The sequence below is a fragment of the Pedococcus cremeus genome, from assembly GCF_900111375.1.
Classification (GTDB): domain Bacteria; phylum Actinomycetota; class Actinomycetes; order Actinomycetales; family Dermatophilaceae; genus Pedococcus_A; species Pedococcus_A cremeus.
The window spans coordinates 1-56,355 of record NZ_FOHB01000006.1; the positions used below are offsets into that span (position 1 = coordinate 1).

The following is a 56,355-nucleotide window of genomic DNA, read 5'->3' on the forward strand; positions in this document are numbered from 1 at the left end:
GTCCCCCTCCAGCCGCCGCTGCACGGTCCGCGTCGAGCAGTGCAGCCCCGGCGCGAGCATCGAGGCGACGAACCCGTGCAGCTCAGGCCCCGGGTGCACCGGCACTCCGCCGCGCCGCTGGTCCTGGGCCCGCCGCTGCAGGTCCTCATCCACCCGGGCGGCCAGGGTGTCCATCGCCACCGCCTGCCGACCATCGAGAGCCGACCGGAGCCGGTCGCAGGCCAACACATACCCCTCGGCGTCCCGGGCCGACAACGCCGCAACGTCCCCTTGCGAGAGGCGCGCCACCGCACCCAGCAGGTCAGGCAGGTCGGCGCACTCCACGGCAGCCGGGCTGAACACCCCTGCCTCTGTGGCTGACACCGTCCCGCTCATCGGCCCCCCCACTTCGAACGTATGTTCGAGTTTACCGCAATGGGAGTGCCGGCGGCAGGTTGTGCACACGAGATGTTCGGGTCTCAGTCGAGCCGGTCGGCGGCGACGACACCCCGCATGACCAGATCGGTCGCCTTGCGTGCCGTGGCCCGCAGGGCAGGTTCGGGGGCGGCGTCAGCGACCTGGTCGAGCAGGTCGACCACCTGCTTGCAGCGGCGCACGAAGTCGCCGGCTGCCATGTCCTGCCCGCGCAGCACGGCCTCGAGCCGCTGCCCGCTCGCCCACCGGTGCATCATCCAGGCCATCCCGGCGTCCGGGTTACCGGTGAGGGGCAGGCCGAGGTCGCGCTCTCTGTCCTCGAGGTCGGCCCACAGCCGGGTCATGCCGGTGACCGCCTCGGTGACGGCGTCGGTGGGCATCACCGGGTTGGGGTCCACCTCGTCACGACGCGGCTCGTGCACCAGGCTGGAGACCACGGCGGCAAGCTCGGCGGGGTCGAGCCGCTTCCACAGCCCGAGGCGCAGGCACTCGGCCGCCAACAGGTCCTTCTCGGTGTAGAGCCGCCGCAGGTGCTCGCCTTGCGGCGTGACGCTGTCGCCCGCCTCGGAGAGGTACCCCATCTGCGAGAGGAGCATGCAGATGCGGTCGAACGTCTTGGCCACCGAGTTGGTGCGACCCTCCACCTTGCGCTGAAGCCCCACGGTCTCCCGCTTCAGGCGCCACCACCGCTCGGCCCACCGCGCGTGGTCCTCCCGGTCGGGGCACTGGTGGCAGGGGTGCGCCTTCATCTGCCGCCGCAGCTCGGCGATACGACCCTCGTCCCCCGCCGCGGCCTCGCGGCCCTCCTTGCGCGGCGGCGGCTCGTGGGGAACCGCGATCCGCAACGTGGTGGCGAGGTCGCGGCGTGCCTTGGGGCTCTTGCTGTTGAAGTGCGAGGGCACCTTCATCCGGGTCAGCGGCTCGACCGGCACCGGCACGTCGACGAGCGTCAGCTTCCGGACCTGCCGGTCCTCCGTGAGGACCGTCGGCGACGCCGGCTCACCCCGGTAGGACCTGCTCGGCTGCACCACCACGGCATACCCGGCGCGGCGCCCGGCCGGGATCCGGATGACGTCGCCGGTGCGCAGCGCCTCCAGGCTCAGGGCCGCCTCGGCTCGCTTGCTCGCCGCGCGGGCCTTGGCACCATCCTTCTCGAGGCGACGGATCTCGTCGCGCAGCGCGGCATACTCGCGGAAGTCGCCGAGGTGGCAGTGCATGGCCTCGGCGTAACCCTCCAGGCCCTCCTCGTTGCGTCGCACGGCGCGTGCGAGGCCGACGACCGCGCGGTCGGCCTGGAACTGGGCGAAGGAGGTCTCGAGGATCTCGCGGGCGACCTCGCGGCCGACCTGGGCCACGAGGTTGACGGCCATGTTGTAGGTGGGCCGGAAGCTGGACCGGAGCGGGTAGGTGCGGGTCGAGGCCAGCCCGGCGAGGGCGAGCACGTCCATGCCGCGGTTCCAGAGCACGACGGCGTGGCCCTCGATGTCGATGCCGCGGCGGCCCGCGCGCCCGGTGAGCTGGGTGTACTCGGCCGGCGTCACGTCGGCGTGGGTCTCGCCGTTGAACTTGACCAGCTTCTCGAGCACGACCGTTCGGGCGGGCATGTTGATGCCGAGCGCCAGTGTCTCGGTGGCGAAGACGGCCCGGATGCGGCCGGCGGTGAACAGCTCCTCGACGATCTCGCGGAAGGTCGGCAGCATGCCGGCGTGGTGGGCGGCATACCCGCGGGTCAGCCCCTCGACGAAGTCCCAGTAGCCCAGCACGGTGAGGTCCTCGGCGGCCAGGCCCCGCACGCGCTCCTCGACGAGCCGGCGGATCCGGTCACCCTCGCGCTCGGGGATGAGGCGCATGCCGTCGACGAGCAGCTGGCGCACGGCGGCGTCGCAGCCGACTCGGCTGAAGATGAAGGTGATCGCAGGCAGCAACGCCTCACGGTCAAGCCGGGCGATGACCTCGGCGCGGGTCGCTCCCCCACCCGGTCGCCCGCCGCCCCGTGGGCCGCCACCGGACAGCTCGGCGCCGCGGGCCATGCCCCGTCCGCCGGGTCCTCCGCCCGGACCGCGCGGTGCGCGCCCCCGCCCACCTCCGGAGCGACCGCCACCACGCCCTCCCCCACCGCGGCCGCCGCCGTAGCCGCCTCCACCGCCGCTGTAGCCCCCACCGAAGCCGTTGTCGTAGCGGCCACGGGTCTCCACGTGCCGCACCGCAGCCAGCAGGTCGGGGTTGACGCGGCTCGCGTCGAGCGACGCCGTGGGTGCCGACGTCTCGTCGACGAAGAGGTCGTGCAGCGTCTGGCCCACCATCACGTGCTGCCACAGCGGCACCGGACGGTGCTCGGAGACGATCACCTCGTGGTTGCCCCGCACCTCGGCCAGCCAGTCGCCGAACTCCTCGGCGTTGCTCACCGTCGCCGAGAGCGAGACGACCTGGACGTCCTCGGGGAGGTGGATGATCACCTCCTCCCACACGGCGCCACGGAAGCGGTCGGCGAGGTAGTGCACCTCGTCCATGACCACGTAGCCGAGCCCGTGCAGGGTCGAGGAACCGGCATACATCATGTTGCGCAGCACCTCGGTGGTCATGACCACCACGGGGGCCTCCCCGTTGACCGAGGAGTCGCCGGTGAGCAGGCCCACCTTGGAGGCGCCGTGGACGCGCACCAGGTCGTTGTACTTCTGGTTCGACAGCGCCTTGATCGGCGTGGTGTAGAACGCCTTGCGGCCGGTGGCCAGCGCCAGGTGCACGGCGAACTCGCCGACGATGGTCTTCCCGGCGCCGGTGGGCGCCGCGACGAGCACGCCCTTGCCTGCCTCCACCGCCTCGCAGGCCTTCACCTGGAAGTCGTCGAGCGGGAACTCGAGCCCTTCGATGAAGGAGCCGACGTGGCTGCGGGCCCGCCTGCCCCGCTGGGCTGCTTCGGCGTAGCGCTCGGCAGGGGTGGACATGTCGTCAGGCTATGCCAGCGAGCCGCACCTGACCCACGGGGCACCTACCGGCGCGCCGCCTCACCCACCGGGCACGGCCGGCACCATCACGGTGAGCGCCGCCGGCACGACCTCCAGCGTCAGCGGCAGGGGCAGGAACCGCTCGCCGTCGGCGTAGGCCACGATCCCCTCGGCCTCCAGCGTGACCTCGCGGCCGCGCAGGATCTCCACAGCCGGGTGGCGCACGTGTGTGCCCTTGAAGACCGTCGGGAAGACCTTGAGGAACTCCAGCGTGCTGATGTCGTGGAGCACCATCACGTCGAGCAGGCCGTCGTCGAACGACGCGTCGGGGCACACCCGCATGCCGCCGCCGTACGACTGCCCGTTGCCCACGGTGACCAGCATGGCCGCCGTCTCGTGGCGCACCCCGTCGACGGTCACGGCATACGGGATGGCGCGGAAGCCGGGCAGCTCGCGGGCGATGGCCAGGTTGTAGCGCATGCGGCCCTTCGGCCACGGCCACGTGTTGGCGCGCTCGTTGACGAGCGAGTCGAAGCCGGCGCCGAGGACGCCGGCGAACCACCGCACGTCGCCGCGGGCGTCGACGTGGCGCACCACGTCGATCTCACGGGGTATGCCGCTGCCCACCACGTCCGCGGCGGCGATCGGGTCGTGCACGGGGAGACCGAGCCCGCGGGCGATGTCGTTGCCGGTGCCCGCCGCGATGATGGCCAGCGGGGTCTTGGTGTCGGCGCAGAGGTTGACGCCGAGGTGCACCATGCCGTCGCCGCCGGCCACGGCGAGGACGTCGATTCCCTGTGCGATGGCCCCGATGGCACGGTCGCGGGCGGCCTCGGCCGTCTCGTCCGAGAGCTCGAGGACCTCGTGGCCATGGGCCCGCAGCCGGTTCGCCACCTCGATGCCGAGGGCCCCACCACGGTTCTTGCCCGAGGTGGGGTTGACCACCAGGCCGATGCGTTTGCCCACGAGCCGGAAACCTACAGCGTCGAGGCTTCGTCGTCGGGCACGTCGGTCCACTCGGGGCGGGCGCGGCGACGACTGCGTTCGATGAGCTTGGCGACCCCGATCGCGGCGAAGTAGAGCACGACGAGTGGGATGGCCATGAGGAACATGGTGAACGCGTCGGGGGTGGGGGTCAGGATCGCCGACAGCACGAAGATCCCGAACACCGCCGGGCGCCACGCCTTGACCATGGCGGAGGACGGCAGCACCCCGACCGCGCTCAGCGCGACGAGGAACACGGGCATGAGGAACGCGCCGCCGAACGCGAGGATGAACCGTGTGACGAACGAGAAGTAGTCGCTCACCTGCTGGATGTTCGACGCACCGGCCGGGGTGAAGCCGTAGAGCACCGCCAGGACCTTGGGCAGCACCGTGTACGCCAGCGCGCAGCCCGCCAGGAAGAGCGGCACGATCGCGGCGACGAACGCGAGCGAGATCCGCTTCTCCTTGCGGGTGAGGCCGGGGACGATGAAGGCCCACAGCTGGTAGAGCCAGACCGGGCTCGCGGCGATGAAGCCGGCGAAGATGGCGATGCTCAGCTGCTGGGAGAACGCCGCCGTGGCGTTGCCGAAGTTGAGGCTGATCGCGCTGCCCGGGTGGGCGTTCTTGTAGTCGTTGAACGGCGCGGCGAGCCGGTCGTAGATCTCGGGGTAGTAGATCCAGCCCAGCACCGCGAAGAGCAGGACGGCAAGTCCCGCAATCACGAGCCGCCGGCGCAGCTCGCGCAGGTGGTCACCCAGCGACATCCGCCCCTCGGGGTTGCGGGCACGACGGAACGCAGCCATCTGGCAGCCGGGTCAGGAGGAGTCGGTCGTCAGGCGACGGGACCGCTGTGGTTGTCGGTGCGCGGGCTGTTGTCCTCGCGCAGCGCGTCGCCCTCGCGGGAGGCCGCCCGGGCGGGCGGCGTCGACGGGGTGGTCGTCGGCCGGCCCGGGTCCTCGCCTGGCGTCTGCTGCGGGGTCTGCCGAGTGTCGTTGACGGTCTCGCCGCGCACGGTGTCGCTGCTCGCGGCGCTCTTGCCGTCGTTCTTCATCTCGTCGACCTCGGACTTGAAGATGCGCATCGAGCGGCCGATCGACCGGGCGGCGTCGGGGAGCCGCCGGAAGCCGAAGAGCACGATGAGCAACACGATCAGGATGATCAGGTGCCATCCCTCGAACAGTCCGCGTCCCATGTGGTCAGATCCCTTCAGCCGGCTCTCCGGCAACGGTGTCGTGCGTTCTTCAGGTCAGTCTAGGTGGCGCGCCGGTCCGGCTGGCGCTCAGTCCACGTTGCGCGCCCACACCGGGCGACGGGCGGCCTGTCGAGTGCGCCGCTCCTGCCTCAACGAAGCACGGGTGCGCTCGCGTTCCCGGCGCAGGTCACGGGGGTCCTGGAACACGGCGATGGCCTGGGGCGGTGCCTCCCCCAGCCGGTCGACCTCCGCCTCGAGGGCGGCGATGGTCCGGCTGGCGCGCTCGGTCTCGGCGGTGAGCTCCTTGACCTGGCCCCAGAGCCCCCACAGGCGCGCGACGAGGTAGACCCCCGCGACCACCACGAGGATCGTCCAGATCAGCACCCACCACCACACGGGCGACGACCCTACCCGTCCACGACCGCGTATGCCGCCAGGGCCGCCTCCGCGCCGTGGCGCACCTCGTCGGCCACCTCCGGTGGCGACACGACGACCCCGTGGCCGCCCAGCCGCCAGAGCAGCCGGCGCAGCCACGCCGTGTCGCTGGTGCGCAGGCCGACGGTCTGCGAGCCGTCGTCGTGCACCTCGACGGACTCCACGGGGTAGTAGTCGCTCACCCAGGTGGCGCCGGGAAGCAGCCGCAGGGTCACGAGGAGGTCGTCCTCGCGGGCGGTGAAGGTGCCGGCGTCGAGGTCGCGCAGCTGGGCCTGGGGCGGCGGCGTGCCGTCGACGTCGAGCACCTCGAGCCGCTCGATGCGGTCCATCCGGAACAGCCGGGTGTCCTGGGCGCGGTGGCACCAGCCCTCGAGGTACCAGTGCGCGTCGAGGTTGACCACGCGCATCGGGTCGACGTCGCGCTCGGTCGCCTCGTCGCGGCTCGGCACGAGGTAGCGCAGGTGCAGCCGGCGCCGCTGCTCCAGGGCGCGGCGGGCGTCGGCGAGCAGCTCGGCCGCCACCCCCTCGTCGATGGCGACGTCGACCCGCGCGGCGGCGTCGGCGCTCGCCCCAGTGGCCTGCTCGAGCTTGGCGAGCGCCCGCTCGATGGCGTCGCGCTCACCGATGCCGGGGACGGCGGCCAGGGCGCGCAGCCCCACCATGAGCGTCAGCGCCTCGTCGACCCCGAGGCGCAGCGGCCGGGCGATGGTGTCGGCGTTGGTGACGAAGACACGGCCGCCCTCCCACTGGGCGTCGATGAGCTCGTCGGGCATCTGCCCGTAGCCGCACATGAAGAGCAGCTGCAGGTCGTCCTCGAGCTGGCGCTCGGTCACCCCGAGGCCCGCCGCGGCCTCGGCGAGGTCGATGCCCTGGCGGTTGACCAGCCACGGCACCATCGTCAGCAGCCGCGAGAGCCGGTCTGTGGCCGACTCCTGCGTCCGTCGTGCCTGTGACCCTGCCGGTCCCCCACTCATCGCTGCTCCCCCTCGGCTCGAACCAGGCCACGGTGCGCGTGGGCGGCTCCCTCGAGCCGTCGCACCACGGCCTCGCGGACCTCGGCCGGCTCGAGAACGACCACGTCGGGTCCGTAGCCGGTCACCTCGTCGGCGAACGCCTCGGCGTCGGTGAAGACCACCGTGAGCTCCGACCAGCCCTCTCCTGCGTCCGTCACGGTGGCGGCGCGGCGGCGCAGCGACAGACCGCGGCCCTCGCGCGCCCGCACGGTCGCCTGCTGGGGGTGCTGCTCCCCCACCGTGGTGCGGATCATGTCGCGCGGTCGGTGGTCCGCCGGCACGTCGAAGGCGTTCACCGGCCCGATGGCCTTGACCGGTCCGCTGATGCGCGAGAGCCGGAACACCCGGGGCGCGTCCCGGTCGAGGTCGTGGCCGGTGAGGTACCAGCGGCCGTGCCACGAGGCCAGGCCCCACGGCTGGACGTGCCGCTGCCGGGTCTCCCCCTCGCCACCGGTGCGGTAGGCGAACTGGAGCTCGCGGCGGGTCACCACGGCGTTCTTGGCGTCGTCGAACGCCGGTTCGCTGGTGCGCAGCCGCGGCTCGATGCCGATGAGCGACTCGCTGTCGCGCTCGATGCCCGACGCCTTGAGCTTGCGCAGCGCCTGCGCGGCCGGTCCGGCGAGCGAGGCGTGGGCCCACGTGCGGCTGGCCAGGCCGAGCACGGCCAGCTCGTCGGGCTCGAACGAGATCTCGGGCAGGGCGTACTCGCGCTGGTCGATCCGGTAGCCGGTCTCGTCCTCCCAGATCGAGCTGGTCTCCTCCGTGACGAGCGGGATGCCGAGCTCGCGCAGCTCGTCCTTGTCGCGCTCGAACATCCGGTCGAACGCCTCGTCCGACGCCGCGGCGCCGTACTGCGGCACGAGGCGGCGGATGGTCGACTTCGTCAGCGGCCTGCGGGTGTACAGCAGGCACAGGACGAGGTTGAGGAGCCGCTCCGTCTTGGCGGCAGGTCCTCCGGGGGCACTCACCCGGGCGACGCTACCGGACGGCGCTCCCGGACGGCGCCACCCCGGGCGTGGATAGTCTGCCCGTCGTGATGCAGTGGCGTGCGGGGACGGTCGAACGCGAGCTCCAGCGGTGGTCCGGGGCGGCCGTGTATGCCGTGCGGCTCGCGGCCGGCGAGGACGCCGACGGCGGGGCGGCGCCCGAGGGCACGGTCAAGGCCCTGGCATACACCGCCGTGGTCGGCGACCCCCACCCCGGCGACCGCGTGCTGCTGAACGCCTCCGCGCTGCTGCGCGGCCTGGGCACGGGCGGCCTCGCCTTCGTCGTCGCGCTGCCCGACCGGCTCCCACCCGACGCGCAGCCGGGCCCGGGGCACATCGTCAAGGCGCGCTACACGCCCCAGCAGCAGATGTTCCTGGCCGTCGACGAGCAGGACAGCCCGCACCACGGCGTGCTCGCCGAGGCCGACGACCTGGGAGGTGTGCCCGTGGTGGTCGCCGACCTCCACTCCGCCCTGCCCGCGGTCGTCGCCGGCGTGCGCGCCGAGGACCCGGCTGCGCGTGTCGTCTACGTCATGACCGACGGCGGGGCGCTGCCCGCGGCCTTCTCCCGCACGATCTCCAGCCTGCGCGGGGCGCACTGGATCGCCGGCACCATCACCGTGGGCCAGGCCTTCGGCGGCGACCACGAGGCGGTGACCCTGCACACGGGGCTGCTCGCGGCGGTGCACGTCCTGCACGCCGACGTGGTGGTGGTGGCGCAGGGACCCGGCAACGTCGGCACCGGCACCACCTGGGGCTTCACGGGCGTCGCCGCGGGAGAAGCGCTCAACGCCGCCCACGTCCTCGGCGGCCGGCCCATCGCCTCCCTGCGCGTCTCCGAGGGTGACGCGCGACCGCGGCACCGCGGCGTCTCGCACCACAGCCGCACGGCATACGGACGGGTCGCGCTGGTGCCGGCCACGCTCCCGGTGCCCGACCTCGGCGGCGAGATCGGCGACCTCGTGCGCCGGCAGGCGCGGGAGCTGTGCGACGACAGCGGTGGGCGCCTCACGGCCGTCGACGTCCCGACCGGCGGCCTCGACGAGGCGCTGCGGAGCTCCCCGGTGCGCCTGTCGACGATGGGCCGTGGGCTCGACGAGGACCGTGCCGCCTTCGTGGCAGCGGCAGCGGCGGGCCGGTATGCCGTGGGTTCCCGGACGTCGTCCTGACGGCTTCGCCCGCGCGATGGGACGCAGCGAGCCGCCCCGCACGAGGCGGGGCGGCTCGGAGGGTGCCGTGGTGTGGCTGTGCTGGAGCGGCTCGGCTCAGGCCACGTCGACGAGGTCGACCACGAAGATCAGGGTCTCGCCCGGCTTGATGAGGTTGCCCGCACCGCGGTCGCCGTAGGCCATGTTCGCGGGGATGGTGAGCTTGCGGCGACCGCCGACCTTCATGCCGACGATGCCCTCGTCCCAGCCGCGGATGACCTGGCCGACGCCGAGGCGGAACTGCAGCGGCGCACCACGGTTCCAGGAGGCGTCGAACTCCTCGCCGGTCGAGTGGGCGACGCCGACGTAGTGCGCCTTGATGGTGTCGCCGGCGCCGGCCTCGGCGCCGTCACCCTCGGCGAGGTCCTCGATGACGAGCTCGCTGGGGGCGGAGTCGCCCGGGAAGTCGATCTCCGGCTTGGTGGTGTTGGGGTCGAAGCCCATGGGTGGTCCTTCCGTTCGGTGGGAGGTGTGCGCTGGGGTGCTGCGGTGCGGGCTGGGTTCCCGCTGCAGCGGTCAGTACGCCGGGTCAGTACGCCGCGAGGATGTCGACGACGAACACCAGGGTGTCCGTGCCGCTGATCTTCGGCGGGGAGCCGGCGGCGCCGTAGCCGTCCTTCGGGGGCACGACGAGCAGGACGCGGCTGCCGACGTTCTTGCCGACGAGCTCCTTGTCCCAGGCGGTGATGACCTGCTTCTGGCCGATCACCGTCTCGAAGTAGCCCTGGGGGCTGCTGGCACTGCTGTCGAAGACCTTGCCGTTCTTCCACAGCGCACCGGTGTAGGTGACCCGGATCGTCTGGCCGGCCTGGACCTTCGGGCCCGAACCGTCGACGAGGAGCTGGCTGACGGTGTCCTTCGGCGGCTTCTGGCCCTTCGGGATGGTGATGGTGGCCGGCTTGCCGTCCTGCACCGTGACGCTGGGCAGGTTCTCCGGCGGGGTCACCGCCTTGCCCGTGGCCGTCTTGAGCGGGGTGGTGGCCGAGACGACGTCGAAGAGGAACACGACGGTGTCGTCCTTGGCGACCTTGATCTGGGCGTTGCCCTGCGCGCCGAAGGCGTCCTTCGGGGGCATCGCGACGAGGATGCGCGAGCCGACCTTCTGGTTGGCCACGCCCTTCTTGATGCCGGGCAGCAGGTTCTTGTCGCCGAGGTTCAGGCCGAGCTTCTGCTTGCCGAAGTTGGTGTCGAGCTGGCTGCCGTCCTTGCCGTTGAGCAGGACGTAGTTGAGGCTGACGATCTCGTCGCCCTTGACGACCGGGCCGTCACCGGCCTTGAGCACGCGGGTCTGCGTCTCGGTCACCTTCAGCGGCTTCGGCTTCACCTCGACCTTGGGGGCTTCGGTCGCGCTGCCGCCGGAGACCGTGGTCTGGTCGAGGGCGGTCGACTTGCTGGCGTCCTTGCCGTCGCCGCACGCGCTGAGTGCGCCGGCGGTCAGGACCACCGCGACAGCGGCGGCGGACAGGGTGCGGGTACGTCGTTTCAGCACAAGTCAACTTTCGATGGACGAAGGCACGGGAACGCCCACCATAACGGCTGCTGCTGTGGGTCCTAGCCGCCCATCCCCTCGATGAGCCGGTCCACCCGGGCGTCGACCGCCGCGAACGGGTCCTTGCACAGCACCGTGCGCTGGGCCTGGTCGTTGAGCTTCAGGTGCACCCAGTCGACCGTGAAGTCGCGGCGGTGCTCCTGCGCGGCGCGGATGAAGTCGCCGCGCAGCTTGGCCCTCGTCGTCTGCGGAGGCCGGGTCTTGGCCTCGAAGACCTCGGGGTCGGTGCAGACCCGGGCGGCGCGGCCGTGCTTCTGCAGCACGTAGAACAGGCCGCGCTGCCGGTTGATGTCGTGGTAGGCGAGGTCGAGCTGGGCGATGCGGGGGTGCTCGAGCGCCAGGCCGTGCTTGGTGGCGTAGTCGGTGATGAGCCGGTGCTTGATGACCCAGTCGATCTCGGTGTCGACCAGCGAGAGGTTGTCGGACTCGACGGCGGTCAGGGTGCGCTCCCAGAGGTCGAGCACCTGCTTGTGGATCGGGTCGCGCAGGCCCTCGCGGTCGGCGAACGCCTGCGCCCGCTCGAGGTACTCGCCCTGGATCTGCAGGGCCGAGAGCTCCCGGCCGTTGTGCAGGCGCACCGTCTTGCGCCCCGTCATGTCGTGGCTCATCTCGCGGATGGCCCGGATCGGGTTCTCCAGGGTGAGGTCTCGCATGACCACCCCGGCCTCGATCATCCGCAGCACCAGGTCGCACGAGCCCACCTTGAGCATGGTGGTGGTCTCGCTCATGTTGGAGTCGCCGACGATCACGTGCAGGCGGCGGTAGCGCTCGGCGTCGGCGTGCGGCTCGTCGCGGGTGTTGATGATCGGGCGGGAACGGGTGGTCGCCGAGGAGACGCCCTCCCAGATGTGGTCGGCGCGCTGGCTGACGCAGAAGGTCGCTCCCTTGGAGGTCGTCACGACCTTGCCCGCGCCGCAGGTGATCTGGCGGCTGACGAGGAACGGGATGAGCACGTCGGAGAGCTGCTGGAACTCCCCCGCCCGGCCGACGAGGTAGTTCTCGTGGCAGCCGTAGGAGTTGCCGGCGGAGTCCGTGTTGTTCTTGAAGACGTAGATCTCGCCCTGCACCCCCTCCTCCACGAGCCGCTCCTGCGCATCGGCGACGAGGCCCTCGAGGATGCGCTCCCCCGCCTTGTCGTGGATGACGAGCTGCCGCACGTGGTCGCACTCCGGCGTGGCGTACTCCGGGTGGGAGCCGACGTCGAGGTAGAGGCGTGAGCCGTTGGAGAGGAAGACGTTGGAGGACCGGCCCCACGAGACGACCTTGCGGAAGAGGTAGCGCGCGACCTCGTCGGGGGTGAGCCGGCGCTGCCCGTCGAAGGTGCAGGTGATGCCGTACTCGTTCTCGATACCGAAGATCCGGCGCTCCATGCAGCCACTCTAGGCCCGTCAGACCCCGGGCGAGGTGGCAGCGGACGCATCCCGTCGCATCTGACACCATGTGGGCCATGCGTGATGTCGCTGCCACCACCGAGCAGCAAACTGCGTCGCACCCGTCGCCGGTGGCGGGCCCGCTCGGCGACGTCACCCGCCACACCCAGTCGATCCTCGAGCGCGCCCAGTCGTACGCCGACGCCATGCGTGAGGAGTCGGACCGCACCCTCGCGCGGGCGCGGGCCGAGACGGAAGCCATGCGCGCCGACGCGCAGCGGCTGCACGACGAGGCGGCCCGGCTGCACGCCGGTGTGGAGCAGCGCCACGCCCGTGCCTCGCAGGTGCTGGCGGAGGCGCAGGCGGACGCCGACAGCCTGCTCTCCGACGCGGCCGAGCAGGCCGCGCTCATCACCGAGGGGGCCGCCCGCACCAGCGAGGACGCCGTGACCACGGCTCGCGACGAGGCCGAGCGGATCCGCGAAGCCGCCCAGGAGCGGGCTGACGAGCTGGCCGCCGCGGCAGAGGTAGTGCTGGCGGATGCCCGACGGCAGGCCGAGGAGTCCCTCAGCGGCACCGCGGCAGAGGTCGAGCGCCGACTCGCTGCGCTGAACACCGAGGAGGCCGGGCGGCTCCAGGCCGCCGCGGCTGAGGCGCAGCGGCAGCTCGACGAGGCCACGGCCCGAGCCGACGCCCTGCGCGAGGAGGCCGAGCACGCCGCCGCGGCGCTGCGCCGGGAGGCGGAGGACGAGGCGAGCCGAGTGGCCGAGGAGGCCCGGACGACCCGCGAGGAGGCCGCCAGGCACGCGGCATCCGTCGTCGAGCAGGCCCAGGCGGAGGCACAGCGCGTGATCGCCGAGGCGGCGAGCCAGCTGGACTGGGCCTCTGCGACCGTCGAGCGGATCCTTGCCGAGGCGGAGGCCGACACGGCCCGGAAGCGGCGTGACCTCCACCTCGAGCTCAGCTCGCGGGCGCGGAGCCGGCGCCAGGCCATCCAGAGTGCACTGGCGCGGGCGGCCCACCGGGCCCGCACCGACCTCGAGACGGCACGAGCCGAGTCCGAGCGGCTCCGGGCCCAGGCACAGGCCGTGCTGGTGGCAGCCGAGTCGGCCGCCGACCGGACCGCACGCCAGGCCACCGAGGAGGCCGACCGCCTGCTCGCCGGTGCCCGTGAGCAGGAGGAGGCGGCCGCCCAGCGTGCCGTCCGCCGCCTGGAGGAGGCCGAGCGCGGCGCCCGCCTCGTGCGCCAGCGGACCGCCGACGAGGTCGAGCGCCTCCAGCGCGAGACCCACGCCGGCAACCAGGCCGCCCGGGCCGAGCTGATGCGCATCACCGACGAAGCCCGCGCCGATGCCGACCGCATCCGCACCGAGGCGCGCGAGATGCTCGAGCGGGCGCGCGCGGAGGTCGCCGTGCTCGCCGCCCGCCGCGAGGACATCACCCAGCAGCTCGGGCACCTGTCCGGGGTCATCGAGGCCCTGGCCGTGCCCACCGACCGTCCCTCGGCGCCCACCGCCGAGGACCAGCACCACACCACACCCACTGGCGACACCCCCGCCCCGCCCCAGGAGAACACGGACACACCATGAGCGACGCCCCAGCATTCCGCACGGTTCTGCGCGGGTACGACCCCGCCGAGGTCGACCGGCGCCACGGTGAGCTGTCCACCGCCCTGGTGCAGGCACGGCAGGAGGCGGCCGACCGCACCATCGAGGCCAGCCAGCTCCAGCAGGCCAACGCCCGCCTGCGCCAGGACCTCGACGCCCAGGCGAAGAAGGTGGCAGCCCTCGAGGAGGCGCAGCGCAAGGCCGCGGCGCCCTCCTTCGCCGACCTCGGGGAGCGGATCGGCACGATCCTCACCCTGGCCGACGAGGAGGCCGCCGAGATGCGGCGGACCGCCGCCGAGGAGGCCGAGACCGTCCGGGGCGCAGCGACGATCGAGGCGGGCGAGACCCGCGCCGCGGCCGACCGCTACGCCGAGGAGGTGCGAGGCACCGCAGACGCCGAGGCCAAGCGCGTGGTGGAGAAGGCCCGCCAGCACGCCGACACCATCCTCGACGACGCCGACCGCGAGGCCTCCGCCCGCCGCGAGGAGGGCGAGGCGTTCTACGAGAGCCAGCGCGCCCGGGCCGCCGCGGCCGCAGCCGACTTCGAGGCGACTCTCGGTCAGCGCCGGGAGGCGGCTGCCCAGGAGTTCTCGGCCCAGATGGCGCAGCAGGAGAAGGCGCTCTCCGACGCCCAGCAGCGTGCGGAGTCGCTGTCGGCCGAGGCGGAGCAGGCCCTGCGGCAGGCCCGGGCCGAGGCCGAGGCCCTGCTGGCCGGCGCCCGGCAGGAGTCCGAGGCGCTGGTGACGGCAGCCCGGGAGAAGGCCGAGCGCATCCGCCGCGACTCCGAGCGCGAGCTCGCCGCCGCCACCGCCCGTCGCGACAGCATCACCGCCCAGCTGAGCAACGTGCGGCAGATGCTCTCCACCCTCGGCGGCGCGGCGATGGCCGAGTCCCTCGTGGGCGAGGCCGCGCCGCCCACCGAGCAGGCGACGTCACAGGCCGAGCAGGCCGCCCAGCAGCCGGCCGCCACCGGTGCCCAGCAGCAGTCTGCCGGCCAGCAGCCGGCCGAGCAGCAGGCGTCGGGCAAGCAGGAGACGGCCGACCAGGCGCCGGCCGACCAGGAGTCGTCCGACCAGGAGTCGTCGGACCAGGAGTCGTCGGACCAGCAGGAGCCGGCCAGCCAGGAGACGTCGGGCAAGCAGTCCAAGCAGCCCAAGCAGGGCGCGCGCCCCGGCCGCTGACGCCACGGGGGGACTGAGCCCTCAGCGAAACTCCATGGCCTCCGCGCGACCGCTCTGGTTGCGTGGGGCCATGCGCCTTCTCGTCCTCGGTGGCACCGCCTGGCTCGGCCACCGCATCGCGTCCACCGCCCTCGACCGGGGTCACCAGGTCACCACCCTCGCCCGCGGCGAGTCGGGCTCACCTCCCGAGGGTGTGCAGCTGGTGCGGGCCGATCGCGGGGCCCCAGGTGCCTACGACGAGGTGGCGGAGCAGGAGTGGGACGCCGTCGTCGACCTGGCCCGGCAGCCGGGGCAGGTGCGGTCCGCCCTGGCGGCCCTGTCCGCGCGCACCCGCCACTGGGGCTTCGTGTCCTCGTGCTCGGTCTACGCGGCCCATGACACGCCTGGGGCCGACGAGTCCGGTGCCCTGCTCCCCGCCCTCGAGGGTGACGAGGCGACGCCGGAGACCTACGGCGAGGGGAAGGTTGCGTGCGAGCAGGCCGTCCTGGAGGCGCGCGGGTCCGCCGGTGCCCTGGTGGCCCGATCGGGGCTGATTGCCGGCCCGGGTGACCACTCCGACCGCACCGGGTACTGGCCGCTGCGCTTCGCCCACCCCGCGACCGACGACGGCAGCGTGCTGGTGCCCGACAGCCCCCTCACGACGCAGGTCGTCGATGCGCGCGACCTCGCCGACTGGCTGGTGCGCTGCGCCGAGGACGGCGTCACCGGCACGATGAACGCCTCCGGTCCGCAGGTCCCCCTCGCCGAGCACCTGGCCACGGCGCGCGAGGTCGCGGGCCACCGGGGCGAGCTGGTTCCCGTCTCCCCGGACTGGCTCACCGCGCAGGGCGTGGAACCCTGGTCCGGGCTTCGGTCCCTCCCGCTGTGGCTGCCCCTGCCCGAGTACGCCGGTTTCATGGCCCGCGACACCAGTGCTGCCCAAGGCGCCGGGCTGACCTGTCGACCGCTTGCCGAGTCCCTCGAGGACGTCCTCGTCTGGGAGCTGCAGCAGGGACCGGGCCGTCCCCGGCGCGCAGGCCTGGCGCCGCTGGAGGAGCGTGACCTGCTGGCTGCCGCCCGCGCCGCCGCGGGAGCCCGCTGAGGGCCGCTCGCCCCAGCCCCCCGTCCCAAACCCCCATCTCCCCCCGTCTCACGATCTGTCCCACCGAGTCCGTATGCCGGACGCCCCTTCCGCGGCATACCGGAGTAACGGCATGTTTGCCGACGACAAACATGCCGTTATCCATGGCCGCCTCTGGCCGCCGCAGGAAACCGAAGGGACACCACGACATGGCGACGCTGCGACTCGGTGACACCGCCCCCGACTTCACCGCCGACACCACCGAGGGCCGTATCCGGTTCCACGAGTGGAAGCAGGGCAGCTGGGCGGTCCTGTTCAGCCACCCCGCCGACTTCACGCCGGTGTGCACGACCGAGCTGGGCCGGGTCGCCCAGCTCGAGGACGAGTGGGCCAAGCGCAACGCCAAGGTCATCGCCGTCTCGGTCGACGGCCTGGAGGACCACCACGCCTGGAAGGGCGACATCGAGCGGGTCAGCGGGGCGGCCGTCGGCTACCCGATCATCGCCGACCACGACCGCACCGTGGCCGAGCTCTACGACATGATCCACCCGGGCGCAGGCGACACCTCGCCCGTGCGGTCGGTCTTCCTCATCGACCCGGCCAACGCCGTGCGGCTCTCCCTGACCTACCCCAAGAGCGCGGGCCGCAACTTCGACGAAATCCTCCGGGCCCTCGACAGCCTGCAGCTGACCGACGCCGGGCCGTTCTCCACCCCGGCCGACTGGCAGCCGGGCGAGCGGGTCATCGTGGCGCCGGCCGTCAGCACCGCCGACGCGCGGGCGCGCTTCGGTGACGTCGAGGAGGTCACGCCCTACCTGCGCTACGCGACCGAGCCGGCCGGGCAGCCGACGCCCGCCTGAGAACCGGGGCCGTCGGCTTCCGTCGGCCTAGGAGCGGTCGCCGTCGTCCTCGGCGGCCGGCCGCTGGGTCTGGGGGTTCGTGGACTCGTCCCGCGGCGCCTCGCCCGTGAGGATGTCGTGGTGCCCTGGCGTGGCGTCGTCCACCGAGGGGGCGTCCGTCACCCGGCTGGTGTGGTTCAGCAGGTCACGCAGCAGCGTGCCGCCGATGCGCCGGAAGGTGCGCCGGGGGCGCTCCCGGTCTAGCACGGCGACCTCGAGCTGAGCCGGTTCGAGGGAGCGGTCGTGGCCGCCCGCGGGGTCCTTGCCCAGCAGCTCCACCGCCAGCGTCAGCGCTGCCCCGAGGCTCATGCCGGGTGTCCACCGGTCCTTGAGGGCGTTCTCGATGACGTCGCCGGCGCCTCCCATGGCGACGAAGCCGTGCTCGTCCGCCACGGACCCGTCGTAGGTGAGCCGGTAGATCTGGTCGTCGTCGGCGCTCTCCCCCACCTCCGCCACCACGATCTCGACCTCGTAGGGCTTGGACTCCTGGGTGAAGACCGTGCCCAGGGTCTGGGCGTAGGCGTTCGCGAGCCCACGGGCGGTGACGTCGATGCGGTCGTAGGAGTAGCCGCGCAGGTCGGCGTAGCGCACACCGGCGACGCGGAGGTTCTCGAACTCGTTGTACTTGCCGACCGCCGCGAAGGCGATGCGGTCATAGATCTCCGAGACCTTGTGCAGGGCCCGTGACGGGTTCTCGGCCACGAACAGGATGCCCCGGTCGTAGCCGAGCACGACGACCGAGCGGCCGCGGGCGATGCCCTTGCGGGCGTAGTCGGCCCGGTCCTTCATCAGCTGCTCGGGCGAGACGTAGAACGGCATGCTCGTCATCGCGCACCTCCCGGGTTGCCGTCGCGCTGGGCCAGCACCTGTTCCACCACACCCCGCAGCTCGTCGTCGGGCAGGAACCGCACCCCGGCATCGTCGATGACCGCGACCGTGGGCCAGATGCGGCGGGTCAGGTCGGGGCCTCCGGTGGCGGAGTCGTCGTCCGCGGCGTCGTAGATGGCCTCGACGGCGACCGAGACGGCCTCGTCGGTGCCCAGGCCGGGTCGCCAGAGCTTCCTCAGGGAACCGCGGGCGAAGAGGGAACCGGAGCCCACGCTGTGGTGGTCCTTCTCCTCGTAGCAGCCGCCGGTCACGTCGTAGGAGAAGATCCGTCCCCCTGGGCGTTCGAGGTCGTAGCCCGCGAACAAGGGCACCACCGAGAGGCCCTGCATGGCCATGCCGAGGTTCGCCCGGATCATCGAGGCGAGGCGGTTGGCCTTGCCCTCCAGGGACAGCAGCGCCCCCTCGATCTTCTCGTAGTGCTCGAGCTCGACCTGGAAGAGCTTGACCAGCTCGATCGCGATACCGGCCGTGCCCGCGATGCCGACGGCGGAGTACTCGTCGGCGGCGAAGACCTTCTCCATGTCGCGGTTGGCGATGATGTTGCCCATCGTCGCCCGGCGGTCACCGGCCATGACGACGCCGCCGTCGAACGTCGCCGAGACGATGGTCGTGCCGTGCGGCGCCTCGAAGCTGCCGGCGGGCAGGCGCCGACCGGACGGCAGCAGCTGGGGAGCGTGCGCCCCGAGGAACTCGGTGAAGGAGGAGGAGCCTGCGGCGAGGTATGCCGCGGGAAGCCTTCCCGCGTCGGGTCCGAGACTCACTGGCCCCCCTTCTGGACGAATCCGCGCACGAACTCCTCGGCGTTGGACTCGAGGACCCCGTCGATCTCGTCGAGCACGCTGTCGATGTCGCTGTCGAGGTTCTCCTTGCGGGCGCTGGCCTCCGGCGATGCCGGGGTGGGCTCAGGCGCCTCGTCGGGCGCGTCGTCGCGCCGCTGCGGCCGGCTCTGCTCCTGGCTTGGCATTGGTGACCTCCGCTTGGTGTGTCCGTGTGACGACGACTGCTGTCGCCGGTCACTGTTGCCGACAGTAGTGCGACCCTAACCCGATGCCGAGGCCAACTCGCGAAGAAGCGTTGCAGCGTCGGCACTTCGGTCGAGCAACGGGCCGACCGTGGCGCGGGTTCCGCGCAGCGGCTCGAGCATCGGCACACGTTGCAGCGAGGTGTGCCCGGGAACGTCGAAGATGACCGAGTCCCACGAGGCGGCGGCGATCTGATCGGGGTACTTCTCGAGGCACTTGCCCCGGAAGTAGGCCCGGGTGTCGACCGGCGGCTCGTGCACCGCGTCGAGCACCTCGGCGTCGGTGACGAGCTCCTCGAAGCGCCCGGCCGCCCGCAGCCGGTGGAACAGCCCCTTGTCGGGACGGACGTCCGACCACTGGATGTCGATGGCGCGCAGCCGGTGGTCCGACCAGTCGAGGCCGTCGCGGTCGATGTAGCCCTGCATCACCTTCAGCTTCGCCACCCAGTCGACCTCTCGGGAGGCCTCCATCGGGTCGCGCTCGAGCCGGTCGAGGACCAGTGCCCACCACCGCATGACCTCGGCGGTGTCGTCGTCCAGCTCACCGGCATACCGCTCCTCGAGCCACTTCTCGGCGAGGTCGTGGTAGCGCCAGAGCAGCTGCACAGGGGTCAGCCTGGCGCCGTCGCGCAGCTCGAGGAGCTCGCGGCACGTGGGGTCGTGGCTGACCCGGTGCAGGGTGGCGACGGGCCGGCTGACGGTGAGGTCCTCGTCGATCGCGTGGTCCTCGACCATGGCCAGCACCAGCGAGGTGGTGCCCAGCTTGAGCAGGTTCGCCACGTCGCAGTGGTTCGCGTCGCCGATGATGACGTGCAGGCGCCGGTAGAGGTCGGCCACGGCGTGCGGCTCGTCACGGGTGTTGATGATGGGCCGCTTCAGGGTGGTCTCGAGCCCGACCTCCACCTCGAAGAAGTCGCTGCGCTGGCTGATCTGGAAGCCTGCGGTGCGCGAGTCCTGCCCGATGCCGACGCGGCCGCTGCCGCTCATGACCTGGCGGGCGACGAAGAAGGGGATGAGGTGGCGCACGATGTCGCTGAACGGTGTCTCGCGGCGCATGAGGTAGTTCTCATGGGTGCCGTACGAGGCGCCCTTGCCGTCGGTGTTGTTCTTGTAGAGGTTGACCCCCGGCGGCACCTGGGACAGCCGCCGCACCGACTCGCGCATGATGAGCTCACCGGCCCGGTCCCACGCCACCGCGGCCCGCGGGGAGGTGACCTCGGGCGAGCTGTACTCGGGGTGGGCGTGGTCGACGTACAGCCGCGACCCGTTGGTGAGGACGACGTTCGCGAGCGACGGGTCCTCCTCGTCGGTCAGCTGGCTGGCGTCCGCCACGCCGCGGCCCATCTCGAAACCACGGGCGTCGCGCAGCGGGGCCTCGTCGGCGTAGTCCCAGGAGGCGTGCGCGGCCCGGATGCCCTGGGCGGACGCGTAGGCGTGTACCACCTGCCCCGAGAGCAGCATCGGGTTGGCGGCCGGGTCACCGGGCACCGAGATGCCGTACTCGGTCTCGATCCCCATCACGCGCCGGACGGTCATGCGACAACCTCCATGCCAGCACCCTATGCGCCACCACCCACGAGTGCCGCCATGATGGGTCGGTGCGCCACTCCCCCCGTGCCATGTCACCCCTGACCGCCGCGTTCACCGCCGTGCTCGACCGCTTCCTGCACCGGCCGATCGAGGGCCTGGACCTGGAGCAGATCCGTGCCGGGCGGGGGCGCACCTACCCCGAGCACCCGCCGTTCACCTGGGTGACCGGCCCGGTGGACCGCTCCGTCGGTATCACCTACGGCACGGCACCGGCGCGCGACGGGTACGACGTCCCGCTGCGCATCTACCGGCCCCGAGCCGTACGCGACGCAGACACCGACGTGCCCGTGCTCCTCTTCTTCCACGGCGGCGGCTGGGTGCAGGGCAACGTCGTCATGTACGACCCCCTCTGCGTGCACCTCGCGGCACAGGTCCGGGCGGTCGTCGTCAGCGTCGACTACCGGCTCGCGCCCGAGCACCCGGCCCCGACGCCGGCCCACGACTGCATCGACGCGACGGCCTGGGTGGCGGCCAACGGCAAGGTCCTCCGCGCCGACACCAGCAGGCTGGCCGTCTGCGGCGACAGCGCCGGCGGCAACCTGGCCGCCGTGGTGGCCCTGGCGGCCCGCGACGCCGGTGGTCCGCTCCTGCGCCACCAGGCGCTCATCTACCCCGGTCTCGACCAGACCCTGTCGTCGCCGTCGATCGAGGAGAACGCGGAGGCGCCGGTGCTGACGCGGGCCAACATCCTCGCCTTCCAGCGCCACTACCTGCCCGAGGGCGCCGACCGGCGCGACCCGATGCTCTCGCCCCTGTTCGGTGACCTGCGTGGCCTGCCGCCGGCGCTGGTCCAGACCGCCGACCTCGACCCGTTGCGCGACGACGGGCTGCGCTTCGCCGCGGCCCTCCGCAAGGCGGGCGTCGCGGCCCGGGCCACCAACTACGTGCGCGTCCCCCACGGCTTCGCCTCGTTCCCCGGGGTGGTGCCGGTGGGCGCCCAGCACCGCGCCGAGCTGGTGCAGGAGCTGCGCACCCACCTGTATGCCGCCGGGGGCGGCGGGGCCGTGACCGGGGCGTCCAACGGTGCCGCGACCCGGACAGGTGGCGGGGCCCACACAGGGGCAGACGGGAGCCCGCTGTCCGGATAGTCTGCGAGCAGCAGCGCGGCCCCGACCCTCGAGGAGCATGTCCCATGCGCGACATCGTCGTGTTCTCCGGCAGCGCCCACCGCGAGCTCGCCGCGCACATCTGCGCCGAGCTGGCCGTGCCGCTGTCGCCGGCAGAGACCAGTCGTTTCAGCAACGACTGCCTGCAGGCGCAGCTGCTGGCCAACTGCCGCCAGCGCGACGTCTACATCGTCCAGCCGCTGGTGGCGCCGACGCAGGACCACCTCATGGAGCTGCTGCTGATGATCGACGCCGCCCGTGGCGCCTCCGCAGCCCAGATCACCGCCGTGATCCCGCACTACGCCTACGCGCGGTCCGACAAGAAGGACGCCTCGCGCATCTCGCTCGGTGGCCGGCTGGTGGCCGACATGCTCGTCACCGCGGGGGTCGACCGGGTGCTCACCATGACGCTGCACGCGCCCCAGGTGCACGGGTTCTTCTCCGTGCCCGTCGACCACCTCACCGCCATCGGGGTGCTCGCCGACCACTTCCGCGACCACGACCTGCGTGACGCCGTGGTGGTCTCGCCCGACCTCGGCAACGCCAAGACCGCCACCCAGTTCGCCCGGCTGCTCGGTCTCCCGGTCGCCGCGGGCAGCAAGCAGCGGCTCGGCGACGACCGGGTGGTCATCGACGCCATCGTCGGTGACGTCGCCGGCAAGCGGGCCATCATCCTCGACGACGAGATCGCCACCGGCGGCTCCATCATCGAGCTGCTCGAACGGCTCGCCGAGCAGGGCTGCCAGGAGGCGGCCGTGGCCTGCACGCACGGGCTCTTCGCCGGGAAGGCCGTCGAGCGGCTGCGCAGCCACCCCATGGTGAGCGAGGTTGTGACCACCGACACCGTTCCCGCACCGACGGACTGGCCGGAGCTGCGGGTGCGCTCGGTCGCGGGGCTGTTCGCCGAGGCGATCTCGCGCATCCACGCGGGCGAGTCGGTCAGCAGCCTCTTCGACGGCGTCGACCCGTCGCACGCACCGCCGCGGCCGACCCTGTTCGACCCGGTCCACGCGTGACGGGTAGCCCCAGGGGCGCCGTTCCCTCGGCTGTGGTGCTCTCGGCGGCGGCAGACGTCGTCACCGTGCTGCTCTTCGCGACCGTCGGGCGCTCGAGCCACGCCGAAGGGGTGACGGCCACCGGCGTGCTCACGACCGCGTGGCCGTTCCTGGCGGGCACCGCCATCGGCTGGCTGGTGGTGCGCCTCTGGCGCGGTGCCTGGCCGGTGCCCGCGGGTGCGAGCGCGCGGCATACCGCTGTCGAGGGTGCCGTCGTTGCCCTGGTCGCGGTCGCCGCCGGCATGCTGCTGCGCCGGGTCACCGGCGCGGGCACGGACCCGGCGTTCGTGGTCGTGGCGACGCTGGTGCTGGGGGCGCTGCTGGTGGGCTGGCGCCTGCTGTGGTCGGTGCTCAGGCGGCGGTCGCGACCCACATCGGACCGGCGCCGGTCTGCACGACTCGGCGGATGACGCGGTAGGTGGAGCCGTCCCACGTGAACTCGTAGCCGGGACGGATCTCGCGGTGCAGCGGATACCGCTTGCCGTCGCGAGTGCCTCCCGTGCAGAGAGCGTATCGAGGGATCATGCGTCCACCGTAGGAGCCTTCGTCCCCGGTGGACCGGCTCCTTACCCTTCCTTGACCTGGCCCCGGGACAGTCCATAGCCGGCCACCCGGACTGTCCCGGTTTGTCCTCAGACCTTCGGTCAGTGGCGGGGGTGGGACCGCCTACAGGTACTGGCCCGTGTTGGCGACGTTGTCGATCGACCGGCCCGGCTCGGAGCCCGACTTCCCGGTGATGAGGGTGCGGATGTAGACGATCCGCTCGCCCTTCTTGCCGGAGATGCGGGCCCAGTCGTCGGGGTTGGTCGTGTTGGGCAGGTCCTCATTCTCCTTGAACTCGTCGACGCAGCTGGCGAGGAGGTGGTCGACGCGGATGCCGTGCTGGTTCTGGGTGAGGAAGTCCTTGATCGCCATCTTCTTGGCGCGGTCGACGATGTTCTGGATCATCGCGCCGGAGTTGAAGTCCTTGAAGTACAGGACCTCCTTGTCGCCGTTGGCGTAGGTCACCTCGAGGAAACGGTTCTCCTCGATCTCGGAGTACATCCGCTCCACCGCGGCCTGGATCATCGCGTCGACGGTCGCCTGCCTCGACCCGCCGTGCTCCGACAGGTCGTGCTCGTGCAGCGGCAGGTCGGCGGTGAGGTACTTGGTGAAGATGTCGCGGGCGCTCTCGGCGTCGGGCCGCTCGATCTTGATCTTCACGTCGAGCCGGCCGGGCCGCAGGATGGCCGGGTCGATCATGTCCTCGCGGTTCGAGGCGCCGATGACGATGACGTTCTCCAGCCGCTCGACGCCGTCGATCTCCGACAGCAGCTGCGGCACGATCGTGGTCTCGACGTCGGAGGAGACACCCGACCCGCGGGTGCGGAACAGGCTGTCCATCTCGTCGAAGAACACGACCACCGGCGTGCCGTCGGAGGCCTTCTCCCGCGCGCGCTGGAAGATCAGGCGGATGTGGCGCTCGGTCTCGCCGACGTACTTGTTGAGCAGCTCCGGACCCTTGATGTTGAGGAAGAACGACTTCGCGACGGGCTTGCCCTCCTTCTCGGCGACCTTGCGGGCCAGGGAGGCAGCCACGGCCTTGGCGATGAGCGTCTTGCCGCAGCCGGGCGGCCCGTAGAGCAGCACGCCCTTCGGCGGCTTGAGCTGGTGCTCCTTGAACAGGTCGGGGTGCAGGTACGGCAGCTCCACCGCGTCGCGGATCGCCTCGATCTGCCCGGCCAGGCCGCCGATGTCCTCGTAGTCGATGTCGGGGACCTCCTCGAGGACGAGCTCGGCCACCTCTGCCTTGGGGATGCGCTCGTAGACGAAGCCCGTGCGCGGCTCGAGCATCAGCGCGTCGCCGACCCGGATCGGCTCCCCCTCGAGGGAGTCGGCGATCCGGCAGACCCGCTCCTCGTCGGCGTGGGCGACGACCAGCACCCGGTCGTCGCCGAGCAGCTCCTTGATCATCACGACCTCACCCGTGCGCTCGAAACCGCAGGTGGCGACCACGTTCATGGCCTCGTTGAGGCGCACCTCCCGGCCGGCCGACAGCTCGCCGGGGTCGACGGCCGGGCTCACGGCGACGTGCATCTTCCGACCGCCGGTGAGGATGTCGACCGTGGCGTCGTCGTACGACTCCAGGACGATGCCGTATGCCGCGGGCGGCTGGGCCAGCCGGTCGACCTCGCTCTTGAGGGTGACGATCTGCTCGCGGGCCTCCTTGAGCGTGCGCACGAGGCGCTCGTTCTGGGAGGAGATGGTGGCGAGGTTCGACTGGAGCTGGAGCACCTTCGTCTCGAGCTCGCGGGAGCGGGCGGGGGCGTCGGCGAGCCGCTGGCGCAGCGCCGCCACCTCCTCGGCGAGCAGCTCCTGCTGCCGCCGCTCCTCGGCGTGGTCGTCGGGGTGGTTCCGGTGGCTCGTCTTGTCGCTCATGTCGGCTCCCTCACTTCGAAGGTCCGACCGCTCTCGGCGGCCGATAACCGACCCTAACGCCGAACTCCGTTCAGTTCACGGAGGTTTGGGTCACAGATCGACGCAGCTTGCGGACCTTCTTGTCCGAGGGTGTCCGCTCGCCGATGTCCTCCGGGGTCCACTCCCCCGTCTGGCCGAACGACTCGTGGTCGAGGCGGTCGACGCCCTCGGCCCCCTCCTCGCCGTAGGCGCCCTTGGCCGGACGGCGCTTGCGCAGCGGCGGTGTCACGCCCGGGGCGAGGCGACGGGTGGTGATGAGGAACCCGGTGTGGCCGTGCATGCGGTGCTGCGGGCGCACCGCGAGGCCCTCGAGGTGCCAGCCTCGCACGAGCGACTCCCAGGCCTCGGGCTCGGTGAAGCCGCCGTGGTCACGGATCGCCTCGGCGACGCGGGAGAGCTGCGTGGCGGTGGCGACGTAGCAGATGAGCACGCCGCCGGGCAGGAGCGCGTCGCCCACGACGTCGAGGCACTCCCAGGGCGCCAGCATGTCGAGCACGACGCGGTCGACGCTGCCGGGCTCGACCGCCCGCGGCAGCTCCTCCACCAGGTCACCGACCGTGACCTGCCACGCCGGGTGGTCCACGCCGAAGAACGCGCGGGCGTTGCCCTTGGCGATGTCGGCGAAGTCCTCGCGCCGCTCGAAGGAGTGCAGGCTGCCGTGCTCCCCCACCGCGCGCAGCAGCGACATCGACAGGGCGCCGGAGCCGACGCCGGCCTCGACGACCCGGGCGCCGGGGAAGATGTCCGCCATGGTGACGATCTGGCCGGCGTCCTTGGGGTAGACCACGGCGGCCCCCCGCGGCATCGACATGACGTAGTCCGACAGCAGAGGCCGCAGGGCGAGGTACTCGACGCCGGCGGTGTTGCGCACCACCGAGCCGTCGGGGGCCCCGATGAGGTCGTCGTGGGCGAGCCGGCCGCGGTGCGTGTGGAACTCGCGCCCGGGCTCCAGAGTGATGGTGTGCAGGCGCCCCTTGGGGTCGGTCAGCTGCACCCGCTCCCCCACGGCGAAGGGCCCGCGACGCAGCTCCGCACCGACCGGGCCGACGGGGGCGGCGGTGTCCGCGTGGCCCGTGCCCGTCGGGGCCGCGGGGCCGGCGGGGGTGTCGGGATGCTCGGCGCTGCTCATGGCGGGCCAGTCTAGTTGCGGCGCAGGGCTGGCCGGACGGCCGGGCGGGTCCGGACTGGGCGTGGCAGTGGGCGCCGCAGCGGGGCCCCGAAGTGGGCTCAGACCCGCTCGACCGCGCGGTTGACGTCCTCGGCGGTGACGATGCCCAGGAAGCGTCCCTGGTGGGTCACCGCCACGAGCGGGGTGCCGAGGGTCTGCATGGCGGTGATGACCGGCACGATGTCGTCGCCGGGGGCTGCCTCGACCGCCCAGCCCGGCGGCTGCGGCCGGGAGACGGCGGACAGGTCGGTCTCGGCGTGGCGGCCGTGCGGGACGCGCCCGACCGCCTCCGGCTCCACGACCCCGGTGGGCCGGCCGGACCGGTCGAGCACCACGACGACCTCGCCGGGAGCCCACCGGTCGAGCACGGTGTCGAGACGCTCCGACTCGGAGGCGCCGAGCGCCCGCTTCAGCACCTCGGCCACGGAGACCTGCTGCACCGCGGCGAGCACCTGGCCACCGCGGATGGCCGACGACGCGCCCGCCCACATGAACAGGGCGATGAACATGGCCCAGCCGATGTCGAACAGGTCGAGCTGCCGCCCCATCGCGAGCGGCCTGCCGAGCACGTAGAGGATGACGAGCGCCGTGACGACGCGCCCGCACCAGCCGGCGACGACCATCCCCTTCGGCCGGCTGCCGCTGACCTTCCAGACGAGGGACTCCACCAGCTGGCCGCCGTCGAGGGGCAGTCCCGGCAGCAGGTTGAAGGCCGCGAGCGCGGCGTTCAGCACGGCGAAGCCGCCGATGAGGGTGTCCGGTATGCCGGTCGGGCCGGTCTGCAGTGCCAGCCAGGCGAGCAGGGCGAGCAGGCCGTTGGCGAGGGGCCCGACCGCGGCGATGACCGCCGCGGCACCCGGCGTGGAGCGCCCGGACTCGAAGGCGGTGTGGCCGCCCCACAGGTCGGCCACGACGCGCAGCACGGGCAGCCCGTAGGCCCGTGCTGCGATGGCGTGGGCCGCCTCGTGCACCAGCACGGCCACCAGCAGCTGCAGGGCCATCAGGGCGGCGACGCCGTAGGCGAGGACCCCGAGGTCCGGACGGCTGCGGGCGATCGACGGCCCGATGAGCGCGATGAGGACGACCGCGATCAGCGCCCAGCTGCCTCCGATGTAGACCGGCACGCCGGCGATGGTGGCCACGCGCACGCCAGGGCCGCGGCTGGGGCGTCGGGTCCCGGCGGTCTGTGACATGGGGAGACACTACGTGAGCACCCCGTCGCCGCAGTGACGCGACCGGACATACTGGTCGGGTGCCTCTCTCACCCGACCACCGTCCGGACGCCACCGACGCGCTCACCGCTGCCCTGCGCGAGCGCATCCTCGTCATGGACGGCGCGATGGGCACCATGATCCAGCACCTCGGCTTCGGCGAGGCCGACTACCGCGGTGAGCGCTTCGCCGACTGGCCGAGCGACCTGCGCGGCAACAACGACCTGCTGAGCCTCACCGCGCCCGACGCCATTCGCGGCATCCACGAGGCCTACCTCGACGCCGGCGCCGACCTCGTCGAGACCAACACCTTCAACGCCCAGCGGATCTCGTTGGCCGACTACGGCATGGAGGACCTCGCCTACGAGCTCAACCTCGCCTCCGCCCGGCTGGCCCGCCAGGCCTGCGACGCGGCGATGGAGCGCTCCCCCGACCGACCGCGCTGGGTCATGGGAGCGCTGGGCCCGACCAACCGCACGGCCTCGATCTCGCCCGACGTCAACGACCCGGGCGAGCGCAACGTCACCTACGACGAGCTGGTGCAGGCCTACCTCGAGCAGGCGCGCGGCCTCGTCGACGGCGGGGTCGACCTGCTGATCGTCGAGACTATCTTCGACACGCTCAACGCCAAGGCGGCGATCTTCGCGCTGGAGACGCTCTTCGACGAGCACGGCCGCCGCTGGCCCGTGGTCATCTCCGGCACCATCACCGACGCCTCCGGCCGCACCCTCTCGGGCCAGGTCACCGAGGCGTTCTGGAACTCGGTGCGCCACGCCCGCCCGGTCGCGGTCGGGCTCAACTGCGCGCTCGGCGCGGCCGAGATGCGGCCCTACGTGGCCGAGCTCTCGCGCGTGGCCGACACGTTCATCTCCTGCTACCCCAACGCCGGGCTGCCCAACGCGTTCGGCGAGTACGACGAGACGCCTGCCCAGATGGCCGCGGTCATCGAGGAGTTCGCCGAGGCCGGGCTGGTGAACCTCCTGGGCGGCTGCTGCGGCACCACGCCCGAGCACGTCAAGGCGATCGCCGAGGCTGCGCGGGGCAAGGACGTCCGCCAGCCCCCGACGGTGTCCCCCGCCCTGCGGCTGGCGGGCCTCGAGCCGCTCAACGTCACCGACGAGTCACTCTTCGTCAACGTCGGCGAGCGCACCAACATCACCGGGTCGGCCCGCTTCCGCAAGCTCATCCAGGCCGAGGACTACCCCACCGCCCTCGGAGTGGCGCGACAGCAGGTCGAGGCCGGGGCCCAGGTCATCGACATCAACATGGACGAGGGCATGATCGACGGCGTCGCGGCCATGGACCGCTTCGTCAAGCTCGTCGCGAGCGAGCCCGACATCTCCCGCGTCCCGGTGATGGTCGACTCCTCGAAGTGGGAGGTCATCGAGGCGGGCCTGAAGTGCGTGCAGGGCAAGCCGATCGTCAACTCCATCTCCATGAAGGAGGGCGTCGAGCCCTTCATCCAGCAGGCACGCCTGTGCCGTCGCTACGGCGCGGCGGTGGTCGTGATGGCGTTCGACGAGGACGGCCAGGCCGACTCGCTCGCGCGGCGCAGGCAGATCTGCCGCCGCGCCTACGACATCCTCACGCAGGAGGTCGGGTTCCCCGCCGAGGACATCATCTTCGACCCCAACATCTTCGCGGTGGCGACGGGCATCGAGGAGCACGCGGCATACGGCACCGACTTCATCGAGGCCACCCGCTGGATCAAGGAGAACCTCCCCGGCGCCCTCGTCTCCGGGGGCGTCTCCAACGTCTCCTTCTCGTTCCGGGGCAACAACTCCGTGCGGGAGGCGATCCACGCGGTCTTCCTCTTCCACGCCATCAGGGCGGGGATGGACATGGGCATCGTCAACGCCGGTGCGCTGGTGGTCTACGACGAGATCGACCCCGAGCTGCGTGAGCGCATCGAGGACGTCGTGCTCAACCGCCGCCCCGACGCCACCGAGCGGCTGCTCGAGATCGCCGACCGCTTCGCCGGGAGCGGTGCCGAGCAGGAGGCCGCCACCGAGGAGTGGCGCTCGCTGCCCGTCGGCGAGCGGATCACCCACGCCCTCGTCAAGGGCATCGACGAGCACGTCGAGGCCGACACCGAGGAGCTGCGCGCGGAGATCTCGGCCCGCGGCGGCGCCCCCATCGAGGTCATCGAGGGCCCGCTGATGGACGGCATGAACGTCGTCGGCGACCTGTTCGGCTCGGGGCGGATGTTCCTGCCCCAGGTCGTCAAGTCGGCGCGGGTCATGAAGAAGGCGGTGGCCTACCTCATCCCCTACATCGAGGCGGAGAAGAAGCCGGGCGACGCGGAGCGCGCCAAGGGCAAGGTCGTCATGGCCACGGTCAAGGGCGACGTCCACGACATCGGCAAGAACATCGTCGGCGTCGTGCTCCAGTGCAACAACTACGACGTGGTCGACCTCGGCGTCATGGTGCCGGCCCAGAAGATCCTCGACGCTGCCAAGGCCGAACGCGCCGACGTCATCGGCCTCTCCGGCCTGATCACCCCGTCGCTCGACGAGATGGTCAACTTCGCCTCCGAGATGGAGCGGCAGGGCTTCGAGATCCCGTTGCTCATCGGCGGTGCCACCACCTCGCGGGCGCACACGGCGGTGAAGGTCGACGGGAAGTACCACGGGCCGGTCGTGTGGGTGAAGGACGCCTCCCGGTCGGTGCCGGTCGTCTCCCAGCTGCTCTCCGACGACGGGCGCCCGAAGCTGATGGCGGAGGTCGCGGCCGACTACGACGCCATCCGCACCCGGTTCGCGGCCAAGCAGAACGAGCGACCGCTGCTGCCGCTCGAGCAGGCCCGCGCCAACCGCACCCCGGTGGACTGGTCCACCTACCGGCCGCCGCGCCCGCACCTGCTCGCCCAGCAGTCCAAGGACATCTGGTCGGGGCAGCCGGACACCCACTGGCACCGCGACGCCACCCAGTTCATCCGACGGTTCCACGGCTACGACCTCGACGAGCTGCGCCGCTACATCGACTGGCAGCCGTTCTTCAACGCCTGGGAGATGAAGGGCTCGTTCCCCGACATCCTCAACAACCCGGCCTCCGGCGACGCCGCGCGCCGGCTCTACGAGGACGCCCAGGTCATGCTCGACCGCATCGCCGAGGAGCGGTGGCTCACCGCGAACGGCGTCATCGGGCTCTTCCCGGCCAACGCGGTGGGCGAGGACGACATCGAGCTGTATGCCGGTGAGCACGGCTCCGAGGTCCTCACCACCTTGCGAACGCTGCGCCAGCAGGGCGCCCACCGCCACGGGGTCCCGAACCGTGCCATGGCCGACTTCGTCGCCCCGCGCGAGAGCGGTGTGCGCGACTACGTCGGCGCCTTCGCGGTGACGGCCGGCCTCGGGAGCACCGACAAGGTGATGGAGTTCAAGGCGGCCCTGGACGACTACAGCGCCATCCTGCTGGAGTCCTTGGCCGACCGGCTGGCCGAGGCGTTCGCCGAGCGCATGCACGAGCGGGTCCGCCGCGAGTTCTGGGGCTACGCGCCCGACGAGCAGCTCGACAACGGGGCGCTCATCCGCGAGGAGTACGCCGGCATCCGGCCCGCGCCGGGCTACCCGGCCTGTCCGGACCACACCGAGAAGGAGACGCTGTGGCGGCTGCTCGAGGTCGAGCAGAACGCCGGCATCGAGCTGACCGAGTCCATGGCGATGTGGCCGGGTGCGTCGGTGAGTGGCTGGTACTTCTCGCACCCGCAGTCGCAGTACTTCGTCGTCGGCCGGCTCGGTCGCGACCAGGTCGAGGACTACGCCGAGCGCAAGGGCTGGAGCCTCGCGGAGGCCGAGCGCTGGCTCTCCCCCAACCTCGGCTACCAGCCGGAGGACTGAGGCGGTGGTGGACCAGGTCGCGGCGGCCGACACCGCGAACAGGGCTGCGCCCGTGGAGACCGCAGCGGGGGTGTCAGTGGCCCCTCCTACCGTTCGACCCATGGTTGCCGCACTCTCACCCAGCCGGGCCTCGGACTTCATGCAGTGCCCGCTGCTCTACCGGTTCCGGGTCATCGACCGGCTGCCCTCGCCGCCGAGCCCGGCGGCCGCCCGCGGCACCCTCGTGCACGCCGTACTCGAGCGGCTCTTCGACCTGCCGGCCGACCAGCGCACCCCTGAGGCCGCCGTCGCCCTGGTGGCGCCGGTGTGGCAGTCGCTGAAGGAGCTCGAGCCCGACCTGGCCTCGCTCGTCGACGACCACGACGACGAGCTGCCCGGCCACGACTCGTGGTACGCCGAGGCCACCGCGCTCATCCAGCGCTGGTTCACCCTCGAGGACCCGCGCGCCCTCGAGCCGGCGGAGCGCGAGCTCTACGTCGAGGCCGACTTCGACGGCCTGACCCTGCGCGGCTACGTCGACCGGCTCGACGTCGCACCGGGCGGCGCCATGCGCGTGGTCGACTACAAGACCGGTCGCTCGCCCTCGGAGCTGTTCGAGGGCAAGGCGCTGTTCCAGATGAAGTTCTACGCCCTGGTGCTGTGGCGACTGCGCGGCGAGGTGCCGCGGATGCTGCAGCTGGTCTACCTCGGCAACGGTGAGACGGTCCGCTACAGCCCCGACGAGGCCGACCTGCGGGCGACCGAGCGCAAGCTCAAGGCCCTGTGGGTCGCGATCCAGCGGGCTGCCGAGACCGGCGACTGGCGTCCGCGGACCTCCCGCCTGTGCGACTGGTGCGACCACCGGGCGCTGTGCCCGGCCTGGGGTGGCACTCCCCCGCCGCTCCCAGAGGCCGCAGCCGTCCTGGCGCTGGACCCCCAGCGGTCCGGCGAGGCCGAGCTCGCCGAGGACTGAAGCGGGTCGACCCATCACCGGGTCGGGTACGGGGCTCGGGCCGGAGATCGGGCTGGAGGTCGGGCTCGCGTCAGGCGCCGACGAAGACCGGCAGCAGGTCGTGCGGCCCGAGGCCGCGCAACGACGGCACCTGCACCGAGCCGGCCATCCGCGGCACCGGCACGACGTGTGGCACGGCCAGGGTCGGCACGCCGGCGTCCACCGCCGAGCGCACCCCGGTTGGCGAGTCCTCGATGGCCACGCAGTCGGCCAGGTCGACGCCCAGCGCCCGGGCCGCGGCCAGGTAGGGCTCCGGGTGCGGCTTGCCGTGCTCGACCTCGTCACCGGTGATGAGGGCGGTGAAGGTGCCCTCCGGCAGGGCGTCGACGACCGCCTCGGCCAGCGACCGCCACGACATCGTCACCAGGGCGCACGGCACGCCTGCCTCGCCGAGGGCGAAGAGCAGCTCACGGGCGCCCGGCCGCCACGGCACGTGCTCCTTGACCTGCCGGATGACGTGGCCGAGCAGCTCCTCGATGATCTCCACCGGCGTGAGCGTCACCGGCGAGTTGGCGCGGATGAACTCGGCCGAGACCGTGAGGTCGTTGCCGACGAGCTCGTGCGCGTACTCCTCCGACCACGTGCCGCCGTAGGCCTCGACGAGCGCGTGCTCGCCGTGGATCCAGTAGGGCTCGGTGTCGACCAGCGTGCCGTCCATGTCCCAGAGCACGGCCGCCGGGAGCTGGCGGCTGGTGGTGTGGCTGGCGGCGGTGTCCACGGTGGTCGGGCCTTCCGGTGGTGGTGGTGATGACGTCCCGGCGAGTCTACTGAGACTCGCCCTCGCGCCCGGCGGCGCATTCCGTAGGCTGGGGAGTGCTGGTGAAACCAACAGGAGGCATGGGTTGATCGAACTCGAGGACGTCCCGGAGCTGCGCGACCCGGTTCTGATCGCTGCCTTCGAAGGGTGGAACGACGCCGGCGAGGCGGCGACCGCCGCGGTCGACCACCTCATCGACCTCTGGGACGCCGAGCCCATCGCGGCCCTCGACCCGGAGGACTACTACGACTTCCAGGTCAACCGTCCGCGGGTGGTGCTCGACGAGGGGCGCCGGCGGATCAGCTGGCGCACGACCCGCATCCTGCTGGCCACCACGCCCGGCATCGGCCGAGACGTCATCCTGGTGCAGGGCATCGAGCCGTCGTTCCGCTGGCGCGCCTTCACCATCGAGCTCATGGAGTTCGCCCAGCAGGCGGGCGTCACCACCGTCTTCACGCTCGGCGCCCTCATGGCCGACGTCGCGCACACCCGCCCGATCCCGGTGACCGCGACCTCCGACAGCGAGGACGTCCTGCACCGCTATGACCTCGAGCCCAGCAGGTACGAGGGCCCGACCGGCATCGTCGGCGTGCTCGCCGACGCCGCGACCCAGGCCGGTCTCCAGTCCATCTCGTGCTGGGCGGCCGTGCCGCACTACGCCGGGCACTCCCCCTCGCCCAAGGCCACGCTGGGCCTGGTCTCCAAGCTGGAGGAGCTGATCGACGCCCCGATCCCCCACGGCGACCTGCCCGAGGCCGCCAAGGCGTGGGAGCGCGGCATCAACGAGCTGGCCGAGACCGACGACGAGGTGGCGGAGTACGTCCAGTCCCTCGAGGAGGCCCAGGACACCGCCGAGCTGCCCGAGGCGAGCGGCGACGCGATCGCGCGCGAGTTCGAGCGCTACCTGCGCCGCCGCGGCCACGACGGCGGCGGCCCCGGCTAGACCGGCCGCGACTGGACCGGCCCGACTGGACGCGGCCGGCCCCGGCTGGAGCTAGAGCCGGACGCCCAGCAGTGCGTCGAGCAGGCGCGACACAATGCCCGGCGCGGCCGCGTCCTCCCCGCCGTGCGTCAGGCACTCCTTGGCCCAGCGGTCGACGGCGGCCAGCGCTCCGGGGGTGTCGAGGTCGTCGGCGAGCAGCTCGCGCACCCGCTGCAGCGTCGCGTCGGCGCTCGGACCGGTGTTGACCGACACAGCCGCGCGCCAGGTCTCCAGCCGCTGCTCGGCCTGCTCGAGGTGGGTCGGGGTCCACTCCCAGTCGGTGCGGTAGTGCTGGCTGAGCAGCGCGAGGCGGATGGCCATCGGGTCGACGCCGTCGGCCCGCAGCTTCGAGACGAGCACCAGGTTGCCGCGCGACTTGCTCATCTTCTCGCCGTCTAGCCCGACCATCGCCTGGTGCACGTAGCAGCGGGCGAACGGCCGCTCGCCGGTGAGGGCGACGGCCTGCGAGGCGCTCATCTCGTGGTGAGGGAAGACGAGGTCGCTGCCACCGCCCTGGATGTCGAATGACATGCCCAGGAACTGCAGGGCGATGCAGCTGCACTCGATGTGCCAGCCGGGGCGCCCCGCGCCGAGCTGCTCGTTGTCCCACCACGGCTCGCCCGCGCGGGCGGCCCGCCACAGCAGCGGGTCGAAGGGGTCTCGCTTGCCGGGCCGCTCGGGGTCGCCGCCACGGTCGGCGAAGACCGCCATCATCTGCTCGCGGGACCAGTTCGACACGGAGCCGAAGCCCGGGTCGCTCGAGAGGTCGAAGTAGATGTCGTCGCCCTCCGACTCGGCGGTGTCCACCCGGTAGGCGACGCCCTTGTCGAGCAGCTCCCCGACGGCGGCGGCGATGGGCCGGATGCTCTCGACGACCCCGATGTAGTGGTCCGGCGGGATGATCGCGAGGTCGGTCATGTCCTCGCGGAACAGGGCGACCTCGGCGGTGGCCAGGTGCTCCCAGTGCAGCCCGTCGCGCTCGGCGCGCTCGATCAGGGGGTCGTCGACGTCGGTGATGTTCTGCACGTAGGTGACCTCGTGCCCGGCGTCACGGAGCGCACGGCCGAGGACGTCGAAGGTGACGTAGGTGGCTGCGTGGCCGAGGTGCGTCGCGTCGTACGGCGTGATGCCGCAGACGTACATCCGGGCGGTGGAGCCGGCGGCGACCGGGCGGACCGTCTGGGTCGCGGTGTCGAAGACGCGCACCGGCAGGCCGGTGCCCGGGATGGCCGGGATGAAGGGGGTGGGCCAGGAGATCACGGGTGAAGCCTACGTGCGCTCCCGCTCACAGCGGCGGCCAGGGGATCGACGGCCACCCGTGCCCGGGCAGCGGGTATGCCGGCAGCTCCAGCAGGCGTCGCACGCGCCGTCGCAGCGCGGCCACCTCCGCGATGGTCAGGTGCGCGCACAGGGCCTCGTCGAGGGCGCCGCCGTCGGCCAGCGCGGCGTCGAGCCGCGCTATGCGATCCACCTCCTGCGCGGGCAGCGGCCGACCGGCGAAGCCCCAGAGGACGGTTCGCAGCTTGTCCTCGGTGTGCAGGCTCACGCCGTGGTCGAACCCGCGGACGGCCTGCCCCTCGCGCACCAGGTGGGAGCCCTTGCGGTCGCTGTTGTTGATGACGGCGTCGAAGACGGCCACCTGGGCCACCGCGGGAGAGTCCTCGTGCACGACGACGACCGGGGCGCCGTCCTCCCCCTCGCCGCTCAGCACCGGCAGCCAGCCCGCCGGCACCGCGTCGGGCGCGACGATGTCGACGACGTAGTCCGGCTCCTCGCCGGGGTCCCCCACCCAGCGCTGGAGGGAGCCACGCCCGTGCGGTCCGTCGCGGAAGACCGTCTCGGGGACGACGCCCCAGCCGCCGGCCTCGGAGACCAGGAAGGCCGCGGTCTCCCGGTCTGCGAGCGTGCCGTCGGGGAAGTCCCAGAGCGGGCGCTCCCCGGCCACCGGCTTCCAGATGGCGAGCACGGTCTCGCCTGCGGCGGTGACCTCGGCCAGGAACGCGTGGTTGGAGGCGTCGGCCAGCCTGCCGACGAGGTGGACCTCCCCCTCCGCCAGGACCGCAAGCACGTCGCTCACCTCGGACGGCCGACCGGTCAGCGTCGGTACCCGTTGGCGCGCGGGCAGATGTGGCCCTCGACCTCGAGCGGCCCGCCACAGAACGGGCACGGCGGGCGCCCGGCGGCGACGACGGCCTGGCAGCGCCGGGCGAAGGCGCGGGCCCGGGCGGGGCTGAGCACCACCCGGATGAGGCGGGGCTCCTCGGGAAGCAGGCCGCTGGCGGCCTCGTCCTCCTCCAGGACCACCTCGTCGGGGTCGCGGTCGATGGCCTCGATGACGACCACCTCGCGGTCCTCGTCCCAGCCGAGGCTGAGGGTGTTCACGCGGAACTCGTCCTCGATGGGGGTGTCGAGGGGTGCGTTGTCGACCACGTCCGCGGCGGCGTGGTCTCCCCCGGCGCCGCCGGCGTAGCTGTCGAGCAGGTCGTTGATGCGGTCGGCGAGCACCATGACCTGCTGCTTCTCCAAGGACACCGACGAGACGAGGCGCCCGGAGCTGGCCTGGAGGAAGAAGGTCCGCTGTCCGGGCGGGCCGACGGTGCCGGCCACGAAGCGGTCGGGCGGGTCGAACTCGGTTACCGACATGACTCGAACTCTAACCCCGGTCAGCCGGCGGGCTCGGTGGTGGCGGACCCCCCGCCCACGGGGGCGTCGCCCTCCGGCACCTCCGGCTTCGCCGGCGGCACCAGGCGCGCGAGGTCCGACCCGGTGTCGTTGGCACCGACGAGGAAGGGCCGCCGTTCGGTGTAGTGCACGACCGAGACGGAGGCGGGGTCGGCGCGGAAGCGCTGGAGGTGGTCGAAGTGGCTGCCGGCGGCGTCCGCCAGGACGGCCTTGATGACGTCGCCGTGGCTCACGGCGACCCACAGGGCGTGGGGGCCGTGCTGCTCGGCGACCTCGGCGTCGTGGCGGCGCACGGTCGCCACCGCCCGGTGACGCATCTCGAGCATGCTCTCCGCGGCATACTCCTCGTGGTCGGGGAACCGCGCGGCGCTCGGCTGGTCCTGGACCACGCGCCAGAGCGGCTCGTCGACGAGCTCCTTGAGGAGCCGGCCCGTCCAGGCGCCGTAGCCGCACTCCCAAAGTCCCTCGTCGAGCTGCACGTCGAGCGCGGGCGAGGTCGCCGAGGCCACGGCGAGCGCGGTCTCGCGACAGCGCTCGAGCGGGCTGCTGACGACGCGGGCCACCGAGAGGCCCGCGAACCGGTCGGCGAGGGCCTTCACCTGGCCGCGTCCGGTGTCGTCGAGGGCGACCCCGGCGAGGCGCCCGGCGAGGAGGCCCTGGGCGTTGGCGGTGGAGTGGCCGTGGCGGACGAGCAGGCAGATGGGCACGCCCGCACTCTACGTCGCGGTGCGTGCGTCGCGGCCCCCGGCGTGGTGGAGTAGCGCCCGTGATCATGGACCAGGCGGTGTACCGGGACGGTCGACGTCAGCCGTGCGGCGACCTCAGCGACGAGCTCGAGGCCCTGCGGGTCAGCACCGACCGCAGCGGCTTCCTGTGGATCGGGCTGAAGGACCCCACCGACGCCGAGTTCGACCTCGTCAACGACGAGCTCAAGCTGCACCCCCTCGCGGTCGAGGACGCCGTCAAGGGCAACCAGCGCGCCAAGGTCGAGCTCTACGACAACACGATCTTCGTCGTGCTCAAGACGATCCGGTACGTCGAGGAGACCAGCGACATCGAGACCGGTGAGGTCATGCTCTTCGTCGGCGACCGGTTCGTCGTCACGGTGCGCCGGGGCGACGCCAACCCGCTGGCCAACGTGCGCCGCAAGCTGGAGGCCAACCCGAAGCAGCTCGAGCACGGTGAGGTCGCCGTGCTCCACGCGGTGATGGACTCCATCGTCGACAACTACCTCGCCGTCGACGGCGAGCTGCAGGTGGACCTCGACGAGATCGAGGAGGAGGTGTTCTCCGGCACGCGAGACGTCGACTCCGGGAGCATCTACCGGCTCAAGCGCGAGGTGCTCGAGTTCCGACGCGCCGCCGTGCCCCTGGCCGGGCCCCTGAGCCTGCTCCACGACGGGTCGCGCTCCCCCATCTCCGACAAGGAGATGCGGCTCCTCCTCCGTGACGTCGCCGACCACCTGCTCAAGGTGATCGACCACGTGGAGTCCTACGACCGGCTGCTCACCGACGTGCTGAACGCCCACCTGGCGCAGATCTCCGTGCAGCAGAACAGCGACATGCGCAAGATCTCGGCCTGGGTCGCGATCGCCGCGGTGCCGACGATGCTGGCGGGCATCGAGGGCATGAACTTCCAGCACATGCCCGAGCTGCCGCAGGTGTGGGGCTACCCCGCGATGCTCGCGCTCATGGCGGTCTCGTGCCTGGTCCTCTACCGCGCCTTCCGCCGCTCGAAGTGGCTCTGACGAGACGGCCGGGCGTGCCCCGAGGGCTCAGGTCGCGCTGATGACCCCGGCCGCCAGGGCGCCGGCGAGCAGGACGCCGAGGACCACGCGGTACCAGACGAACACCATGATCGAGTGGTGCGCGACGTACTTGAGCAGCCAGGCGATGGACGCGTAGGCCACCACGAAGGCCACCACGATGCCGACGAGCATCTGGCCCATGCCGAGCTGGCCCAGGTTGTGGCGCTGGTCGACCGCCTGGAAGAGCCCGGCCGCGGTGAGCGCGGGGATGGCCATGAAGAAGGACAGCTCGGTGGCGGTCACCCGGTCGACACCGCGGAGCAGGCCGGCCGAGATGGTGGCACCGGAGCGGGAGACGCCGGGGATGAGCGAGAGGCACTGCACGAGGCCGATGACCAGGCCGTCGACGACCGTGAGGTCGTACTCGCCGCGCTGGACGCCGCGCCGGGCGAGCACCTCGTGGCGGCGCTCGGCCGCCCACATCACGACGCTCCACAGCAGCAGGGCCGCAGCGACCACCCACAGTGACCTCAGCGGGCCCTCGATGACGTCCCTGAGCAGGAAGCCCACGATGCCGACGGGCAGCGAGCCGACGATCACCGCCCAGGCCAGCATGTAGTCGGGGCTGCGCCGGGCCTCCTGGTTGGCCAGGCCACGCACCCAGGCCATGAAGAGCCGGGCGATCTTCCTGGCGAAGAAGAGGAAGGTCGCGGCGATCGCGCCGAGCTGGATGATCGCGGTGTAGGCGGTGACGGCCTTGGCGTCGACCGGCAGGCCGATCAGCTTCTCGGTGATGGTCAGGTGGCCGGTGGAGGAGATCGGCAGGAACTCGGTGAGCCCCTCGACGATGCCGAGGATGATCGCGTCGAGGAAGGTCAGGGTCACAGGACGTCCTTGTCAGGAGCGGGGGCAGCGGCAGGGGCCTCAGCGGCAGCTTCGGCAGGGATCCGGATGGGGGACGACGACAGGCCAGTCTCGCCCATGAGCTCGGCCATGGTGCGCACGACATGCAGCCGGTCCTCGAGGGAGGCCGCGAAGGGCGCCACGGACAGGGTACCGACCCCCACGTCGGCGTACCGGCCGAGCCGCTCGCGGATCCGCTCGCGCGGCCCGATGAGCGAGGTGGAGTCGATGAACTCGAAGGGCACGGCGGCCGCGGCGTCACGGTGCTGCCCGGCGAGGTAGAGCTCCTGCACGCGGTGGGCGGCGTCCTCGAAGCCCATCCGGCAGGCGAGCTGGTTGTAGAAGTTCTTCTCCCGCGACCCCATCCCACCGATGTACAGCGCGGCATACCCGCTCACGGCCGCAGCCGCGGCCTCGACGTCGTCCGCGACACACACCGGGACGGTGGGGGCGATGTCGAACCCAGCGAGGGGGTCCTCCTCGGTGCCCCGGCCGGCGCGGCGACGGCCCGCCGCCACCGACACGAGCAGGTCACCGCAGTGCTCCGGGCTGAAGAAGATCGCCAGCCAGCCGTCGGCGACCTCACCGGCCAGCTCGAGGTTCTTCGGGCCGACAGCCGCGAGGTAGATCGGCAGGTCCGGCCGTGGCGGGCGGATGGTCAGCTTGAGGGGCTTGCCGGGCCCGTCGGGCAGCGGCAGCGTGAAGTGCCGGCCCTCGTAGGCGACCCGCTCGCGGCGCAGCGCCATCCGCACGATGTCGACGTACTCGCGGGTGCGCCCCAGCGGTGCGGTGAAGCGCACACCGTGCCACCCCTCGCTCACCTGCGGCCCGGACACACCCAGCCCGAGCCGGAACCGGCCGCCGGAGAGGGTGTCGAGGGTGGCCGCCGTCATCGCGGTCATGGCCGGGGTGCGTGCCGGCACCTGCATGACGGCGGCCCCGAGCTCGATGCGATCGGTCTGCGCGCCCACCCACGCGAGGACGGTGGGCACGTCGGAGCCATAGGCCTCCGCAGCCCACACCACGGCATACCCGAGGCGCTCGGCCTCCTGGGCCACCGCGACGTTGTCCGCGTCCATGCCCATGCCGAAGTAGCCGAGGTTCACGCCGAGGTCCATGGGAGGAGAGGCTATCGGCGACCCTCGGCGTGGCGTCCAGCGACGCCCGCTAGCCTGCGGTCCCATGCGCCGCAGACGAATGGGCACCTCCGGTCTCTCGGTGTCCCGCCTTGCCCTGGGGACGATGACGTGGGGCCGCAGCACCGACTACGAGACGGCCGCCGAGCAGCTGCGCACCTTCCTCTCCTCCGGTGGCACGCTGGTCGACACCGCCCACGGCTACTCCGACGGCGCGGCCGAGGAGTTCCTGGGCCGCATGATCGACGAGGAGGTCGACCGCGACGACGTCATCGTGTGCACCAAGGCCGGCATCTCCCGGCGGTCGGGCGCAAGGGTGGTCGACACCTCGCGCTTCAGCCTGCTCAGCCAGCTCGACACCTCGCTCGAGCGGCTCGGCACCGACCACGTCGACCTGTGGCTGGTGCACACGTGGAGCGACGAGGCGCCGCTGACCGAGACGCTCTCCGCGCTGGAGTGGGCCGTGAACACCGGACGGGCGCGCTACGTGGGCGTCTCCAACTACTCGGGCTGGCAGAGCGCCCGAGCCCTGTCACTGCTGGAGCAGGCGCGCGTGCCCCTCGTGGCCAACGAGGTCGAGTACTCCCTCGTCAACCGCCACGCCGAGCACGAGCTGCTCGGCGCTGCCCAGTCGCTGGGCTTCGGCATCCTGCCGTGGTCGCCGCTGGGACGCGGGGTTCTCACCGGCAAGTACCGGCACGGCATACCGGCCGACTCGCGGGCGGCCTCGCGCGACTTCCCCCGGTTCACGGCCCGCTACCTCGACGACCGCAGCGCGGGAGTCGTGGAGGCGCTGGCGATCGCGGCCCAGGGCCTCGGCGTCACCCCCGCGGAGGTGGCCCTGGCGTGGGTGCGCGACCGGCCGGGTGTCGTGAGCCCCATCGTGGGAGCCCGCACCACCAGCCAGCTCAAGACGTCACTCGCCAGCGACGGGCTCGACCTGCCCCAGGAGATCGTGGCGGCCCTCGACGAGGTCTCCGCCTGACCGACGGGCGTCAGCGCCGCGAGCGGTCGCCGTCGGCCTCTGCGATGTCGTCGCCGTCCTCGAGGTCGTCCTCGGAGTCCTCGGAGTCCTCGTCAGGCCCCTCGTCGGAGTCCTCGTCGGTGTCGTACTCCTCGTCGTCGAGACCGGAGTAGAGGCCCTCGTCGCCGTCCTCGTCCTCGTAGTGGTCGTCGATCTCGTCCTCTTCGTAGACCGTCAGCGGGGTCATCTCGCCGTAGGCCTCGAGCAGCGCGTCGTCATAGGCCTCGAACGCGTCGGCGAGGTCCTCGTAGGCCGCGACGACCGCCGGGTCGTCCTCACCCCGCTTGGACGCCGAGGCCTCGAGGTGGCGTTCCAGGGCGCTGGTCAGCGTCACCAGTGCGGCACGCGGGTCGGACGTCATGGCTCGACCGTAGCGGGTCATGGGGGAGAATGGCGGGCGATGGTTGAGTACGAGTACCGGGAGCTGAAGTTCTCCCGAGACGTTTCCCGAGCCGACATCCGCAAGACACTGGCCGACCACGCGGAGTACGGCCACTGGGAGCTGCACCGAACTCGCATCTACCTCGGCGGTGTGCAGCGCACCTGGCTGCGCCGGCGGGTCATCCGCGCGACGCGGACCGCCTGAGCCGACGCGCCTGAGCCGTCAGCACCGCCCCGAGGCCGAGCAGCCCGAGCGCCAGCGAGGCCAGCGGCACGGTGTCGGCGCCCGTGAAGGCGAGCCGGCCCGGCAGGCCCGGCACGGCGCTGGCCGGGGGGCGGCCACCCCCGTTGGCGTCCGCGCCCGGGGTGGGGTTGGTCGAGGTGGATGGCACCTGGGTCCCAGCGGGGCACGGCACCACCAGCTGCTGGAGGGGCAGCCCGGCGTCGGTGAGGGCCTTGATGACGTCCTGGTCGAGCACCACGAGGGTGGTCTGCAGCGGCGCGACCTCCCGTGTGACGCGCACGCAGGCGCCGACCAGCCCCTGGACGTCGACGTCGACCCCCGCCAGGTCGTCGGCGGCCACGGCGCCCTTGGGGCACGGGGTGAAGACCTGCGGGATCGTCTGGGCCAGCGGTGAGCCGGCGTCGTTGCCGAGCACGGACAGGTCGAACTCCACCGCCGGTGAGCCGCCGGTCGGGATGACGCAGGCCGTCAGCGCCTCGCTCTGCACCCGGGCGCCGGCCTTCGGCTGGTCGTTCGACGGGGCGGCTGCGGTGCGCCCGTTCGCCGTGCCACCCGACGTGCCGGATGCCGCCTGCCCCGACCCGCTGGTGCCCGATCCGCTGGTGCCGGAGCCGCTGGTGCCCTCGGCACTGCCCGAGCCGGAGCCCTGGCCGCCACTCGCGCCGGAGCCGTCGCCGCTCCCGGGGCCGGGCAGCTGCCCGGTGAGTGCACCGGTCACCTGGTCGGTCACGTCGCCCAGCGGGCCGGGGAGGCCGCCACCGGTGCCACCGTCGGTCGACGGTGCCGGTGACAGCGGGAGGCTGGTGGCGAGGTCGCCTGCCGCCGGTTGAGCGGTCGTCTGCTGCAGGGGCGACGGCGGAGCCAGTGAGGACTGAAGGGGTCCGGCGACGGCCGCCCCTCCTCCGAGGAGCGCGAGGCCGGTGACCAGGCACACGGCCGCCCCCGTGCGAGTCACCGTGCGCGTGACCGTCCTGAATGCCGTCGTGTGACCCATGGCCCGTCCTTCTCGCGGTGGCGACGCCCCAGTGCGTCTGCCACCTCAACGAGCCGGGCGCCGGAAGGCTACGGGCGAGTAGCCTTTGACGTCAGCGGCCTTCCACGTCCGCGAGCCTCGGCGCGTCGTCAGCGAGCCTCGGCCCGTCGTCAGCAGGTCTGCACGAGGCGCAGCAGCACCCGGGCGCCGAAGTCGAGCGCGTCCACCGGCACCCGCTCGTCGATGCCGTGGAACATGGGGGCGAAGTCGAGGTCGGCGGGCAGGCGCAGCGGGGCGAAGCCGTAGCCGGTGATGCCCAGCTTGCTCAGCGCCTTGTTGTCGGTGCCGCCGGACAGGCAGTACGGCAGCACACGCGCGTCGGGGTCCTCGGCGAGCAGGGCGGCCTTCATGGCCTCGACGAGCGGTCCGTCGAAGGGCGCGTCGAGCGCGATGTCGCGGTGCACCACCTCCACCTCGACGTGCTCGCCGGCCAGCTCGCGGATGGTCGCCATGAGCGACTCCTCGTGCCCGGGCAGGAACCGGCAGTCGACGGCGGCCGTGGCGCCCTGCGGGATGACGTTGTGCTTGTAGCCGGCCGAGGCCATCGTCACGTTCGCGGTGTCCTGCAAAGTCCCTCGCACGAACCCCTGGGCGCCGCCGAGGTGGCCGAGCAGCTCCTCGGCGTCCTCGTCGGTCCAGGCCACGCCGGTCAGGTCGCTCAGGCCGTCGAGCAGCTGGCGCACCGAGGCGACGTACTCCCGTGGCCACGGGTGGGTGCTGATCCGGGTGATCGCCTCCGAGAGGCGCACGATCGCGTTCTCGTGGTTGGGCACGGAGCCGTGCCCGGCCCGGCCCTGGGCGTGCAGCCGCAGCCAGGCGATGCCCTTCTCTGCGGTCTGCAGCAGGTACGCGCGGCTCGGCGTGCCGTCGGCGGTCGGCACCGTGACGCTGTAGCCTCCGACCTCGCTGATGGCCTCGGTGACGCCCTCGAAGAGCTCCGGGTGGTGGTCGACGACGAAGTGCGAGCCGTGCACTCCCCCGGCCTCCTCGTCAGCGAAGAACGCGACGACGAGGTCGCGCGGGGGCTTGGTGCCGGTGCGGGCGAGGTGCCGCACCACCGACAGGATCATCGCGTCCATGTCCTTCATGTCCACGGCTCCCCGGCCCCAGACGCACCCGTCGCGCAGCTCGCCGCTGAACGGGTCGACCTGCCAGTCGGCGGAGTTCGCCGGCACGACGTCGAGGTGGCCGTGCAGGCAGAGCGCCGGGCGGGCGCGGTCGGCGCCCTCGAGGCGCACCACGACGCTGGTGCGCCCCGGCTGGCTCTCGACGACCGTCGGCTCGAGGCCGACCTCGCGCAGCTGGGCGACGACGTAGTCGGCCGCCTCGCGCTCCCCCGGTCCGGAGCCGTCACCGAAGTTCGTCGAGTCGATGCGGATGAGCTCCTGGCAGATCCTCACGACCTCGTCGGAGGGGCCGGCGGCGGCGGTGTCGGACTGGGCGGTTGGCTGGGTCATGGACCCCACCCTAGGCAGTGGCGCAGGACGCGAGGGCGTTGACCGGTATGCCGTGTCGGCACCCTCCGCGGCACGTCGTCGCCGCCGCGGGCGCCGGGTTTCGGGGCCAGGCCCGGTGCGTGCTATCGTTCCGGCGCGCGGCAGGCACTCCCCAAAGTGCCGGCTGACCACCTTGTCCGGGTGGCGGAATGGCAGACGCGCTAGCTTGAGGTGCTAGTGCCCTTTATCGGGCGTGGGGGTTCAAGTCCCCCTCCGGACACAGATCACGAAAGACCCCCCACGCTTGCCGGGGGGTCTTTCCGCATCTCCGGGCGCTTCGTCACCCGAGTTCCTCCGCCACGTTGGCGAGGTGGTCTGCGCTTCCACCGCGCCACTCGAGCAACAGGAGGGTCGCGTCGTCAGTGGTGACGTCGCCTCGCTCTCGCATCAGGGTGCGGGAGAGGCGGCGCACCACCTCCTGCACCGCGCCTCCGTCACGGCTCGCACGCTCGACCAGGTTGATCAGGCGTGCCATACCGAACTGTTCGCCGCCCTCCCGGTGCTCCTCGACGACCCCGTCGGTGAAGAACAGCACCCGGTCGCCGCGCTCGAGCGCATACTCACTGACCACGGGCGATGCGCCGCCATAACCGACTGGCAGGGTCGTCGGGCTGTCCAGGGACGCGAGAACGCGGTGGTCACGCAGGAGCAGGGGGGCCGGGTGGCCCGCGTTGACCCACTGCAGCCGGCCCGAACGGACGTCGAGACGCGCCATCTGCGCGGTCGCGAAGTGGTCCGCGGTGAACTGGGTGGCGACGGCGGCGTCCATCGCCGCGTACATCTCCTCCAGACCCAGGTCGAAGCGCCGAGCATGCCGGTAGGCGCCGACTGCGAGGGTGGCCATCACGGCGGCGCCGAGCCCGTGGCCCATCGCGTCGATCATGGCCAGGTGGAGGATGTCTTCGTTGAAGGCGTAGTCGAAGCTGTCACCGGCCACGTCGTAGGCCGGCTCCAGCGCACCGGCGACAGCCACCTGCGGTGTGGTCATCGTCAGCGGCGGCAGCAGCTGCCACTGCAGCTCGGCGGACAGGCTCATGGGCTGCCGGCGCCTGGCTTGGAAGAAGCTGTCGGTGTACATGCCTTTCGTGACGAACATGTCGGCCACGAGCCCGGCCAGCCGCCGCGTCAGCCGCCGGTCATCATCGTCCACGCTGTCGATCGTGAAGGCGAGCACCCCGACGCGGTCGGTACCGTCGAGCAGTGGCACGAAGACCCGAACCCCTTGCTCGTGGGGCTCCTCCACCGTCCTGTCCGTCCGGAAGGCGGCGCCGGGCAACGACCCGTCGATCGGCTGAGGCACCCCCACCACCAGACCCTCCCCGCGAAGCGGTACCAGGGTCAGCTGGTCGTACTCGGGCAGGAAGATCTCGACGTCACGGCCTCCGATGATGGCGATCTCCTGGGCGACGAGCGGCGCGATCAGGTGCGGAGGCATCTGGTGAGCCCGGTCCAGGAGCGAGCCGAGCAGTCGTTCCCCGAAGCCCTCCGAGCGGTCCACCACCCCCGAGGATGAAGCGGGCTCCTCTCGCTCGGCCATGCCTCATCATCGCCGAGCAGCACCCGGCTGTCACCCGAACTGAGCCGGCGGCCGGCTGCGTCAGGGCAGCCACCCCACCTCGGCGCACCCGTCGACGACCCGCCCGGCGACAGATGCCGAGGGGCGTCGCAGAGGCGCCGGCCCCCGGATGGGGACCGACGCCTCCGCGTTGCTGGTGTTGCAGTGGTGCGAGTCAGGCCTTGGCCCGGCTCACGGCCTCGGCGGAGTGATCTTGATCTGCGCCGCCTGGTTGCCGAACATCGACTTGGCCACCGTCACCGTGGTGCCGTAGCCCACGCCGTCGTCGGCCGGGTTGCCCGAGCCCATCTTCGTGATGGCCCCGATGTCGTAGCCGTAGTACTGCTTCAGCGGGTTGCCGGCCGAGTCGACGAACCGCGTCGAGTACGGCGCGTTGCCCCTCGACGGCACCACCGTCGAGGCGTCGGCGTCGCGGTAGAAGATGCGACCGTCCGGACGGAGCTCGAAGCCGGGGTACCAGCCCTTGTTGTCGGTGAAGGTACTGACCGGGGCCTGCGGACCGTGGGTGTTGCACTTCTCCACCGACAGGTCGGCGTTGGTGAGGCACTCGTTGAACGTGTAGGTCGGCTGGAGGCCGAACGCGGCGTTCGACGACTGCGGACGTGAGGGCAGGTTCTTCAGGGTGGTCGGGTCGAGAGCCGCCGCGTCTCCGCTGCGCCGCAGCGGGTCGAAGTGGCTGTCGACGATGAGCAGGCCGCCCTTGGAACCCTCGCTCGGCAGCGAGGTGAGGTTGTTGAGCACGTGGTTGACGTTGCCGTACGACGTGTCCCGGTACCAGACCAGCGCGCCCGGGGCGTTGTACTTGATCTTCTCGACCTTCCACGCACCGTCGTCGGCCTGGTAGGTCGTGTCGTAGGTGTACTTCAGGCCCTCGTCGAACCCGTCGAAGTTGCGCCACTCGACCAGGTAGTACTGCGCCTTGCTGGAGGTGCCGGTGTCGATGACCCAGCCCGATCCCAGCGCCTCGCCGCTGACGAAGGTGCCGGTCGCCGCGGTCCAGCCGTTGGCGCCGTTCTCGACGTCGTCGCTCCAGACCGGCGCGCCGCCTGCGGTGACCGAGAAGTCGTCGGCGAACCAGCCGCGCTCCTCGAACGCCGCGTCGGTGGCCTGCAGCAGGCGCACCTGGACGCTCTTGCCCGCCCACGGGGACAGGTCGACGTACTCGTGCTGCCAGCCGCCGCTGTCACCGGTGAGGCCGTGCTTCTTGCCGCCGTAGTCCTTCATCCGGCCGTTGGGGTCGGCGTAGTCGTCCTTGGTGGACACCTCGGCGCCGGCCTCGTTGTAGACCTTCTGCTCGGCCCAGGTGGCGCCGCCGTCGGTCGAGACCTCGACGAAGCCGTAGTCCCAGTCCTTCTCGATGATGTAGTTGTTCCACATCCAGAACCTGGCGTCGCCGCCCGCGGGCACGTCGACCGTGCGGGTGAGGGTGTTCTTCGCCCAGCTCTGGTCGTTGCCGCCCCACCACATCTTGGAGCCGCTGTGCGGCGTGGCGAGGGTGACGACCTTGTTGGGAAGGTTGATCTTGACGCCGTCGGCCGTGCCCTTCAGCGGGCGCGAGTTCTGGCCGACGATGACGGTGCGCGGGTCGTCACCGGGGTTGAGCTGCACCGGGTCGGCCCAGCCGAGGACCCACTTGTCCCACAGGCCCATGTGCGTCGGCATCGACTGGAAGATCGGGCCGGAGTGCGAGCCGGAGCTCATGAGGTCCCAGAAGTCGATGTCGGAGTCGCCGCCGCTGCCGGTGTCGTACAGGTCGGGCAGGCCGAGGTCGTGGCCGTACTCGTGGGCGAAGACGCCGACACCGGAGTCCTCGGGCTGCACGATGTAGTTGGACAGCTTCAGGTTGGTCCCGGGGATCGGGGCGCCACCGGCCACGGCTGAGGAGTGCGCCCAGATCGCGTAGGTACCCTCGGCGCCACCGCCGCCCGACTTGTCGGACCCGGCGTGGACCAGCACGACGTGGTCGATGATCCCGTCGGGCTCGTTGTAGTTGCCGTCACCGTCGACGTCGCCCTGGTCCTCGATGTCGTAGTCGGCCCAGGGGAAGTTCGGCTGTGCCTTGGCGAGCGCCGCGACCGCGTCGATCGGCAGCTGGCCCGGGCCGAGCGGGTTGTCGGGGTGGCCCTGCATGTCCTGCATGGGGCCTGCCTCGTAGACACCCTTGTCGTTCTTGTGGCAGACCGTCGCGCCGTAGTACGCCTCGGAGTGCGGGACCGTGACCCACGGGGTCGCGGAGCCGTGCACGGTGTAGGCGCCCTGCGACATCTCCTCGTACATGTTCTTCATCGTGTAGCCGGAGATGTCGAACCCGGGCTTGCCGTCGGGTCCCTTGAGGTCGGTGCGCACCCGCTCGGTGATGCCGTCCTTGCTGAACAGCATCTTGTTGTAGTGCTCGGAGGAGAAGTCCGGCACCCACATCGAGTTGTTGTCCGGCTTCGACAGCGTGGCCGGGTTGGGGATGGTGTTGTGCAGCGGGCCGTTCTGGACGTTGCCCGGCTTGCACGTCGTGGCGCCGAACTCCGTCGGCACGTAGGAGCTCGTGAAGTCGTCGTTCGCCTTGTCGTTGAACTCGACGAGGATCGTGAGGAGCTTCGCCTCCTGGGTCGACTTGGCTCCCTTGTAGCGGCTCTTGATCGCCTTCGGGCTCGTGTTCCCCTTCATCGCCTTCGCCTCGAGCTTGGCCAGCTCGCGGGCGGCCACGGGGTTGCCCTGGGCGTTCTTGCGGTCGACCTTCAGGGCGCGCGCGAGGGCGTCCTGACGCTGCTGCGCGGCCTGCTTCCCCTTCTTCACCTCGGTGTCGCTGCCGAACGCCTTCTCGGCCCTCGGCGAGACGTAGTTGATGTAGTGGTCCGAGCCGGCTGTGGCCGGCGACCCGGTGCTCTCCGCTGCTGTGGCGGTGCCGCTCGCCCCGGCTGTCGCGACCCCCGCCACCACCATGGCGATCGTGGGTACGACCGCGGCGGCGACTCTGCGCGACCGTGCGATCCTGCGTTGAGTCATGCTTTCCCCTCACTGACGCCCCCGACTCCCTTGTCGAGGGACCGCGTGCCCTGGTCGAGGGCACGTGGGCGGAATCATGCACCCGGGCTGGCCAGGTTGGGAAGATGCAACATCGGTATGCCGCGTGGCCGCTCAGCCGCCCAGGCGGGACGGGACGCGCGCGACAGGGGACAATGGTGGCGTGAGCGACCCGGGTGACGACCTCCGCGTGCCGCCCGGTCCCGGGCTGCCGCAGGGGCTCGTCGTGCCCGCGGGCGAGCTGCTCGAGCGGTTCAGCCGCTCCCCCGGCCCGGGAGGGCAGGGCGTCAACACCACCGACAGCCGGGTCGAGCTCGTCCTCGACATCGGTGCCTCCCCCGCCTTCACGGACGTCCAGCGTGGGCGGCTGCAGGAGCGGCTCGCCGGTCGGCTGGTCGACGGCCGGATCACCATCACGGCGTCGGAGCACCGGGCACAGCTGCGGAACCGGGCGGCCGCGCGCGAGAGGCTCGCTGCCCTTCTGCGCGAGGCGCTGGCGCCGCCGCCACCCCCGCGGAGGCGGACCAAGCCGACCCGGGGGTCGCAGCAGCGGCGCCTCGACGCCAAGCGCCGTCGCGGTGAGGTCAAGTCCGGTCGCGGCAGGGTCCACGGTGACGGGTGAGGCCGTGGGCGGTCGCGACCTGACCGCTGTCACGGCGCGGCTCGAGTCCGAGCTCACCGAGACCACCGCCCACCTCGGCGCCCTGCGCGGGGACTATGACGGCGTCGTCGCCGCGTCGCTGGACTCCAACGCCGACGACGAGCACGACCCCGAAGGCGCGACGATCGCCTACGAGCGCTCGCAGCTGGGAGCTCTCATCGAGCAGGCCGAGCGCCACGTGGCCGACGTGCGCGCCGCGCTGGCCCGGGTGGCCGAGGGCCGCTACGGCACCTGCGAGCGGTGTGGCCGGCCCATCCCGTCGGAGCGGCTGGAGGCGCGCCCGACCGCCCGCACCTGCGTCGGCTGCGCCTGACCGGACAGGTCGCGCGGACGGCTCAGAACCGCACGGGGCGCGGGGTGAGGGCCTCGCGCGCCTCCTCGAGCAGAGCCTGGTGGGCCCGGTCGTAGAGCGCCTGTGCGGCGGTCGGTGTGTCACCGATCGCGGTCATGCCCACCCTGCCGAGCTCGGTGAGACAGCTGATCATGTGGAAGACGACGCCCTGCTGGGTGCCCTGGTCGAAGTGCAGGCGGGTACGGGCGATGAGGTCGAAGAGGTCGCTGACCCGCAACCCGCGCAGCACCGGGTGCTCGAGGTGGTCGGTCGCCACCAGATGGCGCCGCTCCCCCTGCGGCGTCAGGAAGCACCCCAGGTCGGCCACGTACGTCCCGCCGGTGAGGAACTGCAGCGTCAGGAACGGGTGCGTCGTGCCGCCCTTGCGCAGGTTGACCTCGATGGCGTGCGCCTCCCAGCGGCTTCCGTGGCGCACGACGACGTAGTCGAGGGCGAAGCGTCCCATCACCCCCTTGCGGACCAGCACCTCGCCGACCCGCCGGGCCGACTCGGTGATGGCAGCCGCGTACGCCTGGTCCGCGGGGAACCGGGCGCCGAGGTAGGACTGCCCGGACGGCCCACCCAGCACCTGGTCGTGGGTGGACAGCACCTCGAGCTCGCCCAGGGGTGTGATGCGCAGCTGGACGCTGGGGCTGCGCACCTCCTCCCCGGCGAGGCGCTCCTCGACGACGCCACCGCCGACCGCCAGCCGCGCGAGGAAGGTTGGGACGTCGACCCGCTGGTCCTCGGGAGCCATGGCCAGCACCCGGTCGCGCACCCGGTCCAGGGCGTCCGGGCCGTTCCCCCGGGGCAGCTCGCGGAGGTCGACCAGGGCGTTGCCACCACCGGAGACGCCCTCGTTGAGCTTGACCATGGCGTCAGCCACGTCCGGGTGGGCGGCGCGGAGGTCCGCGAGCGAGCGCACCACCTCGTCGATGGTGTGCAGGTCCTCGGCCCCGGCCGGGTGGGCGACCCCGGCCTCCGTGAACAGCCTGCGGCAGCCGGTCTTGGTGCCCAGCACGAAGTGGCGCGGGTCCGCGGCATACATGGGGATCCCGAGCAGCAGCGCGAGGTCCCGTTCGCGCTCGGTGCTGGTGTAGGGGATGAGGTGGCTGCGCAGCGGGTCGGGCACCATGGCGGCGATCTGGGCCACGAGCCGGGGTCGCTCGAGGAGCTTGTCGGTGAGCGGCACGCCCGAGGAGTCGCCCACCGACACGAGCTGCAGCCGCGAGCGGGCGTGGCTCGGGATCACCCCGGGAAGCAGGGACAGGTAGTACTCGACGATGGCGGGGTCGATCGGCATCGACGTCACGTAGACCATGCGCAGCCGTGGCTGCCGCAGCAGCAGGAGCAGGAACAGGAACCGCTCCTCGAGCGCCTGGAGCAGGGCGCCGCTGTCGGCCACGACCAGGTCGAGGGTCATGGAGGGCACCACGACCACCGACTCGGCGGGGTCCTCACGGGCGATGCTGCGCCACACTTCCGGCAGCCGCTCCTGCAGCCGGTCGAACGCGGCCAGCCGCTCCTGCTCCCCCATGTCCCCCAGCGTCGGCGGTGGCCGGTCACCGTGGTCGTCCATGCCCGCAGTCTGCGCGCAGCTGGTGCGCACGGCGTACAGCACCAGGGTGAGTGCCAGAAGTCCCACCACGACCGACCGGCTGATCTGGTTGCATGGCGGCACCACCCGTTGTGCAGCATGCTTCGGGACGTCAACGACGACATGAGGAGAGGCCATGAAGGTCGGGATCCCCCGCGAGGTCAAGAACCACGAGTACCGGGTGGCCATCACCCCTGCCGGCGTGCACGAGCTCGTGCTGCACGGCCACGAGGTGTTCGTGGAGAAGGACGCCGGCGGTGGGTCCTCCATCCTCGATGAGGACTACGTCACGGCCGGAGCGACGATCCTCGACACCGCTGACGACGTGTGGGGCACCGGCGACCTCATCCTCAAGGTCAAGGAGCCGGTGGCCGAGGAGTACCACCGGATGCGCGACGGGCAGACGCTCTTCACCTACCTCCACCTCGCCGCCGACAAGCCGCTGACCGAGGAGCTGGCCAAGCGCCGCGTCACGGGCATCGCCTACGAGACGGTCGAGCTGCCGGACCGCAGCCTGCCGCTGCTCGCCCCGATGTCAGAGGTCGCCGGGCGCCTCGCGCCACAGGTCGGCGCCCAGGCGCTGATGCGGGCCCAGGGCGGCCGCGGCATCCTCATGGGCGGTGTCTCCGGGGTCTACGCCGCCAAGGTGGTCGTCATCGGCGCCGGCGTCTCCGGCATGAACGCCGCGGCCATCGCGCTCGGCATGCAGGCGGAGGTGCTGCTGCTCGACCGAGACATCGTCAAGCTGCGCCAGGCGGACTTCCTCTACCAGGGCCACTGCCAGACGGTCGCCTCCAACGCCTACGAGATCGAGCGGGCCATCTCCGACGCCGACATGGTGATCGGCGCGGTGCTGGTGCCAGGTGCGAAGGCTCCCAAGCTGGTCACCAACGAGCAGGTCTCCCGCATGAAGCCGGGCTCGGTGCTGGTCGACATCGCCATCGACCAGGGCGGCTGCTTCGAGGACTCGCGTCCGACGACCCACGCCGACCCGACGTACCGGGTGCACAACTCGGTGTTCTACTGCGTGGCGAACATGCCCGGCGCGGTGCCGCACACCTCCACCTACGCCCTCACCAACGTCACCCTTCCGTATGCCGTGGCGCTGGCGGACAAGGGCTGGCGCCAGGCGCTGCGCGACGACCGGTCGCTCGCCTTGGGCCTCAACACCTTCGAGGGCGCGGTGACCTACGGCCCGGTGGCCGAGGCGCACGGCATGGAGTCGGTCACCCTCGACAGCGTCCTGGCCTGAGGCACCCGTGCTGCTGCGTGACCTCGTCGAGGCCTCGGCCGCCGTCGCCTCGACGAGGTCACGCTCGCGCAAGGCCGAGGTGATCGCCGAGGTGCTGCGCCGGTGCGCGCCCGACGAGGTGTCGGTCGCGGCGAGCTGGCTCTCGGGGGTGCTCCCCCAGCGGCGCGTCGGGGTGGGCTGGCGAGGGCTGGCCGACCTGCCCTCCCCCGCCGAGACGCCGTCCCTCACCCTGGCCGACACCGACACGGCGCTCACCGCGCTGGCGGCCGTCTCGGGCTCCGGCTCGGGTGCGTCGCGAAGCGTCGCCGTGCGCGAGCTGCTCGCCGCCGCAACGGCGCAGGAGCAGGACTGGCTCCGCCGCATCATCACCGGCGAGATGCGCCAGGGCGCCCTCGACGGCGTCTCGCTGCAGGCGATCGCCCTGGCCGCGCAGGTGCCGGAGGCCTCCGTGCGCAGGGCCGTCATGCTCGCCGGCTACGCCGGGCCGGTGGCCGAGGCGGCCCTCGCCGGCGGCACCGAGGCCCTCGACATGATCGGCCTCGAGGTCGGCCGTCCCGTGCGCCCCATGCTCGCGGCGTCCGCGCCAGACGTGACCGCGGCCGTCGACCAGGCGGGCGTGGACGGGGCGACGGTCGTGGACGGCAAGCTCGACGGCATACGGGTGCAGGCGCACCGCCTCGGTGACGAGGTGAGGGTCTTCACCCGCAGTCTCGACGACATCACCGAGCGGGTGCCCGAGGTCGTCGAGGCGACCCTCGCGCTTCCGGGTGGGGCGCTCGTGCTCGACGGCGAGGCCATCGCCCTCGGTGACGGTGGCCGCCCGCTGCCGTTCCAGGACACCGCCGGCCGCACCATGAGCTCGAAGGCGGTCGAGGAGCTGCGCCGCCAGGTGCCGCTCAGCGTCTACTTCTTCGACCTGCTGCACCACGACGGCGAGGACCTCATCGACCATCCCGCGGAGGAGCGCTTCCGGCGGCTCGAGGCCGTCGTGCCACCCACGCTGCTGGTGCCCCGGCTCTGGGCCGACCACCCCGACGCCGCCCAGGGCTTCTTCGACGAGCTGGTCGCGGCCGGGCACGAGGGCGTGGTGGTCAAGGACGCGTCCGCGACCTACGCCGCCGGGCGCCGGGGTGCGGGCTGGGTGAAGGTCAAGCCCCGGCACACCCTCGACCTCGTCGTGCTCGCCGTCGAGTGGGGCAGCGGGCGACGGCAGGGGTACCTCTCGAACATCCACCTCGGCGCGCGCGACCCGCAGGGCGGCGGCTTCGTCATGCTGGGCAAGACGTTCAAGGGCATGACCGACGCGATGCTGGCCTGGCAGACCGAGCGGTTCCTGGCGCTGGAGACCGGCCGTGACCGACACGTCGTGCACGTGCGGCCGGAGCAGGTCGTCGAGGTCGCGTTCGACGGGGTGCAGCGCTCCTCGCGCTACCCCGGCGGGATGGCGCTGCGGTTCGCCCGGGTGCTCCGCTACCGCGACGACAAGAGCGCCGAGGAGGCCGACACCGTCGAGACGGTGCGGTCCATCGCCGGTCGCGGTTGACGGCTCAGCGCTGACGACTCAGCCCGGGGCGACCAGCCCCGCCACCGCGGCCAGCGCCCGGTCGGCGTGCGCGTCCATGTCGAGCTCGCTGGCCACGACCTCGTGGACGGTGCCGTCGGTGCCGATGACGAAGGTGACCCGCTTCACCGGGGTGATGAACCGGCGGCGCACGCCGTAGGCCGTGGCCACCGCACCGTCCTCGTCCGAGAGCAGCGGGAAGCCGAAGCCGTTGCGCTGCTCGAACTCCTGCTGGGTCGAGACGGCGTCGGTGCTGATGCCCACCGGCTGGGCCCCGGCCGCCTCGAACTCCGCTCGCAGGTCGCGGAACCGGCACGCCTCGCGCGTGCAGCCGCCGGTCATCGCGGCGGGGTAGAAGAACAGGACGACGGGGCCGGACTCCAGCAGCGTGCTGAGGCGCCGGCGCAGGCCGCTCTGGTCGGCCAGCTCGAAGTCGGGTGCGGTGGCTCCGCGGGACAGCGTCTTCATCGGGTCCTCTCTTGGTGCAGGTCAGGCGCGCTTGGGGGGCAGCGGGACGAAGCCGCTCGTGCGGCGCACGTAGTCGGCGTACTCAGGACGTCGGTCGCCGATGTCCTTCTCCAGCAACGCTGCTCCCGTGCCCTTGGCGAGGTTCCAGGTCATGAAGGCCGGTGACAGGACGAACAGGACTCCGGGCCAGGTGCTGGCGGCGACGAGCCACAGCCCCCACCAGACGCAGGCGTCGCCGAAGTAGTTGGGGTGGCGGGTGTAGTGCCAGAGGCCGGTGTCGAGCACCTTGCCCTTGTTGCCGGGGTCGGCCTTGAACCGCTCGAGCTGCCAGTCCCCGACCGCCTCGAAGAACAACCCCACGGCCCACACGGCCACACCCAGCCAGGCGAGCCACCCCAGCGGGTCGGACTGAACCATGGCGACCTGCACCGGCAGCGAGACGAACCACATCACGACGCCCTGGGTGAGGTAGATGCGGCGGACGGCGAACACGGTGCGGCTGCCCGGTGCCTTGGCGAGCATGGCTTCGTAGCGCGGGTCCTCGCCCTTCCCGCGGGAGCGGCGGGCGATGTGGACCCCCAGGCGCAGCCCCCACGCGGCTGTCATCAGCAGCACCAGCCAGGACCGGCCCGCGTCACCGTCGCCCACGAGGAAGGCGGTCAGCGCGATGGCGACGAAGCCGAGGCCCCACGCGACGTCGACGACGGTGTGGCGTCCCTGCCGGAGGGCCACGAGCAGCGTCACGCCCAGCACCACCACGACCGCGGCCAGCGTCCACGGAAGGAGAGCCAGCAGGTCGCCCCAGTCGAAGCCGACGGAGGTGGCGGCCGCCATCGGGACCACCACGGCAGGCGCCAACGCCGTCACCGGCGCACCGCCGGCATACCGCTCTCGCCGTTGGACCCGCGGCGCACGGCGAGGAGCTGGTCGACGCCCATCCGCCCCTCCTCGAAGGCCAGTGCACCACCGACAAGGTAGAGGCGCCAGACCCGGCCGACCTCCTCGCCGACCATGGCTACCACCTTGTCCCAGTTGGCCTCGAAGGTGTCGTACCACGCCTGCACGGTGCGCACGTAGTGCTCGCGCAGGGAATGGACGTCCCGCACCTCGAGCCCGGCGTCCTCGATGAGGGCGACCGTCTCCCCCACCGGCCGCATCGACATGTCGGGGGCGATGAACGCCTCGATGAACGGGCCGCCGCCGGGGCGGGTGCGCCGCGACATCTGCTGGACGAGGGCCCGGCCGCCGGGCCGGAGCCGGTCGTGGATGACGCGCGTGTAGACGGGGTACTGCTGGTCGCCGACGTGCTCGCCCATCTCGATCGAGGACACCGCGTC

Annotated in this window: 53 protein-coding genes and 1 tRNA gene (1 of these 54 only partly in view); 19 read left to right on the top strand and 35 right to left on the bottom strand. The window is 72.0% G+C overall.

The features are described from left to right. The 8 genes from BMW78_RS12455 to BMW78_RS12490 all read right to left on the bottom strand — a co-directional run. Positions 1-363: hypothetical protein (locus BMW78_RS12455; protein ID WP_143056246.1), on the bottom strand; the 363-nt coding region annotated here is incomplete at its 3' end. A gap of 95 nt (positions 364-458) precedes the next feature. After that, complete coding sequence (locus BMW78_RS12460; protein ID WP_091760133.1) at positions 459-3,359, bottom strand: DEAD/DEAH box helicase; 2,901 nt, start codon at positions 3,357-3,359, stop codon at positions 459-461. A gap of 60 nt (positions 3,360-3,419) precedes the next feature. After that, entirely contained in the window at positions 3,420-4,325 is a 906-nt protein-coding gene (locus tag BMW78_RS12465) for a diacylglycerol/lipid kinase family protein (protein ID WP_091760137.1), read from the bottom strand. Between the two features lie 11 nt (positions 4,326-4,336). Beyond that, on the bottom strand, positions 4,337-5,146 hold the full coding sequence (gene tatC / locus BMW78_RS12470) for a twin-arginine translocase subunit TatC (protein WP_245735831.1): 810 nt from the start codon (positions 5,144-5,146) through the stop codon (positions 4,337-4,339). Between the two features lie 29 nt (positions 5,147-5,175). Next, positions 5,176-5,535 carry a Sec-independent protein translocase subunit TatA gene (gene tatA, locus BMW78_RS12475; protein ID WP_091760145.1) on the bottom strand — a complete coding sequence of 120 codons (360 nt, stop codon included), beginning with the start codon at positions 5,533-5,535 and terminating at the stop codon, positions 5,176-5,178. 87 nt (positions 5,536-5,622) lie between these two features. After that, on the bottom strand, positions 5,623-5,931 hold the full coding sequence (locus tag BMW78_RS12480; RefSeq protein ID WP_091760148.1) for a hypothetical protein: 309 nt from the start codon (positions 5,929-5,931) through the stop codon (positions 5,623-5,625). Positions 5,932-5,942: 11 nt separating this feature from the next. After that, positions 5,943-6,944, bottom strand: a complete 1,002-nt coding sequence (locus BMW78_RS12485; protein WP_091760151.1) for a helix-turn-helix transcriptional regulator — start codon at positions 6,942-6,944, stop codon at positions 5,943-5,945. Continuing rightward, complete coding sequence (locus BMW78_RS12490) at positions 6,941-7,951, bottom strand: helix-turn-helix transcriptional regulator (RefSeq protein ID WP_091760154.1); 1,011 nt, start codon at positions 7,949-7,951, stop codon at positions 6,941-6,943. Before BMW78_RS12490 ends, BMW78_RS12485 begins: the two co-directional genes overlap by 4 nt. Before the next feature lie 65 nt (positions 7,952-8,016). Here BMW78_RS12490 and BMW78_RS12495 point away from each other — a divergent pair, with 65 nt between their 5' ends. Next, on the top strand, positions 8,017-9,138 hold the full coding sequence (locus tag BMW78_RS12495) for a DUF3866 family protein (RefSeq protein WP_245735832.1): 1,122 nt from the start codon (positions 8,017-8,019) through the stop codon (positions 9,136-9,138). A gap of 96 nt (positions 9,139-9,234) precedes the next feature. Here the strand turns inward: BMW78_RS12495 and BMW78_RS12500 are convergent, their stop codons facing one another. From BMW78_RS12500 to pafA, 3 genes are all read right to left on the bottom strand, one after another. After that, positions 9,235-9,621: an FKBP-type peptidyl-prolyl cis-trans isomerase gene (locus tag BMW78_RS12500; protein WP_091760157.1), complete on the bottom strand. Its 387-nt coding sequence runs from the start codon at positions 9,619-9,621 to the stop codon at positions 9,235-9,237. An 85-nt stretch (positions 9,622-9,706) separates the two neighbouring features. Continuing rightward, entirely contained in the window at positions 9,707-10,666 is a 960-nt protein-coding gene (locus BMW78_RS12505; RefSeq protein ID WP_091760160.1) for an FKBP-type peptidyl-prolyl cis-trans isomerase, read from the bottom strand. A 62-nt stretch (positions 10,667-10,728) separates the two neighbouring features. After that, entirely contained in the window at positions 10,729-12,096 is a 1,368-nt protein-coding gene (pafA, locus tag BMW78_RS12510; RefSeq protein WP_091760162.1) for a Pup--protein ligase, read from the bottom strand. Between the two features lie 77 nt (positions 12,097-12,173). Between pafA and BMW78_RS20830 the strand changes: the two genes are divergently transcribed. The 4 genes from BMW78_RS20830 to BMW78_RS12530 all read left to right on the top strand — a co-directional run bounded on the left by BMW78_RS20830 (position 12,174) and on the right by BMW78_RS12530 (position 16,804). After that, positions 12,174-13,685: a coiled-coil domain-containing protein gene (locus BMW78_RS20830; RefSeq protein ID WP_177180378.1), complete on the top strand. Its 1,512-nt coding sequence runs from the start codon at positions 12,174-12,176 to the stop codon at positions 13,683-13,685. After that, a complete protein-coding gene (locus tag BMW78_RS12520; protein ID WP_091760168.1) occupies positions 13,682-14,884 on the top strand; it encodes a coiled-coil domain-containing protein in 1,203 nt (400 codons plus the stop codon). The genes BMW78_RS20830 and BMW78_RS12520 overlap by 4 nt, the downstream gene beginning before the upstream one ends. A 70-nt stretch (positions 14,885-14,954) precedes the next feature. Continuing rightward, positions 14,955-15,965: an NAD-dependent epimerase/dehydratase family protein gene (locus tag BMW78_RS12525; RefSeq protein WP_091760171.1), complete on the top strand. Its 1,011-nt coding sequence runs from the start codon at positions 14,955-14,957 to the stop codon at positions 15,963-15,965. Positions 15,966-16,153: 188 nt separating this feature from the next. Continuing rightward, a complete protein-coding gene (locus BMW78_RS12530; protein WP_091760174.1) occupies positions 16,154-16,804 on the top strand; it encodes a peroxiredoxin in 651 nt (216 codons plus the stop codon). A gap of 27 nt (positions 16,805-16,831) precedes the next feature. On the opposite strand, the gene prcA is transcribed toward BMW78_RS12530, so the two are convergent. The 4 genes from prcA to dop all read right to left on the bottom strand — a co-directional run bounded on the left by prcA (position 16,832) and on the right by dop (position 20,288). Further along, positions 16,832-17,671: a proteasome subunit alpha gene (prcA, locus tag BMW78_RS12535; protein WP_091760177.1), complete on the bottom strand. Its 840-nt coding sequence runs from the start codon at positions 17,669-17,671 to the stop codon at positions 16,832-16,834. Beyond that, positions 17,668-18,492 (bottom strand): proteasome subunit beta, encoded by an 825-nt coding sequence (gene prcB, locus BMW78_RS12540; RefSeq protein ID WP_091760180.1) that lies wholly within the window; start codon positions 18,490-18,492, stop codon positions 17,668-17,670. Before prcB ends, prcA begins: the two co-directional genes overlap by 4 nt. Then, complete coding sequence (locus tag BMW78_RS12545) at positions 18,489-18,695, bottom strand: ubiquitin-like protein Pup (RefSeq protein ID WP_091760181.1); 207 nt, start codon at positions 18,693-18,695, stop codon at positions 18,489-18,491. The genes prcB and BMW78_RS12545 overlap by 4 nt, the downstream gene beginning before the upstream one ends. 75 nt (positions 18,696-18,770) lie before the next feature. Beyond that, on the bottom strand, positions 18,771-20,288 hold the full coding sequence (gene dop, locus BMW78_RS12550; RefSeq protein WP_091760184.1) for a depupylase/deamidase Dop: 1,518 nt from the start codon (positions 20,286-20,288) through the stop codon (positions 18,771-18,773). Positions 20,289-20,350: 62 nt separating this feature from the next. On the opposite strand from dop, the gene BMW78_RS12555 reads away from it, so the two are divergent. Genes BMW78_RS12555 through BMW78_RS12565 form a run of 3 tightly spaced genes read left to right on the top strand, consistent with a single transcriptional unit; the run spans position 20,351 to position 22,913 of the window. Further along, complete coding sequence (locus BMW78_RS12555; protein ID WP_245735833.1) at positions 20,351-21,430, top strand: alpha/beta hydrolase; 1,080 nt, start codon at positions 20,351-20,353, stop codon at positions 21,428-21,430. A 44-nt stretch (positions 21,431-21,474) separates the two neighbouring features. Next, on the top strand, positions 21,475-22,464 hold the full coding sequence (locus tag BMW78_RS12560) for a ribose-phosphate diphosphokinase (RefSeq protein ID WP_091760190.1): 990 nt from the start codon (positions 21,475-21,477) through the stop codon (positions 22,462-22,464). Further along, positions 22,461-22,913, top strand: a complete 453-nt coding sequence (locus BMW78_RS12565; protein WP_218144349.1) for a DUF3054 domain-containing protein — start codon at positions 22,461-22,463, stop codon at positions 22,911-22,913. The genes BMW78_RS12560 and BMW78_RS12565 overlap by 4 nt, the downstream gene beginning before the upstream one ends. Here the strand turns inward: BMW78_RS12565 and BMW78_RS20835 are convergent. The 4 genes from BMW78_RS20835 to BMW78_RS12580 all read right to left on the bottom strand — a co-directional run bounded on the left by BMW78_RS20835 (position 22,855) and on the right by BMW78_RS12580 (position 27,321). Then, positions 22,855-23,028 carry a hypothetical protein gene (locus BMW78_RS20835; RefSeq protein WP_177180379.1) on the bottom strand — a complete coding sequence of 58 codons (174 nt, stop codon included), beginning with the start codon at positions 23,026-23,028 and terminating at the stop codon, positions 22,855-22,857. The two genes, BMW78_RS12565 and BMW78_RS20835, sit on opposite strands and share 59 nt — an antisense overlap. A 141-nt stretch (positions 23,029-23,169) precedes the next feature. Then, positions 23,170-24,921, bottom strand: coding sequence for a proteasome ATPase (arc, locus tag BMW78_RS12570; RefSeq protein WP_091760195.1), 1,752 nt, complete (start codon positions 24,919-24,921; stop codon positions 23,170-23,172). A gap of 70 nt (positions 24,922-24,991) precedes the next feature. Beyond that, on the bottom strand, positions 24,992-26,089 hold the full coding sequence (locus tag BMW78_RS12575) for a tRNA (adenine-N1)-methyltransferase (protein WP_091760198.1): 1,098 nt from the start codon (positions 26,087-26,089) through the stop codon (positions 24,992-24,994). Positions 26,090-26,187: 98 nt separating this feature from the next. Beyond that, on the bottom strand, positions 26,188-27,321 hold the full coding sequence (locus tag BMW78_RS12580) for a site-2 protease family protein (protein ID WP_143056247.1): 1,134 nt from the start codon (positions 27,319-27,321) through the stop codon (positions 26,188-26,190). Positions 27,322-27,380: 59 nt separating this feature from the next. Here BMW78_RS12580 and metH point away from each other — a divergent pair, with 59 nt between their 5' ends. Both metH and BMW78_RS12590 read left to right on the top strand, forming a co-directional pair. Beyond that, on the top strand, positions 27,381-31,178 hold the full coding sequence (metH, locus tag BMW78_RS12585; protein WP_091760205.1) for a methionine synthase: 3,798 nt from the start codon (positions 27,381-27,383) through the stop codon (positions 31,176-31,178). A 100-nt stretch (positions 31,179-31,278) separates the two neighbouring features. Further along, positions 31,279-32,130, top strand: a complete 852-nt coding sequence (locus tag BMW78_RS12590) for a RecB family exonuclease (protein WP_091760207.1) — start codon at positions 31,279-31,281, stop codon at positions 32,128-32,130. A gap of 70 nt (positions 32,131-32,200) precedes the next feature. Here the strand turns inward: BMW78_RS12590 and BMW78_RS12595 are convergent, their stop codons facing one another. Continuing rightward, positions 32,201-32,887 carry an HAD family hydrolase gene (locus BMW78_RS12595; protein WP_281247085.1) on the bottom strand — a complete coding sequence of 229 codons (687 nt, stop codon included), beginning with the start codon at positions 32,885-32,887 and terminating at the stop codon, positions 32,201-32,203. Between the two features lie 124 nt (positions 32,888-33,011). Here BMW78_RS12595 and BMW78_RS12600 point away from each other — a divergent pair, with 124 nt between their 5' ends. Beyond that, positions 33,012-33,869 carry a PAC2 family protein gene (locus BMW78_RS12600; protein WP_091760210.1) on the top strand — a complete coding sequence of 286 codons (858 nt, stop codon included), beginning with the start codon at positions 33,012-33,014 and terminating at the stop codon, positions 33,867-33,869. Positions 33,870-33,920: 51 nt separating this feature from the next. On the opposite strand, the gene mshC is transcribed toward BMW78_RS12600, so the two are convergent. The 4 genes from mshC to BMW78_RS12620 are packed head-to-tail and all read right to left on the bottom strand — an operon-like array spanning position 33,921 to position 37,297. Next, complete coding sequence (gene mshC, locus BMW78_RS12605; protein WP_091760213.1) at positions 33,921-35,168, bottom strand: cysteine--1-D-myo-inosityl 2-amino-2-deoxy-alpha-D-glucopyranoside ligase; 1,248 nt, start codon at positions 35,166-35,168, stop codon at positions 33,921-33,923. Positions 35,169-35,193: 25 nt separating this feature from the next. Further along, complete coding sequence (locus tag BMW78_RS12610; RefSeq protein ID WP_245735834.1) at positions 35,194-35,976, bottom strand: SCO1664 family protein; 783 nt, start codon at positions 35,974-35,976, stop codon at positions 35,194-35,196. Between the two features lie 26 nt (positions 35,977-36,002). After that, positions 36,003-36,551, bottom strand: coding sequence for a DUF3090 domain-containing protein (locus tag BMW78_RS12615; protein WP_091760217.1), 549 nt, complete (start codon positions 36,549-36,551; stop codon positions 36,003-36,005). A gap of 20 nt (positions 36,552-36,571) precedes the next feature. Beyond that, positions 36,572-37,297 (bottom strand): MSMEG_4193 family putative phosphomutase, encoded by a 726-nt coding sequence (locus tag BMW78_RS12620; RefSeq protein ID WP_091760220.1) that lies wholly within the window; start codon positions 37,295-37,297, stop codon positions 36,572-36,574. Between the two features lie 59 nt (positions 37,298-37,356). Between BMW78_RS12620 and corA the strand changes: the two genes are divergently transcribed. After that, positions 37,357-38,337, top strand: a complete 981-nt coding sequence (corA, locus tag BMW78_RS12625; RefSeq protein WP_091760223.1) for a magnesium/cobalt transporter CorA — start codon at positions 37,357-37,359, stop codon at positions 38,335-38,337. Between the two features lie 27 nt (positions 38,338-38,364). On the opposite strand, the gene BMW78_RS12630 is transcribed toward corA, so the two are convergent. Further along, complete coding sequence (locus BMW78_RS12630; protein WP_091760226.1) at positions 38,365-39,222, bottom strand: undecaprenyl-diphosphate phosphatase; 858 nt, start codon at positions 39,220-39,222, stop codon at positions 38,365-38,367. After that, on the bottom strand, positions 39,219-40,358 hold the full coding sequence (locus BMW78_RS12635) for an LLM class F420-dependent oxidoreductase (protein ID WP_091760229.1): 1,140 nt from the start codon (positions 40,356-40,358) through the stop codon (positions 39,219-39,221). The genes BMW78_RS12630 and BMW78_RS12635 overlap by 4 nt, the downstream gene beginning before the upstream one ends. 64 nt (positions 40,359-40,422) lie before the next feature. On the opposite strand from BMW78_RS12635, the gene BMW78_RS12640 reads away from it, so the two are divergent. Next, positions 40,423-41,361: an aldo/keto reductase gene (locus tag BMW78_RS12640; RefSeq protein WP_091760232.1), complete on the top strand. Its 939-nt coding sequence runs from the start codon at positions 40,423-40,425 to the stop codon at positions 41,359-41,361. Positions 41,362-41,371: 10 nt separating this feature from the next. Here BMW78_RS12640 and BMW78_RS12645 read toward each other — a convergent pair whose 3' ends face one another. Further along, positions 41,372-41,761, bottom strand: a complete 390-nt coding sequence (locus BMW78_RS12645; RefSeq protein WP_091760235.1) for a primosomal protein — start codon at positions 41,759-41,761, stop codon at positions 41,372-41,374. A gap of 39 nt (positions 41,762-41,800) precedes the next feature. Here BMW78_RS12645 and BMW78_RS12650 point away from each other — a divergent pair, with 39 nt between their 5' ends. After that, positions 41,801-41,986: a DUF5703 family protein gene (locus tag BMW78_RS12650; RefSeq protein ID WP_091760238.1), complete on the top strand. Its 186-nt coding sequence runs from the start codon at positions 41,801-41,803 to the stop codon at positions 41,984-41,986. On the opposite strand, the gene BMW78_RS12655 is transcribed toward BMW78_RS12650, so the two are convergent. Both BMW78_RS12655 and BMW78_RS12660 read right to left on the bottom strand, forming a co-directional pair. Continuing rightward, positions 41,961-42,980 (bottom strand): hypothetical protein, encoded by a 1,020-nt coding sequence (locus tag BMW78_RS12655; protein ID WP_143056248.1) that lies wholly within the window; start codon positions 42,978-42,980, stop codon positions 41,961-41,963. The genes BMW78_RS12650 and BMW78_RS12655 overlap by 26 nt on opposite strands. Before the next feature lie 188 nt (positions 42,981-43,168). Further along, positions 43,169-44,515 (bottom strand): M20/M25/M40 family metallo-hydrolase, encoded by a 1,347-nt coding sequence (locus tag BMW78_RS12660; RefSeq protein WP_091760243.1) that lies wholly within the window; start codon positions 44,513-44,515, stop codon positions 43,169-43,171. 174 nt (positions 44,516-44,689) lie between these two features. On the opposite strand from BMW78_RS12660, the gene BMW78_RS12665 reads away from it, so the two are divergent. Then, positions 44,690-44,774: transfer RNA gene (locus BMW78_RS12665), tRNA-Leu, on the top strand. Between the two features lie 60 nt (positions 44,775-44,834). On the opposite strand, the gene BMW78_RS12670 is transcribed toward BMW78_RS12665, so the two are convergent. Both BMW78_RS12670 and BMW78_RS12675 read right to left on the bottom strand, forming a co-directional pair. Then, positions 44,835-46,091, bottom strand: a complete 1,257-nt coding sequence (locus tag BMW78_RS12670) for a PP2C family protein-serine/threonine phosphatase (RefSeq protein ID WP_091760246.1) — start codon at positions 46,089-46,091, stop codon at positions 44,835-44,837. 210 nt (positions 46,092-46,301) lie between these two features. Beyond that, the gene (locus BMW78_RS12675) at positions 46,302-49,130 is read right to left on the bottom strand and encodes an immune inhibitor A domain-containing protein (RefSeq protein ID WP_091760248.1); all 2,829 of its coding nucleotides are present in this window, start codon (positions 49,128-49,130) and stop codon (positions 46,302-46,304) included. Positions 49,131-49,311: 181 nt separating this feature from the next. Between BMW78_RS12675 and arfB the strand changes: the two genes are divergently transcribed. Both arfB and BMW78_RS12685 read left to right on the top strand, forming a co-directional pair. Next, positions 49,312-49,770, top strand: coding sequence for an alternative ribosome rescue aminoacyl-tRNA hydrolase ArfB (gene arfB / locus BMW78_RS12680; protein ID WP_245735835.1), 459 nt, complete (start codon positions 49,312-49,314; stop codon positions 49,768-49,770). After that, positions 49,760-50,122 carry a TraR/DksA family transcriptional regulator gene (locus tag BMW78_RS12685; protein WP_245735836.1) on the top strand — a complete coding sequence of 121 codons (363 nt, stop codon included), beginning with the start codon at positions 49,760-49,762 and terminating at the stop codon, positions 50,120-50,122. The genes arfB and BMW78_RS12685 overlap by 11 nt, the downstream gene beginning before the upstream one ends. Before the next feature lie 22 nt (positions 50,123-50,144). Here BMW78_RS12685 and BMW78_RS12690 read toward each other — a convergent pair whose 3' ends face one another. After that, positions 50,145-51,719 (bottom strand): peptide ligase PGM1-related protein, encoded by a 1,575-nt coding sequence (locus BMW78_RS12690; protein ID WP_091760942.1) that lies wholly within the window; start codon positions 51,717-51,719, stop codon positions 50,145-50,147. Between the two features lie 154 nt (positions 51,720-51,873). Here BMW78_RS12690 and ald point away from each other — a divergent pair, with 154 nt between their 5' ends. Next, positions 51,874-52,989 carry an alanine dehydrogenase gene (ald, locus tag BMW78_RS12695; RefSeq protein WP_091760251.1) on the top strand — a complete coding sequence of 372 codons (1,116 nt, stop codon included), beginning with the start codon at positions 51,874-51,876 and terminating at the stop codon, positions 52,987-52,989. A gap of 7 nt (positions 52,990-52,996) precedes the next feature. Beyond that, positions 52,997-54,532 (top strand): ATP-dependent DNA ligase, encoded by a 1,536-nt coding sequence (locus tag BMW78_RS12700; protein WP_091760254.1) that lies wholly within the window; start codon positions 52,997-52,999, stop codon positions 54,530-54,532. Between the two features lie 18 nt (positions 54,533-54,550). Here the strand turns inward: BMW78_RS12700 and BMW78_RS12705 are convergent, their stop codons facing one another. The 3 genes in view from BMW78_RS12705 to BMW78_RS12715 are tightly spaced (at most 29 nt apart) and all read right to left on the bottom strand, a layout consistent with a single transcriptional unit that may run on beyond the window. Beyond that, positions 54,551-55,018 carry a peroxiredoxin gene (locus tag BMW78_RS12705; protein WP_091760257.1) on the bottom strand — a complete coding sequence of 156 codons (468 nt, stop codon included), beginning with the start codon at positions 55,016-55,018 and terminating at the stop codon, positions 54,551-54,553. 21 nt (positions 55,019-55,039) lie between these two features. Then, positions 55,040-55,852, bottom strand: coding sequence for a DUF1295 domain-containing protein (locus BMW78_RS12710; protein WP_091760259.1), 813 nt, complete (start codon positions 55,850-55,852; stop codon positions 55,040-55,042). Between the two features lie 29 nt (positions 55,853-55,881). Beyond that, positions 55,882-56,355, bottom strand: the 3' portion of a protein-coding gene (locus BMW78_RS12715; protein ID WP_091760261.1) for an SAM-dependent methyltransferase. It continues 810 nt past the right edge of the window; only the last 474 of its 1,284 coding nucleotides appear in the window; the start codon falls outside the window, past its right edge; the stop codon is at positions 55,882-55,884.

Bases quoted from the DNA above. Each gene is read 5' to 3' on its own strand.
- BMW78_RS12460 (WP_091760133.1), bottom strand. From the start codon at position 3,359: ATGTCCACCCCTGCCGAGCGCTACGCCGAAGCAGCCCAGCGGGGCAGG.
- tatC (WP_245735831.1), bottom strand. From the start codon at position 5,146: ATGGCTGCGTTCCGTCGTGCCCGCAACCCCGAGGGGCGGATGTCGCTG.
- tatA (WP_091760145.1), bottom strand. From the start codon at position 5,535: ATGGGACGCGGACTGTTCGAGGGATGGCACCTGATCATCCTGATCGTG.
- BMW78_RS12485 (WP_091760151.1), bottom strand. From the start codon at position 6,944: ATGAGTGGGGGACCGGCAGGGTCACAGGCACGACGGACGCAGGAGTCG.
- BMW78_RS12500 (WP_091760157.1), bottom strand. From the start codon at position 9,621: ATGGGCTTCGACCCCAACACCACCAAGCCGGAGATCGACTTCCCGGGC.
- pafA (WP_091760162.1), bottom strand. From the start codon at position 12,096: ATGGAGCGCCGGATCTTCGGTATCGAGAACGAGTACGGCATCACCTGC.
- BMW78_RS20830 (WP_177180378.1), top strand. From the start codon at position 12,174: ATGCGTGATGTCGCTGCCACCACCGAGCAGCAAACTGCGTCGCACCCG.
- BMW78_RS12520 (WP_091760168.1), top strand. From the start codon at position 13,682: ATGAGCGACGCCCCAGCATTCCGCACGGTTCTGCGCGGGTACGACCCC.
- BMW78_RS12525 (WP_091760171.1), top strand. From the start codon at position 14,955: ATGCGCCTTCTCGTCCTCGGTGGCACCGCCTGGCTCGGCCACCGCATC.
- BMW78_RS12530 (WP_091760174.1), top strand. From the start codon at position 16,154: ATGGCGACGCTGCGACTCGGTGACACCGCCCCCGACTTCACCGCCGAC.
- prcA (WP_091760177.1), bottom strand. From the start codon at position 17,671: ATGACGAGCATGCCGTTCTACGTCTCGCCCGAGCAGCTGATGAAGGAC.
- BMW78_RS12545 (WP_091760181.1), bottom strand. From the start codon at position 18,695: ATGCCAAGCCAGGAGCAGAGCCGGCCGCAGCGGCGCGACGACGCGCCC.
- dop (WP_091760184.1), bottom strand. From the start codon at position 20,288: ATGACCGTCCGGCGCGTGATGGGGATCGAGACCGAGTACGGCATCTCG.
- BMW78_RS12560 (WP_091760190.1), top strand. From the start codon at position 21,475: ATGCGCGACATCGTCGTGTTCTCCGGCAGCGCCCACCGCGAGCTCGCC.
- BMW78_RS20835 (WP_177180379.1), bottom strand. From the start codon at position 23,028: ATGATCCCTCGATACGCTCTCTGCACGGGAGGCACTCGCGACGGCAAG.
- arc (WP_091760195.1), bottom strand. From the start codon at position 24,921: ATGAGCGACAAGACGAGCCACCGGAACCACCCCGACGACCACGCCGAG.
- BMW78_RS12575 (WP_091760198.1), bottom strand. From the start codon at position 26,089: ATGAGCAGCGCCGAGCATCCCGACACCCCCGCCGGCCCCGCGGCCCCG.
- BMW78_RS12580 (WP_143056247.1), bottom strand. From the start codon at position 27,321: ATGTCACAGACCGCCGGGACCCGACGCCCCAGCCGCGGCCCTGGCGTG.
- BMW78_RS12590 (WP_091760207.1), top strand. From the start codon at position 31,279: ATGGTTGCCGCACTCTCACCCAGCCGGGCCTCGGACTTCATGCAGTGC.
- BMW78_RS12615 (WP_091760217.1), bottom strand. From the start codon at position 36,551: ATGTCGGTAACCGAGTTCGACCCGCCCGACCGCTTCGTGGCCGGCACC.
- BMW78_RS12635 (WP_091760229.1), bottom strand. From the start codon at position 40,358: ATGGACCTCGGCGTGAACCTCGGCTACTTCGGCATGGGCATGGACGCG.
- BMW78_RS12640 (WP_091760232.1), top strand. From the start codon at position 40,423: ATGCGCCGCAGACGAATGGGCACCTCCGGTCTCTCGGTGTCCCGCCTT.
- BMW78_RS12645 (WP_091760235.1), bottom strand. From the start codon at position 41,761: ATGACGTCCGACCCGCGTGCCGCACTGGTGACGCTGACCAGCGCCCTG.
- BMW78_RS12650 (WP_091760238.1), top strand. From the start codon at position 41,801: ATGGTTGAGTACGAGTACCGGGAGCTGAAGTTCTCCCGAGACGTTTCC.
- BMW78_RS12660 (WP_091760243.1), bottom strand. From the start codon at position 44,515: ATGACCCAGCCAACCGCCCAGTCCGACACCGCCGCCGCCGGCCCCTCC.
- BMW78_RS12670 (WP_091760246.1), bottom strand. From the start codon at position 46,091: ATGGCCGAGCGAGAGGAGCCCGCTTCATCCTCGGGGGTGGTGGACCGC.
- BMW78_RS12675 (WP_091760248.1), bottom strand. From the start codon at position 49,130: ATGACTCAACGCAGGATCGCACGGTCGCGCAGAGTCGCCGCCGCGGTC.
- BMW78_RS12690 (WP_091760942.1), bottom strand. From the start codon at position 51,719: ATGGACGACCACGGTGACCGGCCACCGCCGACGCTGGGGGACATGGGG.
- ald (WP_091760251.1), top strand. From the start codon at position 51,874: ATGAAGGTCGGGATCCCCCGCGAGGTCAAGAACCACGAGTACCGGGTG.
- BMW78_RS12705 (WP_091760257.1), bottom strand. From the start codon at position 55,018: ATGAAGACGCTGTCCCGCGGAGCCACCGCACCCGACTTCGAGCTGGCC.
- BMW78_RS12710 (WP_091760259.1), bottom strand. From the start codon at position 55,852: ATGGCGGCCGCCACCTCCGTCGGCTTCGACTGGGGCGACCTGCTGGCT.